50 protein-coding genes and 1 tRNA gene (2 of these 51 cut by a window edge) are annotated in these 57,671 nt (G+C 41.2%); 28 read left to right on the forward strand and 23 right to left on the reverse strand.

The window, feature by feature from the left end; translation table 11 throughout:
* The 4 genes from guaA to rimI all read left to right on the forward strand — a co-directional run.
* Window positions 1-1,273 carry the 3' portion of a glutamine-hydrolyzing GMP synthase gene (gene guaA, locus CWB72_RS05880; RefSeq protein ID WP_138561171.1) on the forward strand. It extends 302 nt beyond the left edge of the window, so only the last 1,273 of its 1,575 coding nucleotides appear in the window; its start codon lies off the left edge, out of view; the stop codon is at window positions 1,271-1,273.
* Between the two features lie 148 nt (window positions 1,274-1,421).
* Window positions 1,422-1,498: transfer RNA gene (locus CWB72_RS05885), tRNA-Trp, on the forward strand.
* A gap of 64 nt (window positions 1,499-1,562) precedes the next feature.
* Window positions 1,563-1,889 (forward strand): hypothetical protein, encoded by a 327-nt coding sequence (locus tag CWB72_RS05890; RefSeq protein ID WP_138629894.1) that lies wholly within the window; start codon window positions 1,563-1,565, stop codon window positions 1,887-1,889.
* Window positions 1,879-2,331, forward strand: a complete 453-nt coding sequence (gene rimI / locus CWB72_RS05895; protein WP_130257089.1) for a ribosomal protein S18-alanine N-acetyltransferase — start codon at window positions 1,879-1,881, stop codon at window positions 2,329-2,331. The genes CWB72_RS05890 and rimI overlap by 11 nt, the downstream gene beginning before the upstream one ends.
* Before the next feature lie 14 nt (window positions 2,332-2,345).
* Here rimI and CWB72_RS05900 read toward each other — a convergent pair whose 3' ends face one another.
* Together CWB72_RS05900 and CWB72_RS05905 are read right to left on the reverse strand one after the other, a co-directional pair.
* A complete protein-coding gene (locus CWB72_RS05900; protein WP_138629896.1) occupies window positions 2,346-5,015 on the reverse strand; it encodes a hybrid sensor histidine kinase/response regulator in 2,670 nt (889 codons plus the stop codon).
* A 130-nt stretch (window positions 5,016-5,145) separates the two neighbouring features.
* Window positions 5,146-5,832 (reverse strand): 4'-phosphopantetheinyl transferase family protein, encoded by a 687-nt coding sequence (locus CWB72_RS05905; RefSeq protein ID WP_138629898.1) that lies wholly within the window; start codon window positions 5,830-5,832, stop codon window positions 5,146-5,148.
* Window positions 5,833-6,106: 274 nt separating this feature from the next.
* Between CWB72_RS05905 and CWB72_RS05910 the strand changes: the two genes are divergently transcribed.
* The 5 genes from CWB72_RS05910 (at window position 6,107) to CWB72_RS05930 (ending at window position 12,532) form a co-directional block, all read left to right on the forward strand.
* The gene (locus CWB72_RS05910) at window positions 6,107-7,486 is read left to right on the forward strand and encodes an MATE family efflux transporter (RefSeq protein WP_138629900.1); all 1,380 of its coding nucleotides are present in this window, start codon (window positions 6,107-6,109) and stop codon (window positions 7,484-7,486) included.
* Between the two features lie 148 nt (window positions 7,487-7,634).
* Window positions 7,635-9,224 carry a peptide chain release factor 3 gene (prfC, locus tag CWB72_RS05915; RefSeq protein ID WP_138629902.1) on the forward strand — a complete coding sequence of 530 codons (1,590 nt, stop codon included), beginning with the start codon at window positions 7,635-7,637 and terminating at the stop codon, window positions 9,222-9,224.
* A 69-nt stretch (window positions 9,225-9,293) separates the two neighbouring features.
* Complete coding sequence (gene argS, locus CWB72_RS05920; protein ID WP_138629904.1) at window positions 9,294-11,036, forward strand: arginine--tRNA ligase; 1,743 nt, start codon at window positions 9,294-9,296, stop codon at window positions 11,034-11,036.
* Window positions 11,037-11,112: 76 nt separating this feature from the next.
* Window positions 11,113-11,754, forward strand: coding sequence for a pyridoxamine 5'-phosphate oxidase (pdxH, locus tag CWB72_RS05925; RefSeq protein WP_138629906.1), 642 nt, complete (start codon window positions 11,113-11,115; stop codon window positions 11,752-11,754).
* A gap of 13 nt (window positions 11,755-11,767) precedes the next feature.
* A complete protein-coding gene (locus tag CWB72_RS05930; RefSeq protein WP_138629908.1) occupies window positions 11,768-12,532 on the forward strand; it encodes a TatD family hydrolase in 765 nt (254 codons plus the stop codon).
* On the opposite strand, the gene CWB72_RS05935 is transcribed toward CWB72_RS05930, so the two are convergent.
* The gene (locus CWB72_RS05935; protein WP_252371500.1) at window positions 12,499-13,128 is read right to left on the reverse strand and encodes an AhpA/YtjB family protein; all 630 of its coding nucleotides are present in this window, start codon (window positions 13,126-13,128) and stop codon (window positions 12,499-12,501) included. The genes CWB72_RS05930 and CWB72_RS05935 overlap by 34 nt on opposite strands.
* A 65-nt stretch (window positions 13,129-13,193) precedes the next feature.
* On the opposite strand from CWB72_RS05935, the gene serB reads away from it, so the two are divergent.
* The 8 genes from serB to lpdA all read left to right on the forward strand — a co-directional run bounded on the left by serB (window position 13,194) and on the right by lpdA (window position 26,071).
* Window positions 13,194-14,204, forward strand: coding sequence for a phosphoserine phosphatase SerB (gene serB / locus CWB72_RS05940; protein ID WP_138629910.1), 1,011 nt, complete (start codon window positions 13,194-13,196; stop codon window positions 14,202-14,204).
* A gap of 33 nt (window positions 14,205-14,237) precedes the next feature.
* Window positions 14,238-15,029 carry a hypothetical protein gene (locus CWB72_RS05945; protein WP_138629912.1) on the forward strand — a complete coding sequence of 264 codons (792 nt, stop codon included), beginning with the start codon at window positions 14,238-14,240 and terminating at the stop codon, window positions 15,027-15,029.
* Window positions 15,030-15,109: 80 nt separating this feature from the next.
* Window positions 15,110-15,865 (forward strand): substrate-binding periplasmic protein, encoded by a 756-nt coding sequence (locus CWB72_RS05950; protein ID WP_138629914.1) that lies wholly within the window; start codon window positions 15,110-15,112, stop codon window positions 15,863-15,865.
* Window positions 15,866-16,008: 143 nt separating this feature from the next.
* Window positions 16,009-18,753 carry an ATP-binding protein gene (locus CWB72_RS05955; protein ID WP_138629916.1) on the forward strand — a complete coding sequence of 915 codons (2,745 nt, stop codon included), beginning with the start codon at window positions 16,009-16,011 and terminating at the stop codon, window positions 18,751-18,753.
* A gap of 329 nt (window positions 18,754-19,082) precedes the next feature.
* Window positions 19,083-19,841 (forward strand): pyruvate dehydrogenase complex transcriptional repressor PdhR, encoded by a 759-nt coding sequence (gene pdhR / locus CWB72_RS05960; RefSeq protein WP_138567073.1) that lies wholly within the window; start codon window positions 19,083-19,085, stop codon window positions 19,839-19,841.
* A gap of 51 nt (window positions 19,842-19,892) precedes the next feature.
* On the forward strand, window positions 19,893-22,559 hold the full coding sequence (aceE, locus tag CWB72_RS05965) for a pyruvate dehydrogenase (acetyl-transferring), homodimeric type (protein WP_138629918.1): 2,667 nt from the start codon (window positions 19,893-19,895) through the stop codon (window positions 22,557-22,559).
* 12 nt (window positions 22,560-22,571) lie between these two features.
* Window positions 22,572-24,464 (forward strand): pyruvate dehydrogenase complex dihydrolipoyllysine-residue acetyltransferase, encoded by a 1,893-nt coding sequence (gene aceF / locus CWB72_RS05970; RefSeq protein ID WP_138629920.1) that lies wholly within the window; start codon window positions 22,572-22,574, stop codon window positions 24,462-24,464.
* Window positions 24,465-24,643: 179 nt separating this feature from the next.
* Window positions 24,644-26,071, forward strand: a complete 1,428-nt coding sequence (lpdA, locus tag CWB72_RS05975; protein WP_138629922.1) for a dihydrolipoyl dehydrogenase — start codon at window positions 24,644-24,646, stop codon at window positions 26,069-26,071.
* 69 nt (window positions 26,072-26,140) lie between these two features.
* Here lpdA and CWB72_RS05980 read toward each other — a convergent pair whose 3' ends face one another.
* From CWB72_RS05980 to CWB72_RS05995, 4 genes are all read right to left on the reverse strand, one after another.
* On the reverse strand, window positions 26,141-26,761 hold the full coding sequence (locus CWB72_RS05980) for a hypothetical protein (RefSeq protein WP_138629924.1): 621 nt from the start codon (window positions 26,759-26,761) through the stop codon (window positions 26,141-26,143).
* Window positions 26,762-26,955: 194 nt separating this feature from the next.
* Entirely contained in the window at window positions 26,956-28,722 is a 1,767-nt protein-coding gene (phaC, locus tag CWB72_RS05985) for a class I poly(R)-hydroxyalkanoic acid synthase (RefSeq protein ID WP_436409847.1), read from the reverse strand.
* A 99-nt stretch (window positions 28,723-28,821) separates the two neighbouring features.
* Window positions 28,822-29,166: a phasin family protein gene (locus tag CWB72_RS05990; RefSeq protein WP_058030660.1), complete on the reverse strand. Its 345-nt coding sequence runs from the start codon at window positions 29,164-29,166 to the stop codon at window positions 28,822-28,824.
* A 69-nt stretch (window positions 29,167-29,235) separates the two neighbouring features.
* Window positions 29,236-29,985 carry an SDR family oxidoreductase gene (locus CWB72_RS05995; RefSeq protein WP_212747877.1) on the reverse strand — a complete coding sequence of 250 codons (750 nt, stop codon included), beginning with the start codon at window positions 29,983-29,985 and terminating at the stop codon, window positions 29,236-29,238.
* Window positions 29,986-30,386: 401 nt separating this feature from the next.
* Here CWB72_RS05995 and CWB72_RS06000 point away from each other — a divergent pair, with 401 nt between their 5' ends.
* On the forward strand, window positions 30,387-32,099 hold the full coding sequence (locus CWB72_RS06000; RefSeq protein WP_171037228.1) for a sensor histidine kinase: 1,713 nt from the start codon (window positions 30,387-30,389) through the stop codon (window positions 32,097-32,099).
* Between the two features lie 73 nt (window positions 32,100-32,172).
* Here CWB72_RS06000 and CWB72_RS06005 read toward each other — a convergent pair whose 3' ends face one another.
* The 7 genes from CWB72_RS06005 to CWB72_RS06035 all read right to left on the reverse strand — a co-directional run bounded on the left by CWB72_RS06005 (window position 32,173) and on the right by CWB72_RS06035 (window position 38,320).
* The gene (locus CWB72_RS06005) at window positions 32,173-33,996 is read right to left on the reverse strand and encodes a DUF885 domain-containing protein (RefSeq protein WP_130256342.1); all 1,824 of its coding nucleotides are present in this window, start codon (window positions 33,994-33,996) and stop codon (window positions 32,173-32,175) included.
* A gap of 80 nt (window positions 33,997-34,076) precedes the next feature.
* A complete protein-coding gene (gene hemW, locus CWB72_RS06010) occupies window positions 34,077-35,213 on the reverse strand; it encodes a radical SAM family heme chaperone HemW (protein WP_138629930.1) in 1,137 nt (378 codons plus the stop codon).
* A gap of 2 nt (window positions 35,214-35,215) precedes the next feature.
* On the reverse strand, window positions 35,216-35,803 hold the full coding sequence (locus tag CWB72_RS06015; protein WP_130256340.1) for an XTP/dITP diphosphatase: 588 nt from the start codon (window positions 35,801-35,803) through the stop codon (window positions 35,216-35,218).
* A 7-nt stretch (window positions 35,804-35,810) separates the two neighbouring features.
* On the reverse strand, window positions 35,811-36,245 hold the full coding sequence (locus tag CWB72_RS06020) for a DUF4426 domain-containing protein (RefSeq protein WP_138629932.1): 435 nt from the start codon (window positions 36,243-36,245) through the stop codon (window positions 35,811-35,813).
* A gap of 12 nt (window positions 36,246-36,257) precedes the next feature.
* On the reverse strand, window positions 36,258-36,791 hold the full coding sequence (locus CWB72_RS06025; protein ID WP_130256338.1) for a YggT family protein: 534 nt from the start codon (window positions 36,789-36,791) through the stop codon (window positions 36,258-36,260).
* Window positions 36,792-36,800: 9 nt separating this feature from the next.
* Window positions 36,801-37,622, reverse strand: a complete 822-nt coding sequence (gene proC / locus CWB72_RS06030) for a pyrroline-5-carboxylate reductase (protein ID WP_138629934.1) — start codon at window positions 37,620-37,622, stop codon at window positions 36,801-36,803.
* A 14-nt stretch (window positions 37,623-37,636) separates the two neighbouring features.
* A complete protein-coding gene (locus CWB72_RS06035) occupies window positions 37,637-38,320 on the reverse strand; it encodes a YggS family pyridoxal phosphate-dependent enzyme (RefSeq protein WP_138629936.1) in 684 nt (227 codons plus the stop codon).
* A 30-nt stretch (window positions 38,321-38,350) separates the two neighbouring features.
* Between CWB72_RS06035 and CWB72_RS06040 the strand changes: the two genes are divergently transcribed.
* Genes CWB72_RS06040 through CWB72_RS06050 form a run of 3 tightly spaced genes read left to right on the forward strand, consistent with a single transcriptional unit; the run spans window position 38,351 to window position 41,415 of the window.
* Window positions 38,351-39,397 (forward strand): type IV pilus twitching motility protein PilT, encoded by a 1,047-nt coding sequence (locus CWB72_RS06040; RefSeq protein ID WP_130256335.1) that lies wholly within the window; start codon window positions 38,351-38,353, stop codon window positions 39,395-39,397.
* 10 nt (window positions 39,398-39,407) lie between these two features.
* The gene (locus tag CWB72_RS06045) at window positions 39,408-40,526 is read left to right on the forward strand and encodes a PilT/PilU family type 4a pilus ATPase (protein ID WP_138629938.1); all 1,119 of its coding nucleotides are present in this window, start codon (window positions 39,408-39,410) and stop codon (window positions 40,524-40,526) included.
* Between the two features lie 37 nt (window positions 40,527-40,563).
* Entirely contained in the window at window positions 40,564-41,415 is an 852-nt protein-coding gene (locus CWB72_RS06050; RefSeq protein ID WP_252371501.1) for a hypothetical protein, read from the forward strand.
* Here the strand turns inward: CWB72_RS06050 and ruvX are convergent.
* From ruvX to CWB72_RS06080, 6 genes are read right to left on the reverse strand one after another with little or no spacing between them, the layout of a single operon-like run.
* A complete protein-coding gene (gene ruvX / locus CWB72_RS06055) occupies window positions 41,412-41,861 on the reverse strand; it encodes a Holliday junction resolvase RuvX (protein ID WP_138567058.1) in 450 nt (149 codons plus the stop codon). The genes CWB72_RS06050 and ruvX overlap by 4 nt on opposite strands.
* 15 nt (window positions 41,862-41,876) lie before the next feature.
* The gene (locus tag CWB72_RS06060; protein ID WP_130256331.1) at window positions 41,877-42,434 is read right to left on the reverse strand and encodes a YqgE/AlgH family protein; all 558 of its coding nucleotides are present in this window, start codon (window positions 42,432-42,434) and stop codon (window positions 41,877-41,879) included.
* A gap of 50 nt (window positions 42,435-42,484) precedes the next feature.
* A complete protein-coding gene (gene gshB, locus CWB72_RS06065) occupies window positions 42,485-43,441 on the reverse strand; it encodes a glutathione synthase (protein WP_138629940.1) in 957 nt (318 codons plus the stop codon).
* 55 nt (window positions 43,442-43,496) lie between these two features.
* A complete protein-coding gene (gene rsmE, locus CWB72_RS06070) occupies window positions 43,497-44,231 on the reverse strand; it encodes a 16S rRNA (uracil(1498)-N(3))-methyltransferase (RefSeq protein WP_138629942.1) in 735 nt (244 codons plus the stop codon).
* A gap of 57 nt (window positions 44,232-44,288) precedes the next feature.
* Window positions 44,289-44,765: a hypothetical protein gene (locus tag CWB72_RS06075; protein ID WP_138629944.1), complete on the reverse strand. Its 477-nt coding sequence runs from the start codon at window positions 44,763-44,765 to the stop codon at window positions 44,289-44,291.
* A gap of 33 nt (window positions 44,766-44,798) precedes the next feature.
* Window positions 44,799-45,692 carry a DUF350 domain-containing protein gene (locus CWB72_RS06080; RefSeq protein WP_138629945.1) on the reverse strand — a complete coding sequence of 298 codons (894 nt, stop codon included), beginning with the start codon at window positions 45,690-45,692 and terminating at the stop codon, window positions 44,799-44,801.
* 81 nt (window positions 45,693-45,773) lie between these two features.
* On the opposite strand from CWB72_RS06080, the gene glnE reads away from it, so the two are divergent.
* Complete coding sequence (gene glnE / locus CWB72_RS06085) at window positions 45,774-48,569, forward strand: bifunctional [glutamate--ammonia ligase]-adenylyl-L-tyrosine phosphorylase/[glutamate--ammonia-ligase] adenylyltransferase (RefSeq protein ID WP_138629947.1); 2,796 nt, start codon at window positions 45,774-45,776, stop codon at window positions 48,567-48,569.
* A 24-nt stretch (window positions 48,570-48,593) separates the two neighbouring features.
* Here the strand turns inward: glnE and CWB72_RS06090 are convergent, their stop codons facing one another.
* From CWB72_RS06090 to tolC, 3 genes are all read right to left on the reverse strand, one after another.
* Window positions 48,594-49,208, reverse strand: coding sequence for a TcpQ domain-containing protein (locus CWB72_RS06090; RefSeq protein ID WP_138629949.1), 615 nt, complete (start codon window positions 49,206-49,208; stop codon window positions 48,594-48,596).
* An 11-nt stretch (window positions 49,209-49,219) separates the two neighbouring features.
* Window positions 49,220-50,146 carry an LpxL/LpxP family Kdo(2)-lipid IV(A) lauroyl/palmitoleoyl acyltransferase gene (gene lpxL / locus CWB72_RS06095; RefSeq protein ID WP_138629951.1) on the reverse strand — a complete coding sequence of 309 codons (927 nt, stop codon included), beginning with the start codon at window positions 50,144-50,146 and terminating at the stop codon, window positions 49,220-49,222.
* A 120-nt stretch (window positions 50,147-50,266) separates the two neighbouring features.
* On the reverse strand, window positions 50,267-51,607 hold the full coding sequence (gene tolC, locus CWB72_RS06100) for an outer membrane channel protein TolC (protein WP_138629953.1): 1,341 nt from the start codon (window positions 51,605-51,607) through the stop codon (window positions 50,267-50,269).
* A gap of 168 nt (window positions 51,608-51,775) precedes the next feature.
* Between tolC and CWB72_RS06105 the strand changes: the two genes are divergently transcribed.
* The 6 genes from CWB72_RS06105 to parC form a co-directional block, all read left to right on the forward strand.
* Complete coding sequence (locus tag CWB72_RS06105) at window positions 51,776-52,399, forward strand: NUDIX domain-containing protein (protein ID WP_138629955.1); 624 nt, start codon at window positions 51,776-51,778, stop codon at window positions 52,397-52,399.
* A gap of 12 nt (window positions 52,400-52,411) precedes the next feature.
* Window positions 52,412-52,867, forward strand: coding sequence for a DUF1249 domain-containing protein (locus tag CWB72_RS06110; protein WP_130256321.1), 456 nt, complete (start codon window positions 52,412-52,414; stop codon window positions 52,865-52,867).
* Window positions 52,854-53,627, forward strand: coding sequence for a metallophosphoesterase (locus CWB72_RS06115; RefSeq protein ID WP_138629957.1), 774 nt, complete (start codon window positions 52,854-52,856; stop codon window positions 53,625-53,627). The genes CWB72_RS06110 and CWB72_RS06115 overlap by 14 nt, the downstream gene beginning before the upstream one ends.
* Complete coding sequence (locus CWB72_RS06120; RefSeq protein WP_138629959.1) at window positions 53,612-54,178, forward strand: YqiA/YcfP family alpha/beta fold hydrolase; 567 nt, start codon at window positions 53,612-53,614, stop codon at window positions 54,176-54,178. Before CWB72_RS06115 ends, CWB72_RS06120 begins: the two co-directional genes overlap by 16 nt.
* 34 nt (window positions 54,179-54,212) lie before the next feature.
* Window positions 54,213-56,102, forward strand: a complete 1,890-nt coding sequence (parE, locus tag CWB72_RS06125) for a DNA topoisomerase IV subunit B (protein ID WP_138629961.1) — start codon at window positions 54,213-54,215, stop codon at window positions 56,100-56,102.
* A 113-nt stretch (window positions 56,103-56,215) separates the two neighbouring features.
* On the forward strand, window positions 56,216-57,671 hold the 5' portion of the coding sequence (gene parC / locus CWB72_RS06130) for a DNA topoisomerase IV subunit A (RefSeq protein ID WP_138567047.1). It continues 842 nt past the right edge of the window; only the first 1,456 of its 2,298 coding nucleotides appear in the window; its start codon is at window positions 56,216-56,218; the stop codon falls past the right edge of the window.

Raw genomic sequence — 57,671 nt, forward strand, 5'->3', positions numbered from 1 at the left:
AAGCTCAGACAAGAAAGAGTTCGGTTATGCACGTGTTGAAAAGCTGGGTAACTGTAAATTATTTGAAGACATTCAAGATCACATCGAGAATGGTTCTGATTTCCTAGACGTGTGGATGAGCCACGGCGACAAAGTAATTGAAGTGCCAGAGACATTTGTAACTTCAGCTAAAACTGATACGTGTCCACATGCGGCTATGTCTTGGGAAGAAAAGCGTTTTTACGGTGTTCAATTTCACCCAGAAGTAACGCATACGCAACAAGGTCAGCGCCTGTTAGAGCGTTTTGTTATTGACATCTGTGGCTGTGAAAAGCTGTGGACTCCATCGCAAATTATTGAAGATGCCGTTGCTAAAATCAAAGAAAAAGTAGGTGATGACGAAGTTATCCTAGGCCTATCTGGTGGTGTAGATTCATCAGTCGTAGCCATGCTTATCCACCGTGCAATTGGTAAGAAGCTAACCTGTGTATTCGTTGATAACGGCCTACTTCGTTTGAACGAAGGTCAGCAAGTAATGGAAATGTTTGGTGATAAGTTCGGTCTGAACATCATCAAAGTGGATGCTGAAGAGCAGTTCTTAAATGACCTAGCAGGTCTTTCAGATCCAGAAGATAAGCGTAAAGCAATCGGTCATACATTCATTGACGTGTTCGATGCAGAGTCTAAAAAACTGAAAAATGCGAAATGGTTAGCACAAGGTACAATTTACCCAGACGTGATCGAGTCAGCGGCTTCTAAAACAGGTAAGGCGCATGTGATTAAGTCTCACCATAACGTAGGTGGTCTACCTGATGATATGGAAATGGGTCTAGTTGAGCCGCTTCGCGAATTATTTAAAGATGAAGTACGTAAGATTGGTCTTGAGTTAGGTTTACCTTACGACATGCTTTACCGTCACCCATTCCCAGGCCCAGGTTTAGGTGTACGTGTACTAGGTGAAATCAAGAAAGAATACTGTGACTTACTTCGTCGTGCAGACGCTATCTTCATTGAAGAACTACATAAAGCCGACATCTACCACAAAGTATCGCAAGCATTCACTGTATTCCTACCAGTTAAATCGGTTGGCGTAATGGGTGATGCGCGTAAATACGACTGGGTTGTGTCACTTCGTTGTGTAGAAACAATCGACTTTATGACGGCGCGTTGGTCACACTTACCTTATGATTTCTTAGGTCTAGTATCAAACCGTATCATTAACGAGATCGATGGTATCTCACGCGTGGTTTACGATATTTCTGGTAAGCCACCTGCAACCATCGAATGGGAATAATGAGCAAGTAGTTCATTGCTAATTTGATGATTAAAAAGGCGAATAGATAAAATATTCGCCTTTTTGTTTATTTAAACCTCAGTTAAACATTTTTTTGAATTTTTTACTTTACCTTTAAAAAAACCTCTCTATAATGCGACGTCATTGCAGGGGCGTAGTTCCAATTGGTAGAACAGCGGTCTCCAAAACCGATGGTTGCGGGTTCGAGTCCTGCCGCCCCTGCCACTTCTTACTTTGCTTTCTTTGCTACAAACCTTTATATTCTCAAAAAATTCTTCAAGATTTAACTATGCGCGCATTGCATGCTGATGTTTTAGGTATTACACAGCTTAAACTCAATTCACATTTTGCTCCAGAGACATCTGAGCCTGAAATGGATTCGGTGGATCACAGTGAGATGCCTTTAATGGCTTCTGAGCAGCAAACTGAGCAACTTGAGTTACTAACCCTACCTTATCAATTACATGCTGATTTGTTATTGCTACAGCCCGCAGGCTTTGCTGAAATAATAAAGGGCGATCGAGTCAAGCTGCAGAATAACGTGCTTACTCTGCCTTCGGTGAACCTCACGGTTGAGCACAAACGTGCGTTATGGAAGTTATTACATGACAAGTAAAATAGTTGCAGGCTTGCTTAATGAAATGCCACTTGAAACCATTATGGATATTGAAGAGGCATGCCATAGTTTTCCTTGGAGCGCTAAAACCATGCAATCCTGTTTAGGCGGCAGATACTATAATGCGGGTTTATTGTTAGGTGATGAACTGGTTGGCTTTTATGTTGCTGAGCAGGTTGGTCCTGATCATACTTTAATGGATATTTGTGTCGCCCCTGAATACCAAGGACAGGGTTATGCGAAACAGCTTATGGTTCATTTGCTCAAGCAGGCGCAAGAACGCCAAGCTGAAAACTGTTTTTTAGAAGTGAGAGAATCAAACCTAAACGCGATTGCTGTTTATGAAAAGTTTAATTTTTCAGCAGTGGGTTTAAGGAAACACTATTACCCAGCGAAAGAGGGTAAAGAACATGCAGTATTAATGGCGAGAAGCTTTTTTTAAAGAGATAACGCCATTTAAACCTCAGTTTGTTGCTGTTGTGCCAAAGTGTACTTGATGGCCTCACAGAGACTCAATTGCGTATACTGCCACTGAGCCTGCTGATTGGTCATTAAGCTATTTTCAAGCTCTTCAGCTGCGCTGTGAATGTTCATAAAGCCGAAACAGCCGGCACTACCTTTTAAGCTATGGGCAAGTGCTCTGAGCGACTCCCACTCCTGATTATCATAATAGTTTTGCACTTGTTTAAGATAGTCAGGCAGCTTTTCCATGTAATTTTTGTTGATTTGTACAAACTTTTCACTGGCTAATAGGGAATCCCATTTAGATTGACTCGCGGCCTGGATCTGAAGGTGCTCTAAAAGTACCTGGCCAAGTTGCTTCTTATCGATTGGTTTTGCCAAGGTTGCATCACAGCCAGCTGCGAGGTAAGACTCAACATCATGCTTCATGACATTCGCCGTGAGTGCGATGATTGGGCCATCGTAGGCTGCGTGCCTGAGCATTTCTGTGGCTTCTAGGCCACCCATGACAGGCATTTGCATATCCATCAAAATCAGTTGGTAATCATTGACTAGGGCCTTTTCAACTGCTTCAGCACCATTATTTGCAATATCTGGTTTAATACCCCATGCATCAAGGAGTAAACAGATCAATTCTTGGTTATCAGTATTATCTTCTGCGAGCAATATGTTTGCATCAAATTGCGTTGCAGCAAGTTCTAATGAAGCATCCGGAGATTGAGTATGCTCTTCTAGCTTATTGATAAGTCGATAATCACCGTTCTGGAAATTAGCATTTACTCGAATAGTAAACTGGCTTCCAACGCCTTGAACACTCAACACTTCAACGTCTCCGCCAAGCAGTTGCGCTAAGTTTTTAGAAATACATAGACCTAAACCTGTGCCACCAAAACGACGCGTGGTAGTACTGTCTGCTTGCTCAAACGGTTTAAATACACGGGTAATTTCACTGTCAGACATACCGATGCCAGTATCCTCAATAATAAACTCAACACTTTCAGTTTGATGAGAAAATTTAACAGAAAGTTTAATGCCACCATATTCAGTAAACTTCACGGCATTAGTGGTGATATTGAGTAAGATTTGTTTTAAGCGTGTGATATCGCTATAGATTGTTTGTGGCAATGGAAATTGATAATCAAGATAGAAGGATAGCTGCTTTTCTTGTGCAAGAGGTCCAATAATAGAATCAACATCCTCTATTAATGGCTGTAGCTTGAAAGGGCGATTTTCTACTTCTAACTTTTCGGCTTCAATTTTTGATAAATCAAGAATGTTATTTATCAGTTCTAATAAGTGCTTAGAGTTTCTAAGTACAGTACTGAGGTGGTTGCGGTTAGTGGTTGCTTTTGGATTTATGATGAGTTGCTCGGTGAAACCCATAATTGCCGTTAGTGGTGTGCGGATCTCATGACTCATGTTTGCTAAAAAGCGACTTTTTAAATCACTGGCTTGTTCAGCCTCTTTAATAGCAGCCTCTAACTGTTGGTTAGTCTGTTCGAGCTCCTCGGTTCTTTGGACAACCATCTCTTCAAGGTGCAGTTTATAAGTTTTTAGTTCAGATTGAGAGTCTCTGATCTGCTTAACCATATGGTTAAAGTCTCTAAATAATAAACCTACTTCATCATTACTTTGCTCTGGCAGAGAAACCGATAAATTACCATCACCGACTTTATGGCTCGCAGCCCCTAGCAATTCTATCGGGTTTAGCAGTAAATTTCTGACCACAATAAAAATTAAAACTGGCAAAGTGATAACTGAAAGAATGACAATAAGCGCGGTAATCAAACTAATTGCTTTACCAGATTGATAAAGCAGTGCTTTCGGAATACTAGATAAGTAATAATAACCGCCGCTTAATTGCTCCGCGTAAACCATGCGTTCGATGTTATCGACACTGGTTAAGCGAATTGACTTTAATGAGCTTCGTTCTGCTGCTTCTTTTATTTCTATGGTTTCTTGTTGATTGAGTGATTGCGCGTACAAGCTTGGATCAGAGCTAAACAGGATTTCACCTTGCTGTGTAACCAATAAGTTGAGCGTATTATTATAAGGAGACTCTAAAATACTGGAATGAATAACAGATGGGTCAACTTGAACAATGATGAAACCTTGCTGTTTAGGCCTTTTTAGTTGGTAATCGACACTGAATATTTGTTGTACAAGATAAATGTGCGTCGTATTGTCATCAGTCGGCACCATAAACTTTTGTTGACGGATACTGCTGTTTTTTACTTGTTCAAAAAAAGGATAATTTTGCGGTGCTTGGTTCAAGTTATTAGCATAGTAAGCTTTCGACTCTCCCGCGGGAGAAACCAAGTTAATACTCAAAATATCAGGATAAGCGTCACTATAACTAGCAAAGACATCCATCAAGGCGCCTAACCTTGCCGTTTTCTCAAAAGGGCTGTCAAAGTCTTTAGCGAGAAAGTCACTCAATACAGGAGATGTCGAAAGTAATTTAGTGGTCGATTGATAAATTTCAATGTAGTTGAACATTTTTTGATGTTGCGTTTCTACAAAACGACTCACCGTCAATTTCGCTTGTTTTTGTGTTGAGCTTGTGACGTTCGTTAAGGTAAAACCACCTAAAAACAGCAAAGGTAAAATTACCAAGGGTGTGATATACCACAATAATTTTATACTTAACTTGCTTGTTTTCATGAGATTTTAAAACGTCCTAAATGTTCTTATTATTCGTTAGCAAGGAATTACGCCCAACCTTATAATCCTAAGACAATGTTTGTTTTTTAACAAGTCATATGCGCTATGTTCATAGATGTTTAAAAAAGCACTATTTTTTTTCAAGTAGGCACTGAGTAAATATTAAGTCATTAATTAGTTGATAGTGAACATTAACCTCTAAACCAGTTTGCACCTGTTTGCTTAAGTCATGCATTATTTTAAAAGTAAGAACAGTCTCGTTAAATGCAATTAGTCTCGCTTTGTCGAAGCCAAAATACTTTTTCACGAAAGGATAGAGGGCTTTATAAATACTTTCTTTGGCAGAAAAAATTACACTTAAGGGATGTGTTACTTGCTTACCAAGTTCATGAAATTGTGCTATTTCGTCATTTCGTAATATGTGTGTTTGCAGTTTTGTCTCTTGACTATCCTTCATCAATTTTTCGACATCAATACCTACGCTAGTGGCGCGATCTTGCAAGCCAGCTATCGCACCAGCAATGCCCTTGGTGTGGGTAATTGAACCAAATGTACCTGCCGGCCAAATTGGTACTCTATCATCAGCCGTGTGAACTATCGGGTTATTAATGTTTAGTGCTGTTAATGCCTGAGTGGCACATAGTCGGCCTGCCAAATATTCAGCTTGGCGTTTATGAACAGCTTTTTTTATACGTTCAGGGAGAGGCTGTTTAAATTGTTCGAAACTTTGAGGCACAAAGCTCTCAGCATCGAACTCAAGCACAACGAGTTCAAGCGCGAGATGATTTTCAAAAATAGACGATTTGGTTACTTGCATAGCGCACTCCTTTAAGGGAACAAAGTGTCAATTATTTGTATTTAAATCGCAAGTTTTTCTAAGCAGGATAAAGGTTGAGCTATTTAAGGGAGTAAATAAGTTTTACAAAAGTTTACCTGCTTTCTTTTAGCCCAGCTTTTAGGATAACTCTAAATTAAAAAACGTCTTAGCTCGATCACTAAACACATACTTTGTTACAAACGCTGAAAGTTATTTTGTAATAAAAACCTAAGTTAGGGGTCTTAGTTTAAGACGTAAGAAATGGATTGATACTATGCAGCAGAGTCAAACTTTGTGTTATCTAAGTGCATCGCCTTGGCAGCTATTAAGAAAAACCACCGCTATTTTATTGCCAGCGATTTGTTTTCTACTGGCCTACGATCTAGCCGAATCGTCGGTGATAGCCAATACCAATGAGCAACTTCTACAACTCTATGGGTATGCACAGCCTTTATTTGTAATTTTGATGGCTTTTGCTGTTGCGCTGTCGGTGCGAACGAATATGGCGATGGTGCAATTGGTCGACCAGAAAAATAAAGGATTGTTTGCTCATATTCGCTTTGGTGTATTTGCCAGTGTCGCTGTATCTATTTTTTTATTACTCTCATTAGATGAAATAATGGCCTTATTCGGTTTAGCTGAGTGGTTGAGTACTTTATCGGACGTGCAGTCTGTCGAGTTTACTTCAGAGATCATGTCGTTTTTAACAGTGCGGATCAGCACACTCTTTGCCCTCGTGATTATTTGGCAAGTGAGCAGCGCGCTTAGAGCGCTAAATAATTGTTGGTATTCGGCACTGTATTTATTGCTTTGGATGATGTGTAAATCAATTGGGTTAATTGTGTTAGTTCAGCAAAGCGAGCTTCATTTGCTAAGTTCTCTCGGCGAGTTGCATGCTTTTGTTGATGTTTTATTTGCAGTGATTGGTTTAAGCCTTGTGTTCATTAGGCATAAATCGAGTTTATTTTCATCAAGCAAAGCAGTAAGTGCCAACTTAGATACGGTACTCATTATTTGCCAGCAGTTAATGCCAGCATGCTCGCTTGCGCTTTTAACTTATATCGCCAGCCAGTTTGATGCCGCCTTTATCGCTGTATTTGCTTTAACCTTTAAGATAGAAGCATTGGCTTTATTAATTCCTATGGTGCTGACCGCTTCATTATCTGCCATAGTGGGCGTCAATTATTGGTCGAACAATAAAAAGCGAGCTGTGAGTATTTTAAAAAGTGCGTTTTATCTCATTATTGCTATGCAATGTGTGATAGCCGTTTTACTTTATCTATTTCAGTCGCAGCTGTTTGCTGGGATCTGCCCCGATTGTCAGCAAATTACCTTGTTAAAATACTTCATTCAATTCTTGCCCATTAGTTATGTCGGCTTAGGTATGTCTATGGTGTATGTCTCTTGTTTGAATGCCATGGGTAAGAGTAAACAAGCCATGGTGTTTTTGGCTTTCCACCGTCTACTGCTTATCCCAATTTTGGCTGTGTTGGGTCTTAATCTATTTGGCAGTATGGGATTATTTATTGGCTTAGCAGTATCGCATTTGGTTATGGGCGGTTTCGCATTTTATCAAATCACCGTTGTTTACAGCCGTTCAAGTGATGAACAAAACGACATGACTCAATTAGGCTTGCAAACAGAAAAAGTTTAACTAATTGAGAAGAAAAAGTTGTTATAAAAACCGCTGTACGATTGAGTATCTTGGCAAGATAAGCGAAAATAGTCGATTAACTGATATTCATAGCCTGAGCAGGGCAGGTAATTTTACCTGCGCTCAATTCAAGAGAAGATTTTAATCGATGTCAAACGCTTCAATTCCTCAGGAAGTCTCGAAAAGACGGACTTTTGCGATTATCTCGCACCCGGATGCGGGTAAAACCACCATCACAGAAAAAGTACTTTTATTCGGAAAGGCCCTACAAAAAGCCGGTACGGTAAAAGGCCGTGGTTCAAACCAACACGCTAAATCTGACTGGATGGAAATGGAAAAAGAGCGTGGTATCTCAGTAACAACCTCTGTAATGCAGTTTCCGTATAACGATGCTTTGGTTAACTTACTAGATACCCCGGGACACGAAGACTTCTCTGAAGATACTTATCGTACACTGACAGCCGTTGATTCATGTCTGATGGTGATCGATGCAGCAAAAGGTGTAGAAGACCGTACACGTAAACTGATGGAAGTAACTCGCTTACGTGATACGCCAATCGTGACGTTCATGAACAAGCTTGACCGTGACATCCGTGATCCAATGGAAGTGATGGACGAAGTTGAAACTGAACTTAACATCATGTGTGCGCCGATCACATGGCCAATCGGTTGTGGTAAAGAGTTTAAAGGTGTGTATCACATTCACCGTGATGAAACGATTCTATACGCAACTGGTCAAGGTCATACCATCCAAGAAAAGCGCATCATTAAGGGCTTAGATAACCCAGACTTAGATTCAGAAATCGGGGATGAATTAGCAGAGCAACTTCGTGAAGAGCTAGAGCTTGTGATAGGTGCATCAAACGAATTTGATCATGAGTTATTCCTATCGGGTGAATTAACGCCTGTATATTTTGGTACAGCACTAGGTAACTTTGGTGTTGACCACATGCTTGATGGTTTAACTGAGTGGGCGCCAACGCCTATGCCACGTCAAACAGACGAGCGTGAAGTAAAAGCCGAAGAAGAAAAGTTCTCTGGCTTCGTATTTAAAATCCAAGCGAACATGGACCCGAAACACCGTGACCGCATCGCCTTTATGCGTATTGTATCTGGTAAATATACCCAAGGTATGAAGATGGACCACGTACGTATTGGCAAAAAAGTCAGTATTTCTGACGCGGTAACTTTTATGGCCGGTGACCGTGAACGTGCTCAAGAAGCGTTTGCCGGTGACATCATTGGTTTGCATAACCACGGTACAATCCAAATCGGTGATACTTTCACTCAGGGTGAGAAGCTTAAGTTCAGCGGTATTCCAAACTTCGCACCAGAATTATTCCGTAGTATTCGTCTAAAAGATCCACTTAAGCAAAAACAGTTATTAAAAGGCTTAGTACAGCTTTCAGAAGAAGGTGCGGTACAGGTATTTAGACCACTACAAAATAACAGCCTAATTGTAGGTGCGGTTGGTGTGCTGCAGTTCGATGTGGTTGTTGCGCGTTTAAAAGCGGAATATAACGTAGATGCCATTTACGAGAGTGTGTCAGTACAAACAGCGCGATGGGTAACCTGCGACGATGATAAGAAAATGGCTGAGTTTAAACGTAAGTGTGAAGCTAACTTAGCCCTTGATGGTGGTGATAACTTAACTTACATTGCACCAAGCCGTGTAAACTTAAATTTATCGATGGAACGCTATCCTGATGTTCAGTTCCACCATACACGTGAACACTAATAAACGCTTAAATTGAATCGAATTTAACCTTGCTGGCATTGATGGCTGGCAAGGGTTACAGGATAAAAAATGAATATCAAAACTCTATTAATTGAAAAAGCCAATGCAGCGATGCACGCTGCGGGCATTCCTGAAGGCACAAACCCAGCGGTTACGCAATCTACTCGTCCGCAATTTGGTGATTACCAAATCAATGGCGCAATGGGCGCTGCAAAAGCATTAAAAACCAACCCTCGTGAACTTGCACAAAAGATCATCGATAATTTAGACGTTGCTGATCTTGCTGCAAAAACAGAAATTGCAGGCCCGGGTTTCATCAACATTCACCTAAAACCTGAGTTTTTAGCTGCAAGCCTAGAAGCGGCAAACCAAGATGCAAAACTCGGTGTTGCTGAGCATGCAAACCCACATAAAGTGGTGGTTGATTACTCTTCACCAAACCTTGCAAAAGAAATGCACGTAGGTCATTTACGTTCTACCATCATTGGTGATGCGGTTGTACGTGCCCTTGAATTCCGTGGCGATACGGTTGTTCGTCAAAACCACATGGGTGACTGGGGTACACAGTTCGGTATGCTTATCGCTCACCTTGAAGATTTACTTGAGCAGGGCGTTGACCTTGAAAAAGTCGCGCTAGCTGATCTTGAAAGTTTCTACCGTGACGCGAAAAAACGTTTTGATGACGAAGAAGGCTTTGCCGACAAAGCGCGTGATTACGTTGTTAAATTACAAGGTGGCGACGCGCATTGTAAGAAACTTTGGCAGATGTTTATCGACACTTCGGTTAAGCACTCTGAAGAAGTATATGCAAGACTAAACGTCACCCTTGGGCGTGATGATATTAAAGCAGAAAGTGCTTATAACGACCGACTGCAAAGTGTGATTGACCTGCTTAAAGAAAAGGGCATCGCAGTTGAAGACCAAGGTGCACAAGTGGTATTCCTTGATGAGCTTGCGAACAAAGACGGTGAGCCATCAGTGTTCATCGTACAAAAATCAGGTGGTGGTTTCTTATATTCAACCACTGACCTTGCAGCCTGTGATTACCGCTCAAACGAACTAGACGTAGACCGTATCTTAATTTTCGTAGATGCGCGTCAGGGCTTACACTTCAACCAGGTTGAGATCACTGCACGTAAAGCGGGTCTATTACAAGACAAAACCAGCTACGAGCCAAGCCTGTTCGGTACTATGATGGGGGATGATGGTAAACCATTCAAAACTCGTACTGGTGGTACAGTTAAACTTGCAGACCTACTTGAAGAAGCAGTAAGCCGTGCAGCAGATAAAATTGCTGACCGTACCGCTGAATTAAGCGAAGAAGAGCGAAGCGAAATTGCGCGTAAAGTGGGTATTGGCGCAGTTAAATACGCTGATTTATCTAAGCACCGTACCAGTGACTACATCTTCAACTGGGACACAATGTTGAGCTTTGAAGGCGCAACAGCACCTTACTTACAATACGCTTACACACGTGTAAGTGGTATTTTCCGTAAAGCAGACGTAGACAGTACAAATCTTGCTGGCAGTATTAACATTGTTGAGCCACAAGAAAAAGCACTGGCGTTAAAACTTCTTCAGCTTGAAGAAGTGCTAGATCTGATGATCAGCGAAGCGACTCCACACGTATTATGTGGTTACTTATATGAGCTTGCGAGCCTATATATGACATTCTACGAAGCGTGCCCAATCTTAAAAGATGATGTGGTAGCTGATGTACGTGAAAGCCGTTTACTACTATGTAATTTAGTGGCTAAATCGCTGCGTACCGGTCTAGACCTTCTGGGCATCGAGGTAATGGAGCAGATGTAATCTGTTTCGTTAACTAAATGAGTTTTATAGGCCGCGCAACAGTATGTTGTTGCGGCCTTTTTTATAAGGAATAAGCATGAAATTAGAAGACATTCGTCGCGAGTATACCCAAGGCGGTCTGCAGCGTGACATGCTAGCAGATGACCCAATCGTGCAATTTGAAGCTTGGTTAAAACAAGCGGTTGAAGCTAAGTTTAGCAATGATCCAACGGCCATGGTTGTTGCAACGGTTGATGAAACCGGTCAGCCTTCACAGCGCATCGTGTTGCTTAAACATTTGGATGAAAATGGCTTCGTATTTTTCACCAATACGGGTTCACGCAAGGCACAAGAGTTAAAGAGCAATAACAAGATTTCTTTGCACTTCCCTTGGCATGAGATTGAGCGGCAAGTGATTGTTTATGGTGAAGCGAAGCCACTGCCAACCAGCGCTGTAGCAAAATATTTCTTATCTCGTCCAAAAGAAAGCCAACTTGCAGCATGGGCGTCACAGCAGTCTCGTCCAGTATCATCTCGCCAAGTGCTGATGCAAACCTTCGAAAGCATGAAGTCAAAGTTTGCCAAAGGTGATATTCCATTACCTGATTTTTGGGGCGGCTATTGTGTAGAGCCGACTAAGGTTGAGTTTTGGCAAGGTGGCGAGCACCGCTTGCATGACCGCTTTATGTATGTGAGACAAGTCGATGGCAGCTGGGCTATTGAAAGATTAAATCCTTAATCTTCGCTTCAATATGCAATTCATAGACACCCACTGTCATCTTGACTTCGACGAGTTTAAAGGTGACTTTCAAAACCTTGTTTACCGTGCGAATCGGCTTGGTATTCATGGTTTTGTTGTGCCGGGAGTCACACTCAAGCAAAGCCAAACTTTACTGGACTTTAAACAGCATAACCCAGGTGTCTATATTGCTTTTGGTTTTCATCCGTACTTTATGGCAGAACATCAAGATGGCAATTTTGAACAACTGAAAAATTTGGCGATTGAACATCGCAAGCAGCTGGTGGCCATTGGTGAGTGTGGTATTGATGCGGGCATTGAAAATATTGAAAAGCAACAAGCGCTTTTTGTAGAACACATTAAGCTTGCGAATGAGTTGTCACTGCCGCTCATTGTGCATCATAGGCAAAGCCATCATTTAATCATGCAAGCATTTAAGCAAGTACAGCCAAAAAGGGGTGGGGTGATACATGCTTTTAGTGGTTCACAACAACAAGCGCAAGCGTATATTAAACTCGGTTTTAAACTTGGGGTGGGGGGCACGATAACGTATGAACGAGCCAACAAAACCAAGCAAGCCTTGGCACAAGTACCTCTCGATAGCTTAGTTCTGGAGACCGATGCGCCTTCTATGCCGCTTGCGGGTTATCAAGGGCAGATGAACTTACCTGAACGTCTCAAAGCGGTATTTGATTGCCTAGTCGCAATTCGCAGCGAGTCAGAGTTTGAGATAGCTGAGCAAATTTATGCGTCGTCTTGCTCACTTTTTAAGATTTGACGCTTTACTTCCCAACGTTTTAACGCTCGTCCTAATTGCCAAGTGAATACACAAGTAATGATCAACATCAGCAACACCATACGGCCGAGTTCGTGAAAGTGATGGTGGCTTTCACTCATGGCATCTTGGGTTAGATACACCATGTTTACAAAACCAAGGGGCTTGTCACCCGTATCGGTAATGGGCAGCACGATGGCATCTTTTAATTTGCTGATCCCTGGTAACTGTTTAGCAATACCTTGATTGAGCGGCTCGGCTTGAAATCCTTCACTTTTAGTCAAGAGTTGCCCTTGGTGGTCATAAATTGCAGCGCCTAACACGTAAGGATCTTTGGCCAAATTTTTTGTCAGCTTTTCTAACTTATCGAGCGCTTGGTTTTGCATTGCAAAGCTGGCGTTCCACGCTGTTTGCTGTGCCAAACTTCGGGCTGCTTGATGCGCTTGGTTATGTAATAGTTGGTGAGAGCGAAAACTGGTATTAAAGGCAATCCAAGTCAGTGTGACAAAGCAAGCCGCAGCAATGATTAGACGGATCAAGCGCCGGTTTTTCGAAGACGTTATCAAATCAAGAGCTTGTGTATTTTTCATAGTATCCATATTGAGTGCTGACAGCCTTTTGGAATGATGTTACAAATGCATTGTTACTAAATTTGGAGCTCACAATGGCTGGTATTCGCTTTAACCTTACACCGCAACTTCCACTCACCGATTTATGCACCTTAGCAAAATGGTATCAGATTGAAAATGATCACTTAGTCGATCAAGCGTCTGAGTCATCGCAATTAGGTGAAGATTTTATTGTGTTTTTTGGTGCGCAAGCGAACACACAATTTTTGCAATATGCCATTGAGTTTATTGGTGAGACTAATATCAATGCGGTAAGCCTGTATCAGCCAGCAGTGCAATTAACCCCCGCGTTAGCGTTTGACGTTAAAGCACAGTTTGATGACTTAAAAGCATATAAAAAACAGCTTAGTAGTTTTGCCGCTAAGCATGGTTTTGAAGGCGCCTATTTATCGAAGCCAGCCAGTTTGAGCCAGCCGGGATTACTCATCATGGATATGGACTCGACGGCGATAGAAATTGAGTGTATTGATGAAATAGCACGTCTAGCCGATGTTTATGACGAGGTGGCCAGTGTGACCGCCATGGCAATGGCGGGGCAACTGGGGTTTAGCGAAAGTTTGTATCAGCGTGTGGCAAAACTTGAAGGCATTGAACTGTCTTTGATCCAACAGCTAAAAGATAACTTACCGCTTATGGAGGGCATTCAAGAGCTATGTCACACTTTAAAAGCCCATAACTGGCAGTTAGTACTCGCATCAGGTGGTTTTACTTGGTTTGCAGAAGCATTGCAAAAGCCTCTGTCACTAGATGCTTTTTATGCCAATGAGCTTGAAATAAAAGATGCACGCTTAACGGGTAAAGTACTTGGCGATGTGGTCGATGCTCAGAAAAAGGCTGATATTTTAGCTAAGGCGCGCACGCAACTTGGTTTAGCTAAACGGCAAACCATTGCCATTGGTGATGGTGCTAATGATTTAGTGATGATGGCAGAAGCGGGAACTGGGGTGGCCATTCATGGCAAACCAAAAGTGGTTGAAAACGCCGATGCAGCCATTTGTCATGGCTCACTATTGCAACTCATATATTTCATTGATATACCTAATTAAGATGAATATACCTTTTGACTATAGGGAGGAAGTATGAGGCGAATAACAGGGGGGCTTTTACTTTTTTTACTAACTGGCTGTGGTGGTAATGGAGTAAAAGATAATAATCAGGAACAGAACAATGATGAAAGGCCATTAAGTTATCAAAGCTTTCAATCAGAGATACCAATAAATCAGAATCTAGAAGAATATAAAATCGCATTAATAGGCAATAGTCATAGTTATGGCGTGAGTAGTATTTTAAAAGAGGTTGTTGGTCATTACAGTTCAAATGCGCTGGTAGAGTTGAAAGTACTTGCTTCTGGTTTTACGGATGATCTTATTAATAATAAAGCCCTAATTGATGAATTAGAATCTGGCCAATGGAGCCATTTAGTTATTCAAGGCCAAAAATATTCTCAATCAGGTAACTATGTTTATCCTACTAGTGCCACAGAGCAATTTATAGCTATGGCAAAGTCGCTCAAAATCATGCCCATTCTATTTCCCGAACACCCACAACAGGGAGATCCGCTTGAAGGTGAGAGAGTCTATGAGCTGCATAAGTCTATAGCCCAGAATCAACCCAGTTGCGTGGCACCTATAGGTTTAGTGTGGAATAAAGCTATTGCTCAACTAGGAAGCCAATATTTCTATAGCCCCGACGGGAATCATGCCGCAGCTTATGGTTTTATGAGTACAAGCTTAACCTTAGCTCAAATAATCACAGGCGAGATAGTCGATAGTGATGAACAGCAAATTATTAATTCAGTGCCAAGTGATGTTCAGGCTGAATTAGCAAGAATTGTTTCTCAAACGCTGGCAGAAAATGACCCTTGTAATTAGAGTTTATCATGCTAGATGGCTGGCATAATGCATTTTTCATAGGCAATCTAGAAAAGCTATTTAAATAGGCAGTAGTACTTATGAAAAAGCTCAGCCTCATTACTCTGTTTTTATTGCTGTTGCTTCAGTTGAGGGAAGCAGTTGCTCAGCCTTCACTTCGCTTTGTTGCCGAAGACCTTTATCCACTTCACTATATTACAGATCAGGGCAAGTATGCCGGTTTTTTAGTTGAGCTGGCTCAATTACTTACTGAAGAATGCGAGATTAATAGTAATATTGAAATTATGCCTCAAGCACGAGCATTTAAAGAATTCAGGCGCGACCCTAATACTATAATGCTTTCATTGCTAAAAACACCAAGCAGAGAAAACGACTTTCAATTCTTAGGTGAGGTTTATCAAGCTAAAGCTTACCTTATTGGGTTAAAACAAAATCATATAAAATTAAAAACGCTTCAAGATGCACAAAAATTTAGGACTGGCACAGTCAGAGGTTACTTCAGTCAAGTATTTTTGGAGTCTAAAGGGTTTAGTCAAGAAGATAACCTTGTGTTAGCGACAGATCCTGCCAGTCTATTAAACATGCTCTATAAAGATAGAACCGATTTAGTTTTGACAAATAGTATATCGTTAGAGCAAGAGCTAACCTTATTAAAACTTGAACCAGAATCAGTTGAACATAAGCTCGAACTTGCCGATTTCCCAAATGAACTTCACTTTACTGCCCACTCACAATTATCTAAATCCACAGTGATACGTTTAAGCAAAGCGCTGCAAAAGATTAAGCAAGACGGTCGTTACTTCAAACTTGCGACTAAGTGGCAGGTCGCTTATTAACTAAAATTTTATTTAGTTGACATCAGTTGTGCCATTTCTGCTTTTAAATATGCGTAAAAATTAATTTTGTCTATTCTTTAAAAGTAATTAAAAAAACAACCGTATGAAACTATTAAGCCTTCATCACTAGGTAAGGTGCTTTTTTGATAAAATCACAACTGAATTTTAGTGCATCGATTGGAACACAAGTTTTACTATATTGTGCATTTGTAATTGCCTTTTTGATTTCAGGCTATGGTTTATCCCAACTAACTTTTTATACCTCAGTTATTCCGATCTGGTTTCCTGCGGGTATTGCTCTGGCAGGATGTTTTATTTGGCGCTCGCTTTTTATTCCTGCAGTGTTCATTGGTTCCTTTGTTTTTAATTGTTTAATTACGCCAAATTTTGTTCTTACAGATGTGATTTCAGAAGTTGGTCTACAAAACTTATGTATTGCAACAGGTGTTACATTGCAAGCATCTTGCGGTGCTTTTTTAATGCATTATTGGCTCGGTAACCCTTTAACGTTAAGTGGTAATAAGCAGGTTATTCGTTTTGTTCTCGTGATAGGCGTACTGGTCAATCTCATATCGTCAAATATAGGTGTATTTGCGTTAAGCTTTTTTAATTCAACGTTTATCAAAGATCAGTATTTACTTAAATTACTTTATTGGTGGCTGGGGGACTCTTTAGGAGTTTTGTTGATAACCCCCTTACTACTTATATTAATTAGGCCCTTCAGTAATAGTGATTATAAAATTAAATCAGCTCAGATGATCATTTGGTCATTTCTCTGCCTTTTAGCATCGGTTATCTCTATTTCATGGTTTTTTATTGAATCAAATAAAGCGACACTGACACAAAGGATACAAAAAGAGTCTCAAGCAATAGAAAACCGAGTTTATCGTGAATTATCGAACACGCATATTAAGCTTGAAGATCTAGCGACATTTTTACAGCAAACAGCGTCACTTAATCGAGAGAGTTTTGCAGCCAAAGTTCAGTCTCTTATGTCAGGGTCACATATACTCTATGGCATGTCTTGGAACCCGATTATCAGTCAAGCTCAGGAACAAATTCACAACAATTATTTGAAAGTTGATTATCAGCAGTCATATCAAATAAAAGGCATGCCAATTTTGAATGACGATCCCATTGTTTATGTCCGATATATCTACCCTGAAAATACCAACCGTAATGCCATTGGTTTTAATGTTTATTCTAATAAAGACAGAAAGGAGACACTCAATGCCGTACTTGAAAATTTTCAGCCAAAAGCTACGCCCATCATTCAGTTAGTTCAATTTGAGAAAAGCACGCCAGCATTCTTAGTGTTTTTTCCTGTACTTGATGGAGAGCTTGTTCAGCATAAAAGTGGCTCAGGTAAATTAATTGGCTTTAGTACAGGAGTGTTTAAAGTTGAAGAAATGTTAGATAGAGCTCTACTCAACTTACAAAATGAGTTGTTTTTTTCTTCAGTGATTGAGCAGGATACTCAAAAAGTAATATATTCAACAATAAAAAGTGAACCACTTCAATGGCAAGGTGAGCCTCTTAAACAGCTAGATATAAAAATGATGGGACGAAGTTGGCAAGTGAACTTATATTTAAACGAAGCTTATATTATTGCTGAACAACACACCGAGCACCTGTCTTTGTTTCTTTTCCAGTTTATTATTGTGACAGCCATTACGTTAATAGTTCTGATGATGCACAATCAACAGGCTGGGCTAGATAAGTTGGTTGCTGAAAAAACCATTTCTCTAGAATTGGCCTTGCTACAGGCAGATAAAGCGAATCAGGCAAAAAGTCGTTTTTTAGCAAATATGAGTCATGAAATAAGAACGCCTATGAATGCAGTTGTAGGTTTTGCTCAGTTGGCAAAAGATGGCGAAGATATCGAACAAGTTCGCCCTTATCTTGAGAATATAGACTTATCTTCACAGCATTTGCTGAACATAGTAAATGATATTTTAGATCTCTCAAAAATAGAGTCGGGTCATTTCAGTCTTGATAAAACCCATTTTGATTTAAATGACTCATTTAATAAAGTAAATAACATTTTCAAGCTTTCAGCATCGGCAAAAGGGCTAACCTGGATATATCAAAATACCTGCCCTGCAGCCCTTTTAGTTAAGGCGGATAAAACTCGGTTTGAACAGGTATTAATTAACTTGTGTGGCAATGCCATTAAGTTTACACCTAATGGTCATGTATCTTTAATATGTAGTTTGATTAGTGAGTATGACGACGCCTATTCTATTCAAGTGCAAGTTGTTGATACTGGAATTGGCATAGCTCCAGAAAAACATGCTTGTTTATTTGAACCTTTTACCCAGTGCGATGACTCAACCTCGCGCAAGTTTGGAGGTACGGGTTTAGGGTTAACAATCTCAAAACAGCTATGCGATTTAATGGAAGGGGAAATTCGAGTAGAGAATAACCAGCCTCAAGGTACCATCTTTTCAGTTCAAGTTAAGTTTGGAAAAGCTAGCGGGCAGGTTGTTGAGCAGTCGCTTGATTCAAAGCTCAGTAAAAATCTGAATATTCTCGTTGCTGAAGATAACCCCGTCAATCAGATGGTGATCAAAGCCATGTTAGAATCTTTGGGTGTAAAAAGTGTTGTTGTTGAGAATGGTGCACTGGCTATTGATGCTTTAAAACAGGGGGAGTTTGATGGTGTATTGATGGACTGTCAAATGCCTGTACTTGACGGCTATAAAGCAACCATGCAATTGAGAGCGATACCACACTTTAGCGCCATTCCGATTATTGCATTAACAGCAGATGCAGATACAGATAGTCGAGAGTATGCACTTAAGATAGGCTTTACTGAGCATATTGCTAAGCCTGTCACTTTAGAAAAACTAAAAATAGGGTTATCACGTATTCAAAAATTAGCATAGGTTTAGTTTTCAGGCTCAACAAAAATCATATCAAAACGGTTTTATTTGTGTGGACAATTGCTCAGATAAACTATGAACATAATGAATACCCCCCCCCTTAATGGTCAGACCACTTTAATTTGTACTGTGGTTTTTCCTAAATTTGTATAAAGTTTAGACTTTGGTTGTAGAGAAGCTGTGGTTAAACCGTGCAGAATTTTGACAGTATCACGGGTTTTTGATAGTGTAATGCGCAAATTTGGTATTACCAATTTACCTTTTGGTTGAGATTACCTAGCAATGTGATGTTAGATGGTCTTTTCAACATGCTTAAATTCGGCGTTTGATCAATGTCTTTAAAGATAAAAGCAGCAAAATTATCCGATGTTATTTTAGAGCAACTTGAGAATATGATCCTCGAGGGCTCTTTAATGCCAGGTGAAAAGTTGCCTCCAGAAAGGGAGCTTGCGAAGCAGTTTGAGGTTTCACGACCATCTCTTCGAGAAGCAATTCAGAAGCTTGAGGCAAAAGGACTCGTGACACGTCGTCAAGGCGGCGGAACATATGTAAAAAATCAGTTAGAACAGGGGCTCACTGATCCGCTGTTTGACTTGATCAGTAAGCATCCAGAATCACAATTTGATTTACTGGAGTTTCGTCATGCACTAGAAGGTATTGCAGCATATTATGCAGCGCTTCGCGGAACTGACACTGACTTTGAGAAAGTTCAGCAAAGTTTTGACAATATCGCCGATGTGCACGGAGACCTAGAGCAAAAAGCACAAGCAATTAATGCATTCCATTTTGCAGTGGCTGAAGCGTCGCATAACGTGGTGCTACTACACCTTGTTAAAGGCATGCAGTCTTTACTCGAGCAAAATGTATTACAAAACTTACAAGTTTTGGTGCAAAAGAACGACGTCAGTGAACAGCTTGCTGAGCACCGTAAATTGTTGATGGATGCTGTTATAGAAGGTAATCCAGAGCAAGCACGGTTAGCCAGTAACGCGCACTTAGCGTTTATTGAAGAAGCATTACTTGAAGCGGACAAAGAACGTTCGCGGATCGCACGTAGTTTAAGACGTACCAGTAACAATCGAGTTCGTTAAGATTAACCAGAAGTAATTAAATTCGTATTTTAAACATAAGGAACACTCCATATGTCTGAAGTCAATAAAATTGACGTAGACGCGTTAGAAACCCAAGAGTGGTTACAAGCGCTTGAGTCTGTAGTAAAAGAAGAGGGCGTTGAGCGCGCTCAGTTTCTATTAGAGCAAGTATTAGAACAAGCTCGTCTTGATGGCGTTGATATGCCAACAGGTATTACTACAAACTATGTAAATACTATTCCAGCAGATCAAGAACCTGCATACCCAGGTGACACAACGATTGAACGTCGTATTCGTTCAATCGTTCGTTGGAATGCGATCATGATCGTTTTACGTGCGTCTAAGAAAGACTTAGAGCTAGGCGGCCACATGGCGTCTTACCAGTCTTCGGCTGCATTCTATGAGATGTGTTTCAACCATTTCTTCCGTGCACCAAACGAAAAAGACGGTGGTGATTTAGTTTATTACCAAGGTCACATTTCACCAGGTATCTACGCACGTGCTTTCTTAGAAGGTCGTTTAACTGAAGAGCAACTTGATAACTTCCGTCAAGAAGTAGACGGCAAAGGTATCTCTTCATACCCACACCCTAAGTTGATGCCTGAATTCTGGCAGTTCCCAACTGTATCTATGGGTCTAGGTCCAATTGCATCAATCTACCAAGCTCGTTTCCTTAAGTACTTAGAAGGTCGTGGTCTGAAAGAGACGAACGAGCAGCGCGTATATGCGTTCTTAGGTGATGGTGAGATGGATGAGCCAGAATCACGTGGTGCAATTTCTTTCGCTGCGCGTGAAAAGCTAGATAACCTTTGTTACCTAATCAACTGTAACCTACAGCGTCTAGACGGCCCAGTAATGGGTAACGGTAAGATCATTCAAGAACTTGAAGGTCTATTCAAAGGTGCAGGCTGGAACGTAATTAAAGTTGTTTGGGGTGCTGGTTGGGATGCGCTTCTTGCTAAAGACACAACGGGTAAGCTATTACAGCTTATGAACGAGACAATCGACGGTGACTACCAAACATATAAAGCGAAAGATGGCGCATATGTTCGTGAGCACTTCTTCGGTCGTTACCCAGAAACAGCAGCACTTGTTGCTGATATGACTGATGACGAGATCTTCGCGCTTAAGCGTGGTGGTCACGATACATCTAAGCTTTTCGCAGCTTACAAAGCAGCGCAAGAGACAAAAGGTCGTCCAACTGTGATCCTAGCTAAAACGGTTAAAGGTTACGGTATGGGTGAAGCAGCTGAAGGTAAAAACATTGCGCACCAAGTTAAGAAAATGGACATGACGCACGTTGAACATCTTCGTTCACGTCTTGGTCTTGAAGACTTGGTATCTGATGAGCAAATCAAAGATTTACCATACCTGAAGCTTCAAGAGGGCTCTGCTGAGTACGAGTACCTTCACTCACGTCGTAAAGCGCTTCACGGTTATACACCTCAGCGTTTACCTAACTTCACGCAAGCGCTTGAGTTACCAACTTTAGAGCAGTTCAAGCCACTACTTGAAGCACAAAAGCGTGATATCTCTACAACAATGGGTTATGTACGTGCACTAAATATCTTATTAAAGGATAAAGGCGTAGGTAAAAACATCGTACCTATTATTGCGGATGAAGCACGTACCTTTGGTATGGAAGGTCTATTCCGTCAGATCGGTATTTATAACCCGCATGGCCAGAACTACACACCTCAAGACCGTGACATCGTTTCTTACTATAAAGAAGCAACATCAGGTCAGGTACTTCAAGAAGGTATCAATGAGCTAGGTGCAATGTCTTCATGGGTTGCTGCTGCAACATCATACTCGACAAATGACCTGCCGATGATCCCATTCTACATATACTACTCTATGTTCGGTTTCCAACGTGTTGGTGACATGGCGTGGATGGCGGGTGACCAACAAGCGCGTGGTTTCTTACTAGGTGCAACGGCTGGTCGTACAACCCTTAACGGTGAAGGTTTACAGCACGAAGACGGTCACTCGCACATTCAAGCGGGTACTATTCCTAATTGTATTTCTTACGACCCAACATTCGTATTTGAAGTAGCGGTAATCCTACAAGACGGTATTCGTCGCATGTACGGTCCAGAGCAAGAAAACGTGTTCTACTACTTAACGCTAATGAATGAAAACTACGCACAACCTGCAATGCCAGAAGGTGCGGAAGAAGGCATTCGTAAGGGTATCTATAAGCTTGAAGACAATGCAGGCGACAAAGCACACGTTCAACTAATGGGCTCAGGTACTATCTTAAACGAAGTACGTAAAGCAGGTCAGATCCTAAGCGAAGAGTACGGCATCGGTTCAGATGTATTCTCTGTAACGTCATTCAATGAGCTTGCACGTGACGGTCAAGATGTTGAGCGTTTCAACATGCTTAACCCAGCAGCAGATCAAAAAGTACCTTACATCACATCTGTATTAGGTGAGTCTCCAGCAATTGCTGCAACTGACTATATGAAAAACTATGCAGAGCAAGTACGTGCTTATATGCCTAGCGCTTCTTTCAAAGTACTTGGTACTGACGGTTACGGTCGTTCAGACAGCCGTGAAAACTTACGTCGTCACTTCGAAGTAAATGCAGGTTACGTAGTAGTCGCTGCACTTACAGAGCTTGTTAAGCAAGGTAAAGTTGACGCATCAGTTGTTGCTGACGCTATCAATAAATTTGATATCGACACAACTAAAACTAACCCACTATACGCATAAGAGGCAGATAGAATGGCAATCGAAATTCATGTTCCAGACATTGGTGCGGATGAGGTTGAAGTAACTGAGATCCTAGTTAACGTAGGTGACACAGTTGAAGTTGATCAATCTCTTATCACTGTTGAAGGTGATAAAGCTTCAATGGAAGTGCCAGCTGCGCAAGCGGGTACAGTGAAAGAAATTAAAGTAGCTGAAGGCGACACTGTTGCAACTGGCTCTTTAATTATGATTTTTGATGCTGCGGGTGATGCACCTGCAGCAGCCGAGCCTGAAGCACCAGCAGCCCCAGCGGCTGCACCTGCTCCAGCAGCGGCATCTGAATTAAAAGAAGTTCACGTACCAGACATCGGTGGTGACGAGGTTGAAGTAACTGAGATCATGGTTGCTGTAGGCGACGTGGTTGAAGCTGACCAATCAATCTTAAACGTAGAAGGCGACAAGGCTTCTATGGAAGTACCAGCACCATTTGGCGGTACAGTAGTCGATATCAAAGTTGAAGTTGGCGGCAAAGTATCAACGGGCTCGCTAGTATTCGTATTTGAAACAGGTGCATCTGCGCCGGTAGCTGTTGAAGCGGCTCCTGCGGCAGCGCCTGCTCCAGCAGCGTCGGCAGAAGTTAAAGAAGTTCATGTGCCAGACATCGGCGGTGACGAAGTTGAAGTAACCGAAGTCATGGTTGCGGTAGGCGATGTAGTTGAAGCTGACCAATCAATCTTAAACGTAGAAGGTGATAAGGCTTCTATGGAAGTACCAGCACCATTTGCCGGTACGGTTAAAGAAGTGAAAGTTGAAGTTGGCGATAAAGTGTCGACTGGTTCTCTTGTTTTTGTATTTGAAACGCAAGGCTCTGCACCTGCTCCTGTAGCGGCGCCAGCACCTGCAAAAGCGGCTCCAGCAGCACCTGCGGCAAAACCAGCGCCAGCAGCGGCACCTGCAGCTTCAGCACAAAAAGATGAATTTGTAGCGAACGACCAATACGCACATGCATCACCTGTAGTTCGTCGTTTAGCACGTGAGTTTGGTGTAAACCTAGCGCGCGTTAAGGGCACCGGTCGCAAGAACCGTGTACTTAAAGAAGACGTACAAAACTACGTGAAAGAGTTAGTGAAGCAAGTTGAATCAGGTCAGCTATCTAAAGGTGGCAACACTGGTGGTGGCGAGCTAAACCTAATTCCTTGGCCAAAAGTAGACTTTAGCAAGTTTGGTGAAGTTGAAGAGAAGAAACTTTCTCGTATTCAAAAGCTTTCTGGTGCAAACCTTCACCGTAACTGGGTACAGATCCCACATGTTACGCAATTTGACGAAGCAGACATCACAACGCTAGAAGCATTCCGTAAAGAGCAGAATGTACTGGCTGAGAAGAAGAAAATGGGTGTGAAGATCACTCCACTAGTATTCGTAATGAAAGCAGCAGCTAAAGCACTTGAAGAGTTCCCAACGTTTAATTCATCACTGTCTGAAGATGGCGAAAGCTTAATTCTTAAGAAGTATGTAAACATTGGTATCGCAGTAGATACACCAAATGGTCTAGTTGTTCCTGTTGTTCGTGATGTGAACAAAAAAGGCATCATTGAGTTATCTCGCGAGTTGATGGAAATTTCTAAGAAAGCACGTGAGGGTAAACTAACTGCATCTGATATGCAGGGCGGTTGTTTCACGATTTCTAGCCTAGGCGGCATCGGTGGTACTGCGTTTACACCAATCGTAAATGCACCAGAAGTCGCTATCTTAGGTGTGTCTAAGTCTGACATGAAGCCGAAGTGGAATGGTAAAGAGTTTGAGCCGCGCCTAATGGTGCCGCTAAGCTGTTCATACGACCACCGTGTAATTGACGGTGCGTTAGCAGCACGCTTTACTGCAACACTTGCAGCTTACCTGAGCGACATTCGTCAGCTGGTAATGTAAAACTCAAAAATCCCACTGATTTTCAGTGGGATTTTGTTTGTATCCTCTGATACAATCGACGCACACTTTTTTAGTCTGCCCCTTGTTCCTCCTGACAAATGGATGACATGGCAGTGAGTATAACGAGTAGGGCAACGCCAATTTGGCATAACCCGTTCGCAAAATATTAAGGTTAAAACATGAGCAACGAGATCAAAACTCAAGTTGTTGTACTAGGCGGTGGTCCTGGTGGTTACTCTGCAGCTTTCCGTGCTGCTGATTTAGGTTTAGACGTTACACTTATCGAATCACGTAACACTCTAGGTGGTGTTTGCTTGAACGTAGGTTGTATCCCTTCAAAAGCATTACTTCACGTTGCTAAAGTAATCGACGACGCGAGCGAAATGGCATCTCACGGTGTTACTTTCGGTGCTCCACAAATCGACCTAGACAAAATCCGCTCTTGGAAAGAGTCAGTAATCGGTCAATTAACTGGTGGCTTAGACGGCATGGCGAAGATGCGTAAAGTTAACGTTGTTAATGGTTACGGTAAATTCACAGGTGCTAACACTATCGCTGTTGAATGCGAAAACGGTACTACAACGGTTACTTTCGACAATGCAATCATTGCAGCGGGTTCTCAGCCTGTAAACCTACCTTTTATCCCACAAGATGAGCGTGTAATCGATTCTACTGGTGCGCTTGAGCTTAAAGACGTACCAGAGAAGCTACTTGTATTAGGTGGTGGTATCATCGGTCTTGAGATGGGTACTGTTTACCGTGCGCTAGGTTCACAAATCGACGTTGTTGAATTTGCTGATCAGTTAGTACCAGCAGCTGATAAAGACATCATTAAGATTTACCAGAAATACGTTAAGAACAAGTTCAACGTAATGCTTTCTACAAAAGTAGTGGCTGTTGAAGCGAAAGAAGACGGTCTATACGTATCATTCGAAGGCAAGAATGCTCCGGCTGAGCCTGTACGTTACGACAAAGTACTTGTTGCTGTAGGTCGTACACCTAACGGTAAACTACTTGACGCTGAAAAAGCGGGCGTAGTTGTTGATGAGCGTGGCTTCATCAACACTGATAAGCAAATGAAGACAAACGTAAACCACATCTTCGCGATTGGTGACATCGTTGGTCAACCAATGCTTGCGCACAAAGCAGTTCACGAAGCACACGTTGCTGCAGAAGTTATCTCTGGTCAGAAGCACTACTTCGATCCTAAGTGTATTCCTTCAATCGCATACACAGATCCAGAAATCGCTTGGGTTGGTGTAACTGAGAAAGAAGCAAAAGAGCAAGGCCTTAACATTGAAACTGCGGTATTCCCGTGGGCAGCATCTGGCCGTGCAATCGCTTCAGCTCGTACTGAAGGTTCAACTAAGCTTATCTTCGATAAAGACTCTGGTCGCGTTATCGGTGGTGCTATGGTTGGTATCAACGCAGGTGAGATGCTTGGTGAGATCGGCCTAGCGGTAGAAATGGGTGCAGACGGTGAAGACCTAGCGCTTACTATCCACGCTCACCCAACGCTGAACGAGTCAATCGGTCTAGCTGCTGAAATCTTTGAAGGTTCAATCACTGACCTACCAAACAAAAAAGCAGTGAAAAAGAAGAAGTAATTCTTTGATTTAAAGCTTTAAAAAAAACCCGCTTCGGCGGGTTTTTTGTTTTTTAATCATCAATGATTATTAGAACTGGTAGTGCCAAAATACACCAAATTGATTTGCATCTACTGTTCCTTTGTAGCTTCCATAACTGCCATAACCTAAATAGACTTTTTCATTGTAGTCGTAACTATTAGACACATATCTTACTTCAATCATGCTATTGTATGATTCAAGTTCATAACCAATTGAAACCACTGAGCCTAAGGCGCTATCAAATTCTAACTTTGAAGACTCAACTTCAAGTTCAGGGCTTAGGTGATATGTCAAACCTAAGCCAATTTTAAATTTTTCATTAAGTTGGTAATAAGGTATCGCGTCTAAAACAAATCGCGAGATTTCGGCATCTAAATTTTCTGCATTATCTGAATCTGAAAAATAACTTAAGTTGGTAGCTAGAGACCACTTTTCACTAATCGAATAATTAAGGCCAAATCCAAAACTTAAACCTTTGCCTGTTTTAATTGATTGATCCGAACTATCTTCATAGTTTATTTCTACCAGTTTTTCACCGCCAACAGAGTACCCCATAAACGCTGAAAAGCCTATATCAGAGCCGTCTTCCTGAACTAAATTAGCATCATTCGCTAAAGCATTGCCGCTGATTAATGCTGATAAGGCAAGACCCGAAATCATTTTTATCATTATTTTATTCCATTTATTAAAATCGGGTGTATTGTATTTTATTAAAACTTTTAAAAGAAGGAGTGCTCCGCGCTGAATGTAAACTTTTGTAAACAAAATATTTTATGTTTGGTTGTAAAGAGCTACCTTGAAGTTTTTACTTGATTACCGAGAGAAGCTCTTTGGCTTTTTGCTATAAAGCCAAAGAGAATTAGTTATAGACTAACCTTTACATACTCTCCAGGTGCATCATAAATCCCCGGCTTTTCATCAGTATGCGTTGCTATGGCGTCTACTTTTGTGTCATTTAGATTGTTAAGCCACTGGTGCCAGTGAGGCCACCAAGAGCCAGTTTGATGCTGCGCTTTATCAAACCAATCTTGTGCTTCACCTTTGGCCTCTGGGCCATAAAAGTAACCGTACTTATTTGCCTCAGGTGCATTAATTACACCGGCAATGTGGCCACTCTCACCTAGTACAAAGGTCACTGGGCTTGCGGTATTTTGCACACCTTTAAATGTGGCTTGCCAAAGCGCAATATGATCATCACGCGTAGAAAGCATATAAATCGGTGTTTTTACCTTGCTCAAATCAATTTTAGTGCCGCGAATACTGATTGCTTTTGGCTCTACCAGCTTGTTTTCTAGATAGAGATTACGCAGCATAAAATTATGACATGCTGCAGTAAGGTTGGTACTGTCGCCATTCCAATAGAGCAAGTCCATATTCATAGGTGCTTTGCCTTTGAGGTAATTATTCACATAATAATTCCAGTACAGGCTGTTTTCTCTGAGCATACTGAATGCGGTGCCGAGTGAGTGACCATGCATCACACCATTTTCAGTGTTATACGCCTCAAGCGCTGAAATTGTTGGCTCATTGATAAAGACACCAATCTCTCCAGGTTGAGCAAAGTCGAGTAAGGTGGTTAATAAAGTTGCACTTTTAATACGTTGCTTCATACGTTTGGCTGTGAAATAAGCCAATGTAGTGGTCAGCAAAGTACCGCCAATACAATAGCCCATGGCATTGACATAGGTTGTGCCTATATGTTTCTCGATGGCATCAAGGGCAGCAATCACGCCATCGACCACATAATCTTCAAAGCTGATGTGTGCCATACTTGGATCAGGGTTTTTCCACGACATCATAAATACGGTGTGGCCTTGATCGACAGCCCATTTCACCATTGAGTTTTGTTGTTGCAAATCTAAGATATAATACTTGTTCACATAAGGTGGAATGATTACTAAAGGCGTCTCGAGTACTTGCTCTGTGGTTGCACTGTATTGGATTAATTCAAATAAATGGTTTTGATAGACCACACGACCTGGGGTAGTGGCTAGGTCTTCCCCGAGTTTATAAGCTTGCTCTTCAGTCATGCTAATACGCAGCATGTCTTGGCTTTTGTCTAAGTCTTTTTTAAGCAGCTCAAAACCTTTCACCAGGTTTTCACCTTTTGACTCTAGGGTGAGTTTAAGTAATTCAGGGTTAGTGCTAATAAAGTTACTGGGCGCAAGCGAGTTAATGGTTTGTCTGGCAAAAAACTCAAGGCGTTCTTTTTGTTTTTCGTCTAGACCTTGAGTATCACGAATGTTTTGTAACAGTGACTCACCAAATAATAAGTAACTTTGTTTGATGTAGTTAAACCATGGGTTCTGTTGCCATTGCTCGTCTTTAAAGCGGCGGTCGCCACGCTCTTCAGTGATGACAGGCGCAACGTTTTCGTCACCGGCTTGCATCGCATTTTGCATTATCTGCAATTGCTGTTGCCACCAGTTCGTTTGATTCTTTATTAATGTCTCAGGCTGTTGGCTTAGTGCTTGAAGCCAAGTGGTAAAGTCTTTGCTGTTTTGCTCATTTAAAGCTTGCTGTACAGGGCTTTGTTGGCTCAGGCTTTGGGTAAAGGAGTTAAAAATTTCTTGGTTTTGTTGCCACCAAGATTGCATCGTAGCATTTAAGGCGTCGTTATCCATCTTCATCATGATTGTCCTAATGACACAACTAGACGCTGCTTGGGTGTCGCAGCATAAAGGCAAGAAGTGCAGGCAGCGGCAGAAATACCGCTGCCTAAGTAAGTCTTAAGCTTGAGCAGTTTGCATTTGCTCTTTAGTTAGAGTTTCAAGGTTATCTTTGAACTCTTGACCTAGCTTAGTTAGTTTTTGACCGTCTTCGATCATTTGCTGGCTTAGCTGGGTCATTGCTGACACTTGGCTTAAGTTAAAATCGATTGCTGATTTTACATCTTGTACTTCAGTCGCTGCTTTTAATTGCGATACTGAAGCATTTGAGATGTTTTGTACTGCATCAATTTGAATGCTCGCTAGCTGTTCAATGTTCTTTGCAACAAGTTGGTTGAACTTGATAGCTGGACCAAAAAACTTTTGGTTTTGTTCAGTTAGCGTGTTTAGTAAATCAGTATACATAATGTTTTCCTTTTGAGTCGTTGAGATTGTGCAAAAATGGGTTGAGCGTTAACTACTTACTCAACTAACTTAATTCATGTATAAACCGCCGTTTAAGGCGAGTGTTTCACCAGTGATATAAGCTGCATCGTCAGATGCTAAAAAGTTCACTGCTTTGGCAACTTCCTCAGGTGTCGCTAAACGTTGCATAGGTACTTGACCGCGAATGTTATCGAGTACCTCTGGTTTCATTGCTGCAACCATCGGGGTTTCTGTATAACCAGGGGCAACCACATTCACTGTGACACCAGAACGTGCACCTTCATAAGCCAAAGATTTAGAAAAGCCGATCATGCCTGCTTTTGCAGCGGCATAGTTTGCTTGACCAAATTGGCCTTTTTGACCATTTACACTTGAGATGTTGATAATACGACCTTGCTTTTGTGCACACATATGCGCAAACAACGGCTGGGTCATATTGAAAAGCGAGTTTAAGTTGGTATCGATCACTTCACGCCATTGTTCAATCGACATTTTTTTGAAAGTAGTATCTCTTGTTATCCCTGCGTTGTTGACTAATACATCGATGTGTTGATGCTCTTCAATAAGTTCATCAAGGGCTACTTTACATGCTTGTGTGTCAGTCACATCTAAAAATGCAGCTTGTACTTGCTGAGGGTTGATATTTGTCTCGTTTAGCCATTTATCAAAGTCGGCTTGAGTACGACGTTGACTTGCAACGGCAATAACAAAAAATTGATTCTCTACAAGAGATTGAACGATGGCAGTACCAATGCCACCGAAAGCGCCAGTCACGATGGCAGTTTTTTGTATATCCATGATGGTTTCCCTACATCTTTTATGACAATTTAACTGCTTTTGTCATGTTTGCTTGAGATAACAAACACTGTGTAAACAATTTAATGAACATCACACAATGTGCGTTGAATTAATTCATTATTGGGCAAAAAAGTGACAGTTTTTTAACTAAACCATGACTATTTTAAGAACTCACTCTAGCTGCTTAATTTAAGCGTAAACCCCATAGCGCGGTTTATCATATAGTCTATCGTTATGCTCGAAATTTACACAATTTATAACTTGATCTAAATCTAGTTTTCTTTACTAAACTAATGAAAGGACAAATATAAGGTTGAGCTATGCGCGTTCGGTCATCATTGCTGCTTTTTAAAGTTTCATCATGTGCCTGTATCTTTTTAATAGGCCTATCAAGCTGGTTTATGTACTCACATATCGAGCATACTCAGCTAATTGAGTTGCAGTTAAACCGCCTCAAAAAGGCGACAGTGAAATTAGTGGCGGCACAAAACCAATATATTCAAGAGCGTAAACCAGCGCTGATCACTTCTTTCGATATACATTATTCTCAATTTGAGAATGAGTATGCAGGGTTAGCCAAGCTTCTGATCCATGGGCCAAAAGTAATCAATCAACTCAGTGCAATAGAGCATGAAGTAGAGCTGTTAAGGCAAACCTTAAAACGTTTTGAACAGTTTCAAATTAAGTTGGGTTATGAGGCTGATAAGGGCGTTTATGGGTTATTTAGGCATAACGCACATCAATTACAAAGTTATGTGCAACATGCTGACCTATCAGAATTGGAAATTAAAGTGCTCGAGCTACGTCGAGCCGAGAAAGATTTTTTACTTCGTAATGACCCTTCGTATTTAGAATCACATCAAGTTATTTATGAAAAATTATATCAACGCTTACAAGTTGATAACTCACCTGCTGCATTGTTACTGAAAGCCTATCGTCAAGGTTTTTTATCTTATATTGCTGTGTTATCAGAAATTGGGCTGAATTATGACTCAGGGCTAAGAGGTCAATTAAATACGCTGAAAACAAGTGTAAACAATAAAATTCTTGGATTGAGTAATAAAATTATTTTACATGATCATGATACCAAGCAAGTTTGGATTTTATCCTTATTAGGCGTAATCATTTTGATCTGCTCATTGTGTTTTTGCTTGATGATGTTTTTACATAGTCGAGTTTCTAAAAAAATTAACGTGATCACGGATGTTCTAGATAAAGTTGTTGAGTTTGAAGATTTTACATTAAGAACAGACTTAACTAATAATGATGAATTAGGGCAAATAGGCACACATATAGACAAACTTCTCGAGTACTTGGATGATTTGTTAAAACGTCTGGGTTCTGCCCAAAAGCGTTTACTTGAGGACGCTGAGGTAGCAAGTTTTAGTAATATTATTGAACGCTTTACTCAGGAACTAAACACGCCGTTTGGCGAGGTTAAAAGCAGCAAGGGAGATATGGTTGAGTTAATTGCCATTTTAAAGAGCAACCTGCGAGATGAGTTAGATGAAAATACTTCAATCTCTGAGATGGTCAATCACTTAGAAAGCACATTAGATATTATCGAAAGTAATTTAAACGTCAGTGAGCAGCTGATTGAGGAGCTTAAAGTCATTTCTTCGAGTCAGAATTTAGATACGCTTACTAATTTCAATTTACTCCATCAGGTAGAGTATGTTTTTAGGACTAATGAGAGCCTATTACCTGCGTGCGACTATGATATTACTTTTGATATGCCAGATGATTTGGTTATTAATAGCTACCCTTCAGCGATTAATCAGATAATTAATTTGAGCATTCATAACAGTATTAAGCATGGCAAAATTGCTAATAAAAAACTGCATATTGTGGTATCTGCCATGGTTGTGAATAATTTTGTACATATCTATTTTAAAGACGATGGTTTTGGGATCGATAAAGAAGTTCTTCCGGTTATTTTTGAATCTTTTATTACTTCTAAACGCCATCAAGGCGGAACGGGGCTTGGGATGAGTATTATATATAACTTAGTGACTCAAAAGCTCAAAGGTGAAGTGAAGATGCAAAGCCCTGCACATGGTGGAGCTTGTTTACATATTATTTTATCTGATACAGAGTTTTCACTTGTTCAGTAAATAGCAGCTTAACTTGATGAGCTGGCATAAAAAAGGCTAGGAAAGCCTAGCCTTTTAATTTATTTAGAATGAATTACGCTTTGCTTGCAACCCATTCATCAACGAACTTTTCAAGTACGTTAAGTGGTACAGGACCATTCTTAAGCACTACATCGTGGAATTGGCGAATATCAAACTTGTCACCAAGCTTTTTCTTAGCATCTTCACGTAGTTCTAAAATTTTAAGCATACCCACTTTATAAGCCGTAGCTTGAGAAGGCATTACAATGTGACGTTCAACCATTTTTACGCCGTCAGATTTAGCGTTAGGTGTATTGTTCACATAGTAATCAATGCCTTCTTGGCGCGTCCACTTCATAGCATGAATACCAGTATCAACAACTAGACGACAAGCACGCCATAATTCCATTGCTAGACGACCGAAATCTGAATATGGGTCTTCGTATAGTCCCATTTCTTTTGGTACTAGCTCAGAGTATAAGCCCCAACCTTCGATATAAGCCGTGTAGCCACCGAATTTACGGAATTTAGGCACACCTTCAAGTTCTTGTGCGATAGCAATTTGCATGTGGTGACCCGGAATACCTTCGTGGTAAGCAAGCGCTTCCATTTGGTAAGTTGGCATTGCTTCCATGTCATAAAGGTTTGCGTAGTAAATACCAGGACGAGAGCCATCTGGTGCAGGTTGTTGGTAGAATGCTTTACCTGCTGCTTTTTCACGGAATGCTTCAACACGCTTAACGATCATGTCAGCTTTTGGCTTAACAATGAATAACTCATCAAGGCGAGATTTTAGGTTGTCGATCATTGCAGTGGCATCTTTTAGATACTTTTCTTTACCTTCCTCTGTATTAGGCAAGTAGAACTGCTTGTCAGTTTTCATGAATTCCATGAATGCTTTTAAGTCACCTTTAAAGCCAACTTTTTCTTTGATTTCACGCATTTCGTCATGGATACGTGCTACTTCAGCTAGGCCAATTTCATGGATTTCTTTAGCTGTTAGATCTGTAGTCGTTGTGCGTGCTAGGGCATTGTTAAAGAAAGCTTCACCGTTAGGGAACTTCCATGCACCATCACGTGTATCTGCTTTTTTCTCAAGTTTAGCTAAATAGTTAATTAGCTTGTGATAAGAAGGCTTAATAGAAGACTTGAGAGACTCAGTTGCTTCTTTGATAAGCGCTGCTTTTTCAGAATCACTAATTTCTAGTTTGTTTACTTTACGTTTGAAGTCAGCAAGTAGGGTAGAGTCGTCGCCTTTTTCAAACGGCGCGCCTTTGATGATATTCTTGCTTGACTCAATCACGTGTGGGAAAACGAACTTAGGTGCAATAATGCCTTTTTGAGCACGGACCTCTAATGAATCAATAAGTTGATCAAATACTTTCGTTACACCATTTAAACGTGAGATATACGCTTTTGCATCTTCTACGTTAGTGATTTGATGTTGGTTAATTAAGAATGCAGGCACCATAGAATGAGTACCGAACATTTGGTTAACTGGATAGCTGTGATAGCGCCATTTGAAGTCAGCAATGCCATCTTCTAAACGTTGCTTCATCAGGTCATAACTCACTTGCGTGTTAGCATCTAACTTACTGCGATCAATCGCATTCAATCTGCCAAGATCTTTTTTAGCTAGAGCTAAATCTTCAAGTGCACGCTCTTCGCTGTCATCATCCCACTTATCGTAGTCTTTTTTGATACCCATGTAAGTTTGGTATACAGGGCTTCGCATGACGCCGTTCATAAACACTTCTTCAAAAAGCGCATTGGCTTTTTCAACTTCGCTTTGAACAACTTGGACTTGCGGTGCAGGAGCAGGTTTTTCAGCAGTTTGCTGACAACCAGCCAAAAATGCTGCGCTGATTGCTGCAGCAATAATGGTGAGTTTACGCATTGTTATCTACCTTTGAGTTTTGTGTACGCTATGGATTATCCTTGGCGTGTTGTTATTTTTATAAAAACAGCCGAAACCGTTTAAACAAATAATTCTAGCAGGTCATTTAAAAAACGGTGGCCTTTATTTGTAACCAACCATGAATGACCTAAGTCTTCTATTAATTTTTTTTCAATTGCAATGTTTATTGCGGTATCGATTTTGTCTAATGACAAGCCCGAACAGTTGATTAACTGCTGCTTATTACATGGTTCACGTAGCCTAAATTGGTTCATAAAGAACTCAAAAGGGCGATCCTCTTCTTCAACTTGCCAGCTTTCATACAAATATGGCTTGCTAAGATCCATATAACCACGAGGGTGTTTCACTTTTACGGTACGCAAGATGCCACCCTTTTCAGGTTGAGTTATCTTGCCATGGGCACCGCACCCTATGCCTAAGTAATCACCGAAGCGCCAATAATTTAAGTTATGTTTACATTGATAGCCTGGTTTGGCATAGCCCGAGATTTCATAGTGCTCGTATCCTGCTTTTGCCAGCAATTTTTGACCTTGTTCTTGAATATCCCACAATGTTTCATCTTCAGGGAGAACAGGGGGCTTTGAAGCAAACTGAGTATTAGGTTCGATGGTCAGTTGATACCAAGATAAGTGAGGTGGGTTGAGTGCAATGACTTTTTGTAAATCGCTCAACGCATCTTCTACACTTTGACCCGGAAGTCCATGCATTAAATCCATATTAAAAGAATTTAAACCAGTAGCTTGTGCTTCTTTTGCAGCATTGATAGCTTCATTTTCACCGTGAATACGACCTAGGGATTTTAACTTATCGGCTTGTAAGCTTTGAACACCAATTGAGATACGGTTAATACCTGCTTCAACATAATGCTTAAACTTGTCTTTTTCTACTGTGCCCGGGTTCGCTTCTAGGGTAACTTCAATACCATCTTCAAAGGGGATAAGTTTTTCTATTTCGGCTAATAACCATTGATAGGCCTTACCCGATAACAAACTTGGAGTGCCGCCACCGACAAAAATACTGTGTAATTTTCGACCTTGCACTAAGTGCAAATCAGCCTGCAAGTCGTGAAGTAAGTGTTGAATATATTCTTGTTCAGGAATTTCACCCTTTTGACCGTGGCTGTTAAAGTCGCAGTAAGGGCATTTTTGCACGCACCAAGGTACGTGCACATATAAGCTTAGAGGAGGAAGTTGCACAATTAGCCTTTTAATTTAGCAACGAGTTGCTGCAGTGCCTGACCACGATGGCTCAGGGCATTTTTTTGCTCCTTCGTTAATTGTGCAGACGTGCATCCTTCGCTTGCTACATAAAACACCGGATCATAACCAAAGCCTTCACGACCCTGTTGATCTTCTGTGATGGTCCCTTCCCAGCTTGCTTGACAAACGAGTGGTGTCGGGTCATCGGCATGACGCATATAAACTAGTACACACCAAAAACGCGCTGAACGTGCTGTTTTACCTTGCATCTCAACCAGTAACTTATCGATGTTATCTTGGTCGTTTGCGTTTTCACCGGCAAAACGTGCTGAATAGACACCTGGTGCACCGTTTAAAGCATCGACTTCAAGACCTGAGTCATCAGCAATGGCAGGCAAACCGGTTATCTTAGCTGCGTGACGCGCTTTAATAATGGCATTTTCGATGAAGGTAGTGCCTGTTTCTGGCACGTCTGGCACGTCAAATTGGCTTTGTGGTAATACCTCAATGCTTAACTCATTGAGCATCGCAGCGAGCTCTTTCACTTTACCTTGGTTGCCTGTGGCAAGAACTATTTGTTGACTCATTAGCTAATTAGTCCACGTAGAATTTTTGTTGAAAGTTTAAAACTTGGAAGTTGTTGCCTTGGTTAATGTTGATTTTAAAGCGATAAATTTCTTCATTGCGAAAATCAACTTGGGCAAGGTAATAAATGGCATCACCATCTACCACTTCTTTGAATTCAAGCACTTGTTTAGTACCAAGTAGGTTCTTTGCTTCACCTGTTAGTTTGGCTTTTTGAGCAGGCGTGCCCTTTTTATTGGCAAGCACTGAGATATTAATCACACCTTTGTAGTTACTGCGCTCAAGCCCATACGCTTTGGCAATGCTTGGCTGAATAAAAGTTGAAGGGAAAGCTATGTAGTGAACTTGCCAGGGGCCAAGCTCTTTATATTGCCCACCTTGTACTGAGTTGGCTGAGACAATAAAGCTACTTAAAGTTAGGATAAAAGCAATCAAAATTCGCATAAATACTCCTAATTAACCCAACAAGTCCATAATCAATAATTGAACGAATTGCAGGCCAATAATTAATACAAGAATAGACAGATCTAAACCACCTAGTGGTGGAATAACTTTACGAATAGGGCGAAGCATTGGCTCAGTCAACTGGTCAAATACTGCTGCAATTGGGTTATAACCTTGTGCTACCCAGCTCAAAATCGCTCTGATAATTAACACCCAAAAGACCAAGGTAAATGCTTCTTTCAAAACGGTGATAAGGCCATTAATTGCGGCGCCTACAGGTTCCCAGCCACCGTAAAACATCACCATTAAAACAGAGATTTTGGCAAAACCAACTAACAGAGCAAGTATCAATGACGCGAGGTCTAAGCCACCTACTCCTGGGATAATTTTGCGCAAAGGGTTTACAGCAAATGAAGTTGCTTTCACCACGGTTTGACTAAGTGGGTTATAAAAGTCAGCGCGAACTAATTGCAGCCAGAAACGTAATAAAACGACCATTAAAAATAGGTCAAATACAATACCAATTAAAAATTGCATAGCAGTCATGGCTGCCTCCTAAATTTGTTGTTCCATTTCTTCAGCGCGAGCGATACAGGCGTCCATAGCGTCGGCAACGGTAGTTTGTAAGTTTTGTGATTTTAAATATTCAACTGCAGCGTGCGTAGTGCCACCCTTTGACGTCACATTGGCACGCAGTTGTTCAAGTGAAATATCACTATTGGCAAACGCCATTTCTGCTGAGCCTAACGCAGTTTGCTGCACCAACAAGCGAGCTTGCTCTTGGCTAAAGCCAAGGTTTACGGCCTTTTCAGCAATGGATTGCATAAATAAGAAGAAATAAGCAGGTGAAGAGCCAGTTACAGCAATGATGTCATTAATTTGAGATTCTTGCTCAAGCCAAAGTGCAATCCCTGTTGCGCTAAACATATCAGTGACAATACTTTTGTCTTCATCGCTAATCGCATCACTGAATAGGCCACTGACGCCTTTGCCCAGTAAGCTAGGTGTATTTGGCATACAGCGCACAAGCTTAGCATCAAAACCTAGCATTTCGCGTAGGCGCTGCACTGTAATTCCTGCTGCAACTGAAATGAATAGCTTGTTGTTCATTTCTATATCAGAGTTTTGGAAAGTCTGGCACAGTTCAGCCATCATTTGCGGTTTGACTGACAGCACTACAATGTCGGCTTGTCTCACTGCTGCTAAGTTATCTGATGTTGTATTTACGCCCACGTCAGCGTCAACTTTAGCTAATTTTTCAGGGTTACGGTTAGTTGCGGTGATATTTTTCTTATCAAAGCCATTTTTTACCATGCCGCCAATAATGGCATAGCTCATATTTCCTGTTCCGATAAACGCAATGGTTTTATTAGACATATTGTGTGATTACCTTATTGTCTTTTGCCAAAAATATCTGTGCCAATTCGCACCATATTCGCGCCAGCATAAATAGCTGGCTCTAAGTCCTGACTCATGCCCATTGAAAGGGTATCTACTTGAGGATATTGGAGCTTTAGTTTATCAAAGCAAGCTTTCATTTGCTGAAAATATTGTAACTGTTTCTGTTCATCGTCCGTTTTTTCTGTGATGGTCATCAAACCACGCAAGTTTAACTGTCTTGCGCCTTCTATAAAGGCGACTAGCTCATCTAATTCAGAAAGTTGGCAGCCTGATTTATTTTCGTCTTCGCTAATATTGACTTGGATCAGAATGTTCAATGGCATCAGATTATTTGGGCGTTGCTCGTTTAAGCGCTTTGCAATTTTTAAGCGATCAACGCTTTGCACCCAGCTAAAATGCTCTGCAATATGGCGAGATTTATTTGATTGTATAGGGCCGATAAAGTGCCACTCTATGTCTTTCTTATCTTTAAGCTGCTGAATCTTATCAACGGCTTCTTGTACATAAGATTCTCCAAACTGACGTTGTCCAGCGGCATACGCTTGCTCAATGAGCTCTATTGGCTTTGTTTTAGACACAGCTAATAGTTTTACTTCATCAGAAAATGGACTGGTTTGTTCTGCTTTTAGCACGCGATCATAGGCGCAGCTCAGACGTTCTGCTATTGTAACCATATTATATTTCAGCTCGTTGTGGAGTCATACATGGATATTACTGAATTATTGGCCTTTAGTGTTCAACATAAAGCCTCGGATTTACATTTATCATCGGGTGTTTCGCCGATGATCCGGGTAGACGGCGATGTACGTCGTGTAAATATTCCCGCATTAGAATCGAAAGACGTAAATAGTCTTGTCTACGATATTATGAATGATAACCAGCGAAAGGACTATGAGCAAAACTTAGAGGTGGATTTTTCTTTCGAAGTGCCTAATTTAGCTCGCTTTCGTGTAAATGCATTCAATACAAGTCGAGGTCCTGCGGCGGTATTTCGTACTATCCCTTCTACTGTTCTAACGCTTGAAGAACTGGGGGCGCCAGATATTTTCAAAGATATTTCTAATCACCCCCGAGGTTTAGTGTTGGTCACGGGGCCCACAGGTTCTGGTAAGTCAACGACGTTAGCTGCCATGGTGGACTATATCAACAATAGTAAACATCATCATATTTTAACCATCGAAGACCCAATTGAATTTGTGCATCAAAATAAGCTGAGTTTGGTGAATCAGCGTGAAGTACATCGCGATACACATAGCTTTAAGGCCGCACTTCGTTCTGCATTACGTGAAGATCCCGATGTGATATTAGTGGGTGAATTACGTGATTTAGAAACCATTCGTTTGGCGATGACAGCCGCAGAAACTGGCCATTTAGTGTTTGGTACACTTCATACCACATCAGCGCCTAAAACCATTGACCGTATTATTGATGTATTCCCGGGTGAAGAAAAAGACATGGTGCGCTCAATGTTGTCTGAATCACTGCAAGCGGTAATTTCACAAACGTTAGTGAAAAAAGTGGGCGGTGGTCGAGTTGCAGCCCATGAGATTATGCTCGGTATTCCTGCAATTCGTAACCTTATTCGTGAAGATAAAATTGCGCAAATGTATTCAGCTATTCAAACCGGTGCCATGCATGGTATGCAAACGATGGATCAGTGTTTAAAGAATTTGGTGAATCGTGGCCTTATAACGGCGCAAGATGCTCAAGCAAAAGCGCATGATAAAGCACAGTTTGGTCCAACTATGTAGGAGTAAGTAAATGTTATTAAATCAATTCTTACAAGCGATGGTTGACCGTCAAGCATCGGATTTATTTGTATCAGCGGGATTAGCTGTCAGTGCAAAAATTGACGGTGAGTTAACACCACTGAGCGAAGAAAGACTATCAGAAGACGCCGCACTTGCTTTGGTTGAATCAGCAATGAGTGAACAACAAAAGCAGCAATTTCATCAAGAAAAAGAGTGCAATTTTGCAATCGCTGCAGATGAAGGGCGCTTTCGTGTTTCTGCATTTTGGCAGCGTGACTGTGCAGGCATGGTACTACGTCGAATAGTAACGAAAATCCCAGATGTGAATGATTTAGGCCTACCTTCAGTTTTGACGGATGTAATTATGGCAAAACGCGGATTGGTCCTGTTTGTTGGCGGTACAGGTACCGGTAAGTCAACCTCTCTTGCTGCGTTAATAGGCTATCGTAACCGCAACCAAAGAGGGCATATTCTTACTATTGAAGACCCGATTGAATTTGTTCATGAGCACAAAAAAAGCATTATTACACAACGAGAAGTTGGTTTAGACACTGAAAGTTTTGAAGCGGCTTTGAAAAGCTCATTGCGCCAAGCGCCAGATGTGATCTTAATTGGTGAAATACGTTCTCAAGAAACCATGGAATATGCGTTAAGCTTTGCTGAAACTGGTCATTTGTGCGTGGCAACTTTACATGCCAATAATGCCAACCAAGCGATTGACCGAATTATGCACCTGGTTCCAAAAGAGAAACATGATAAGTTAAAATATGACTTAGCATTGAATTTAAGAGCAATTGTTGCGCAGCAACTTGTTCCTTCAGCGAAAGGGGAAGGAAGAGAAGCAGCGATTGAAATCTTATTGAACTCACCTATGGTCGCTGAGTTGGTTAAAAAGGGTGACATAGGTTCTATTAAAGAAACCATGGCAAAGTCAAAAGAGATGGGAATGCAAACGTTTGACCAGGCGCTATTTGAGCTCTATAAACAACGTCGTATCAATTATGCTGATGCATTACACTTCGCAGACTCGCCAAATGATCTACGCTTAATGATAAAGCTGCAAAACAATGAGCAACAAGGCGCCGGTTTCTTACAAGGTGTAACCGTAGATGGGTTGGATACGAAGTAATCTTTTTTTTAGTTATACAGTTATAAAATTTTTATTCGTGAGCGCATTACTTGGTAATGCTGCTCACTCTTTCGCTAGTAATAAAATCCAAATTTACGTCCGAGATGATGTTTATCTTGACTATAAACGTTTCTTAAACGGCCGCAGTGTGACCGAAGTGACAGATTTCACCGGGCAATATATTCGTCGTGATGTGGTGGATATGATTTTGACTCAACAGGCGCTTAAACTTGGCGGTTTCGATAAAGAGTTTGAATACCAAACCGGTAATGTAAACTTTCGCAATACTAAACTACTTGAACAGGGTAAGTTATTACTGAGTATGGATAGCTATTGGTTAGAAGACGCCAAAGCGCTTGAAGACTTTGTTTATGTCACAGAACCTTTGATTAAGAAAGGGCAGTATTATGCGGGGATCTTTTATGCTCAGCATAATAAGAAAATGCATAGGCTGTCTGACTTTACGCAATTACCAGAGTATACGTCCGTTAGCACACCCCGTTGGCGAACAGATTGGGAAACCTTGCATAATCTACCTTTGAAAAAGCTTTATGTTGAGCATGAGTGGATCTCCCAGGCTCGAATGGTGAATATGGCTTGGGCTGATTTTATGTTGATGCCGCTTATGCCAAGTTTAAATAATGAGTTTAAATTAGAAGGGATCGAGTTGGTGGCTCACCCTAAGTTAGTTGTCTTACTCGATGGGAGTCGTCATTTAGTGGTTTCAAAAACACACAAGTATGGTGCTTCTGCGTATAAGGCGTTGCAAAAAGGGCTTGCTGAACTCAGTTCAAAAGGGGCAATTTTCAAAGCCTACCAACAAGCCGGATTTATTCCTGATCTAACTCAATATAAAGTGTTAAATGCTCGAGTAGCTAACACGCGCTAGTCCCATTGCGACTCAAAAAAACTCTCTAAGATAATTACTGCAGACATACTATCTACATTGCTTTTTCCTAGGTTGCGATACCCACCTTGATCGAACAAACGCGCTTTAGCATCTGTTGTAGTTAAGCGTTCATCTTGGGTTTCGACCTGTAGCTTGAAGTTATTATGCAATCGGTTAGCAAATTTTTTGGCTTGGAATGTCACTTGTTGGTTGGTTCCATCCATATTAAGAGGGAGGCCCACAACTAATAAGTCAGGTTTCCAGTCACTAATATGCTGTGCGATGTCATCCCAGTTCGGAATACCATCTCTGGCTTTTACAGATCCTATGCTATTGGCTGTGCCTGTAATTTCTTGGCCAATAGCAATGCCTATGCTCTTGGTACCAAAGTCAAAACCCATTACAGTTCTTTGGCCAACAGGTGTTTTTTCGTTTTTGTTTGTCATTTAAATATGTTTACTTTATGCGTGACCAGCAATGCTGGCTAATTTAGTTACATCAAACCCAAGCATTTCGACGGCTTTCTTCCAACGTTTTTCTACAGGGGTGTCGAAAATAATGGCAGGATCAGCTTTAATCACAAGCCAACTGTTTTCAGAAAGCTCTCGTTCAAGTTGACCTTGCTCCCAGCCGGCATACCCAAGGGTAATAAGAAACTCGCTCGGGCTATCGTCATAAGTTAAGCTTGCTAGCACATCTTTAGAGGTGGTGATCATAATCTCGGAACTTAGCTCTTGGCTTGATGAGTAGCCGTATTTCGGGGTATGAAGCACAAAACCTCTGTCGGTATTCACAGGTCCCCCAGCAAAAACATGACGTTGTGCGGCCTCACTCATCTTGTTGTTTTCAATGTCTATCTTGTCAAGCAGCTCACCAACAGTGACATTGACAGGGTGGTTTATCACAAGCCCCATCGCGCCTTCTTCGTTGTGCTCACAAATATAAGTCACACTTTGTTTGAAATAAGGGTCTTGCAAGTTTGGCATAGCGATTAAGAAATGATTTTCTAAAGATTGCATATTGATGGCCTCAGAGCAGCAGATGCGGGGCAAAGCTTGCCCCATCTTGTTTACTTATTATGGGCGAGTTTTTCCTCAATCGCCTCATAGAATTTATCCATAATTGAAATATCAAATGCGGCTTCTATTTCTTTTACACAGGTTGGCGCTGTTACATTAATCTCAGTGAGCTTGTTACCAATGATGTCTAGACCAACGAAAATGAGCCCTTTCTCTTTTAAGGTAGGTGCAACAGCTTGTGCTACTTTTAAGTCATCTTCGCTGATAGGACGTGCTTCACCTCGGCCACCGGCAGCCAAATTACCTCGGGTTTCGCCACCTTGAGGAATACGTGCTAAGCAGTAAGGAATAACTTCGCCGTTTACAACAAGCACTCGTTTGTCGCCTTGTTTAATTTCTGGAATATACTGCTGCGCCATAGCAAAGCGGCTACCGTGCTCAGTTAGCGTTTCGCAGATCACGCCAATATTAGGGTCATCTTGTTTTACTCTGAAGATTGATGCCCCACCCATACCATCAAGTGGCTTTAAAATGATATCGCCATGCTTAGTTAAAAATTCACGAATTTGAGCTTGAGAGCGTGTTACAAGCGTATCCGGCGTATGCTCGCTAAACCATGCAGTAAATAACTTTTCGTTAGCATCGCGTAAACTTTGTGGCTTGTTAACGACTAAGGTGCCAGCATCTTCAGCACGTTCTAGGATATAAGTGGCGTAGATATATTCAGTGTCAAATGGTGGATCTTTTCGCATTAAGATCACATCTAGGTCACTCAGGGCAATGTCTTGTTTATTATCTAATGTATACCAGTCGTTTTCATTATCATAAACAGTTGCTTTTGCTGCGGTTGCACGGGCTTGGCCTTGATACAAGAACAAGTCATCCATTTCCATGTAATAAAGTTCGTAACCGCGTTGTTGTGCACTGAGCATCATGGCAAAGCCAGTGTCTTTTTTAATATTGAAACCACTGATAGGATCGCTGATGATACCGAGTCTAATTGCCATAATGTTTACCTAATTATTTGAATGATTTAATCAATATGGGGATAGAAAAGCACTTTTAAAGTGCTAAATCACCGAATTGCAATTGCAATGCACTTAATACGGTTAAAGCGGCTGTCTCTGTGCGCAGAACACGCGGGCCTAAGCGGACATCGACAAAGCCTTGTTCTGACGTTGCTGCCATTTCTTCATCTGTAAAGCCGCCCTCAGGACCGACAATAAAACGCACCCCCTGCTTTGGTATAGGTAAAGTTTTGATACTGTGCTCAGCACGAGGGTGTAGCGTTAGTTTTAACTCTTCACTTTGTTGTGATAACCACTGCGATAACTGAACAGGTGGGTGGATTGTTGTCACAAAATTACGACCAGATTGCTCGGCAGCCGCAATGGCTATTTTTTGCCATTGCTGGTGTTTCTTAGCGAGGCGTTCACCGGTTAGTTTTACACCACAGCGGGTTGTAAACAGGGGAGTAATTTCTGTAATGCCAAGCTCTACCGATTTTTGAATGGTGAAATCCATTTTATCACCGCGAGAAATCCCCTGACCCAGATGAATTTTAAGAGGAGATTCAACATTAACGTCTTTGAATTCGATAGGTGTTGCTGTAACCGACTTTTTGCCTACTTCGGTCAGTTCACAAAAATACTCTCCCCCTTCGCCATTAAACAAAGAAACATGATCGCCTTGTTGCATTCTTAACACTCGACCAATATGGCCTGCAGCATCATCAGAAAGCAGAACTGGGGTGTTAAGGCTTAACTCAGAAGGTTGAAAAATATGAGGAACGCGCATAGTGATTAGACTTAAAAACAAAGGTGGGGCAATAGTAAGGCTAAGCGAAAGCGGCGTCTAGTCATTCTCTAGTTTACATAAAGATGCTTCGATTGATTTATCGGCTTCATCAAGATGTTCACTGTGACAAGACATGTGATTTTCATGAAATACATTGGGAATTTTACTGTAGTTATAACCCTCAGGCGTGATTTCAACTAAATAACGTGTTGGGTGTAGAGCGTTGAATATGGTTCTTTGTTCTTCATTTGCGAGGTGAAAATCTAAATCATGAATGACTACTCCAGCAATTTGATGATGTTCTAACAAATAAGCTGCCAGCTCAGTTACGCTGATTTCATTGGCGAAGTCACAGCAACAATAGTCTTTGATCAAATCGTCAAACATCATTTTTATCAGGTGACGGGTATTCTCCCCTGTCACAATGAGATGTTGAGGTTTGTCTGGAAATTGTTGATTTTGAAAGGTCACAAAATCTCTACTGAATTCAGCATTACTGTCTATAAGTAAGAAATTTTCAAAATACGTCGCCATATTTCCACCTTGTTTCAGCTAGCAGCTAAGCTACTAAACTGAAAAGATATTAATCAGTAAATAGCCCATGGTACTGAAAACTGCAAATTCTATGCATGCGACACCAATATTATCTTGATGATCTACTTCAAGGCCTACGTTCACTTTAGGTAACGCCCAGTGAATGAGAGAAAAGCTAGTAATGTATAATAGGGCCCACATTACACCGCAATGCATCATTACGCTGTTTATATTTTCTACAATTGTCGCTCCATGATAAGGCGCACTTTGTAAACCCGCAAATAAAGCAAGTGATAACCCTATGGTTTTACCCGCATAGCGTATACCAATAGACGTATTAGCAAGGTTAAAGTTTTGTTGCAAAGATGCCCCTTGGTTTGCTTTAGCAAAACGCATCTCCCGGAGTTTGCTGTCTATGGCAAATACGGCCTGCAAGACAATAAAGCTCATTGTGGCGACTAATAAATCGCTTACACCTTGTGGATGAAGCCAATGAAAAATGCCTAATACCAGAATGGTATTTCCCAATAACATACCTGAATCAACCAAAGCTGCGCAGATGTTTTGCTTCATAATGGCTTTTTCTTCGTTAAAGCGGTTTAAGATCCATTTTCGATGAATATATTGACCAAGCAAAATAAAAGAAAAAGCGACCATGGGTGTTAACAGCGCCAGCGCATAATGTTCAGACAAAATGTATTCATAAATATCTGAGAAAATATATGCGCCAGTGAGAGCGATAACAGCTATTTGGCAAGCGTAATTAATACCAAAGGCAAAATTGTCGCGTTTCGCTATTTCTGATTGCAAGGCTTTTTTAGCCTTGTATTGCATGATTAAACGTTGGCCAATCGCCACAGCACTAATAAAAATAAAACAGGCCAAAATGGCAAAAATATTGATATCGAGTAAAGACAAATGTGACATATAACGTGTAATGTTATGGTTTTAATAGATTAACTATAACTACTCCCAACTCATTGAGCTAGCTAGCTTTGGAGATTTTTTATGCTGCAAGTCGATTTTCCGCACTCTCTTTTGGCCTTGTCTGAGCAACGCTGGCAGCAATTATATGGTTCTGAGCCATATAACAAGCAGCTAGGAAGGCTATTAGGGTTAAGTGATTTCGCATTTAGAATATTGGAAAAAAGGCCTGAATTAGGGCGTTGGTTGCAGCAACAGGAGTTGGATTGTAGGGCTGTCCCCAATCCTATAACGGATGATTTAGTTGAAATGTCTGAGGCAGACTGCTTTAGGCAACTGAGGCGTTACAGACAGCAGTATTGGTTAAAAGTGATGTGGCTAGATTTAGTTCATCATAATGCAATTGAAGACAGTATTGACTATGTTTCTAGGCTTTCTGAGGCGCTGATTGATGCTGCAAATAAGTGGGCGTTTGCGCAAACGGTTAAGCAATGTGGTGCACCGATTGACATGCATGGGCAAGCAATACCAATGCTTGTATTAGGCATGGGTAAGTTGGGGGGAGGGGAGCTTAATTTTTCATCTGATATCGATTTAATATTTACCTATCCAAAAAATGTACCGACGCAAGGAGGGCGGCGTAGTTTTGAAAGCCAAGTGTTTTATACAAAGGTGGCACAAAAACTAATTAGCGCCTTAAATCAAGTTACAGCAGATGGACAAGTGTTCAGGGTAGATATGCGTTTACGTCCATTTGGTGACAGTGGTCCTTTAGTTATGAGCTTTTCAGCGATGGAAGATTACTATCAAGACCAAGGACGTGAGTGGGAGAGGTATGCCATGCTTAAGGCTCGACCACTGGGCGAAGTCACACCATATTGGGGTGAATTTAAACAGCTACTTAAACCTTTTGTATATCGTCGCTACATTGATTTTTCAGTCATCGAGTCACTTAGAAAAATGAAGCATTTAATTGCTCAAGAAGTCAGGCGAAAGGGCTTAGTAAATAATATAAAACTTGGCGCAGGTGGTATTCGAGAAGTTGAATTTATCGTTCAAGCTTTGCAAATGATCAGGGGGGGGCGCGATGTCGGCTTACAAACGCCATCAATTATGGCTGCAATTACTGAGCTCAGTAATCTAGAGATTTTGCCTTCGGAAGTTAGTAAAAGCTTAACCAACAATTATCTATTTTTACGAAGAGTTGAACAATACCTTCAAGCATTTGATGACCAACAAACACAAACCTTGCCCGAAAACTTTGTAGATCAGTCTCGCTTAGCTTATTTGCTTGGGCATGATGATTTTCAGTTATGCCTGCCTGATATCACCCAAGTCATGACAAAGGTGAGAGAGGAATTTGCTTTGGTGGTTGGTGATGAGCCGCAAGAGCAAACTAGTTATGATGATAGCTTTAGCTATGCGTGGTTACAAAGAGATTGTTTACAGCTAGAAGGGCACTTAGATTTACAGATACTTGAACAATGGCAGAGTGTATTACAGGAGTTCGATAGTAAACTGGTTAAACGTCATGTTGGGGTTAGGGGTCGTGATATTCTTGATAAATTAATGCCCGCGCTATTGCATGCATTATCACAGCAGCAAAGCTCAGCAGAATTACTGCAGCGTGTGTTGAATATTGTAGAAATGATAGCAACACGAACCACTTACCTTGAATTGTTGTTCGAAAATCAAGGTGTATTAAAACAACTGGTATTACTGTGCGGTCACAGTAAGTGGATTGCAGAGCATATTGCTAAATATCCAATTTTGCTAGATGAGTTAATTGACCCTGCTGCACTCTATAAACCCTTGCCTCTAAATGAATATTTGCTCGAAATTCGTCAGTACTTTTTACGTATTGAGCAAGACGACCTTGAACTGCAAATGGAGGCACTTCGTCAATTTAAACAGACACATCAATTACGTATTGCTGCTGCAGATGCAACTGGCGTTCTAAGTATTACCAAAGTGAGTGATCACTTAACGTCACTTGCTGAGGCAATAGTGGCCCAGTCTGTCAACCTCGCTTGGCAACAAATGGTTGCGCGCTATGGTGAGCCCCAAGGGTGTGATGAAGAAAGTAAAGGCTTTGCTGTAATAGCTTACGGTAAAGCTGGCGGATTAGAACTCGGCTATGACTCTGACTTAGATTTAGTTTTTGTACACAATCAGCAAGGAGATAGTGCCACAACAGGTGATAAGCAAATCTCATCAAGACAATTTTACTTAAAGCTTGCACAGCGTCTGATGCACCTATTCAATACACGAACTGCATCAGGTATTTTATATGAATTAGATACTCGTTTACGCCCTGAGGGTAACTCTGGCTTACTGGCAATTAACATTGAAAGCTTCTACCACTACCAACAATCCCAAGCTTGGACTTGGGAGCATCAAGCATTAACTCGAGCACGTATGATATATGGAGAGCCAGAGCTCCAAAATCGCTTCAATGCAATCCGTAAAGATATAATTTGTCTAGCAAGAGAAGAGGCGAGTTTGAAAGCGGATGTGATTAAAATGCGCGAGAAAATGCGTACACACCTTTCGAAAGACAGCGAATTAGAGTTTGATTTAAAGCAGGGGCTAGGTGGTATGACAGATATTGAATTTATTGTACAGTACTTAGTTCTCAATTTTGCCCATACTAAGCCTGAACTAACAGGTTACCCCGATAATATCCGGATCCTTGAAAGTGCTGCCGAACAAACGGTGATAACACCAACGCAGCGCCAGCAATTAACTGATTGTTATTGTATGCTTCGTGAGCACTATCATTTAAATAGTTTAAATCAATTAGGCCGATGTATACCCAGAGAAAAAGTGCAGCAGCAAGTTGGGCATGTACAGGTTATATGGCAACAACTACTAGGGTAAAAAAGGGGCTATATTGCCCCTTTTTTATTTAGATAGCCTACGACAATTTGTTCTAACAAAGTGTGTGGGGTTTTGTGTGATAACTGCAGCGCGATGGTTCGGACAAAAGAAGGTGTATACTTCAAACTCAAAATCATCATTGATCGCTCGACCAACCTGATAGAGTGCTGAAACAAAGTTACTATCGACTCTGAAACTGTGTTTTACGACATAGTCACTTTCTAAGTACCAAAAGAGTTCAATGCCTTCATTTTTAGCATAGTTACTCAGAACATCCTTTAAAGTTCCACCAGACTCAAATCGTCTCGGTGATTGCTTCCCCGTCCAACTAGGCGATGAGGGCTTAACAACAAGACCGCGTTGTGCAAGTGCATCATCAAGTGGAAAAGTTGGTTTACCAAGTTCTATGACGAACTGGTCACGATCTGTTTGTCTATCACTAGCGCGGTTGCGAAAGTTCTCATAAAATTGTGACAAGCCTTTAGCTGCAGCATTAGTCGTTGTACTCATGTCTAAGTTTGTAGGCAATGCGCCGTTTAACACGTAATAAGCTGCTACTACCAAAATTGCACTTAATGCTAAATGTTTGGCCCAAAAGCTAAATGAAGACGACTTTTTTCTTTTATTTTTTTTAGCCATAACACTCACTTTTATTTGTAATATGAAGGTGCATCTTTATCAGGACGCGTTTTGAATCTACGATGAAGCCACATATATTGTTCACGAGACTTATCTATTGAAAGCTCCATACGTTCATTCACTCGTCTTACGTCACTATTATCATCCCCGCTAGGGAAGTTTTCTAACAATGGATAGATTTCAATATGATACTTTCCAAATCTATCACGATTACCAGATAAACTTAAAGCTTCACAGTGTTTACTCGCTGCAAACAATAAAGTACCTGTAGTAGTCGCTGTTTCTTCAACCGCATAAAAAGAGGTAAATTCACAGCGATTCCTACCATAATCCTGATCGGGTAAGTAATAGCACATCTTTTTGTCTTTTAATGATTTAAGTAACCCTTTGACGTCTTTTTTACCAATCAAAGCCTCATTTGAACGCAGTCTACCCCGAGTCATAAAGTATTCCATCAAAGCATTATTATGCGGTCGGTAAAAGCCAACGCCAGGCTGAATAGAACCAACAATTCGGCCTAACATTTCTAGATGCAACATGTGTGGCACAAGTAATAGTACGCCTTTACCATTTGCTTGAACTTGTTCGATGTATTCAAAGCCTTTGATAGAGCCAATCACATTCTTGACACGCCAGTTAGGCCACCACCAAGCCATTCCCGTTTCTAATGTAGCAATACCCGTGTTTTCCATGTTTTCTTTTACTAGTTTCGCTTGCTCTGCCTCACTCATCTGGGGAAAGCAGAGCTTTATATTTACTTCGGCAATTTTGCGACGTTTCTTAACATATTTGTGGACTAATTTGCCCAGTCCTTTGCCTAAGCCTATTTGCAGACTTTGTGGTAGCCAAGAAATAAGATACATAAAAAGCACGCCAAGCCAGGTTAACCAATATTTAGGTGCTAAAAATGCTAGTTTAAATGATGGATTTGTGACCACTAATATTCTCTCGTACTCTGAATTGCAGATAGTGTAACGATAAGCCTTACAAAACACAAAAGCCGGCATGAGCCGGCTTTTAAAACTGTGGAGTAAGTCTCTATCAATAAATTGCTTAAATTAGTTTTTTACTAATCCTTTATTGATAGCTTCAAGATCAGTTCTTGATAATGTACCCGCAGCTTGTTTAAGCTTTAAAGATGAAAGTACATATTGGTAACGTAAATTAGCGACATTTTTCTTCGCAGCATATAAGTTTTGCGTACTGACTAGTACGTCAACAATTGTACGTGTACCAACTTCAAAACCAGCTTCAGTTGCTTGTAGTGCACTTTCAGCAGAAACGACCGCTTGCTCAAGAGCGCGATAGGTTGCGACATCAGACATTACTTGGTTGTATGAGGTAATCACTGAACGAGTGATATCACGCATGCTCTTTTCTAAATCTTCACTTGCGGCAACATAATTGGCACGGGCGCGATCTGTCGCAGCTTGCGTTTTACCACCTGAGTATAAAGGTACATTCAGTGATAAACCTACAGAAGTTGAGTCACTACGAGGTTTATTGTCAGCACCATTGACATTGGTTAAACCGTCACCGTAAGAAGCTTCAAAACTTAGTGTTGGATAGTGACCAGCCTGAGCTCTATCAATTTCATCCTCTGCGATTTCTAAAGATGCTTTAGTGATCTGTAGAGATAAATTACGCTCTTTAGCAATATCAACAAAGTCAGTCGACTTTTTATTTGGTTTAACGGTTGAGAATGTATCTGTATTCAACGCATCCAATTTGCTGTGGTATTTACCTGTAATGGTTCTAAGTGTTTCACGTGCTGTTTCAACATCATTTGATGCAACGATTTCGTTAGCAACAGCACGGTCAAACTGTGCTTGTGCTTCATGTACGTCTGTAATTGCAGTTAAACCTACTTCATAACGCTGTTTGGTTTGCTCTAATTGACGTTCAATGGCACGTTTTTCAGCTTGTACGAACTCTAGGTTATCTAGCTTACCTAAAACGTCGAAATAACCTTGTGCAATGCGAACAATTAGATCTTGTTGTGCAAGAGCGTATTGTGTATCAGATTGCAGTGCACGTTTCTCTGCAATACCTAAGCTTTCCCATGTTGATAAATTGAATACACTTTGTCTTAGAACTAAGTTTCTATTAAAAGTGTCGGAGTAACCGCTTGTTGCTGTATAGCCGTTAGCATCTGAACCACTGAAGCCGTCAGACTCAGATTCTTGGTAGCTCATTGAGAAAGTAAGTGACGGCAATAAATCACCCAATGCGCTATCTTTAGCGAATCTTTGCGCATCAGCTTGGGCTTTTGCTTTTAATACCGTAGGATCATTGGCTGTTGCAATGTCGTAAACTTGTAATAAATCTTCTGCTTGAGAAAGCGTGCTGGTTAACGCGCAAGATAAACCAACAAGTAGTGATAATAAGCTTTTTTTCATTTGTCGCTCGATCCTTAGACAATTTTTGTATTGAGAGTATGTTACCTTGTTTTTATCAATAGCAAAGGGGTAAATACGTAAAAGTTTACGTTCAAGTGTAACAGAATATAAAACTTCTATAACCGTTATTATTTGCAGGCTATTTATTTATTTTAAAAGAGGATTTTTATGAAATCGTTGAACCAGTTTGATAAAAAAGATGTAAAAATTACATCCATTGAGCCTGTTTTTAATGGCTTTTTTAAGATCCATGCTTACAAATTTAACCATGCTTTGTTTTCAGGCAGCATGAGTCAAACCGTTCGTCGAGAAATTTTAGAGCGTGGCCATGCTGTAGCTGTGTTGCCCTATGATGCATCAACTGACTCTGTTTTATTAATTGAACAAATTCGCATAGGGGCGCTTGCAACAAAAGAGTCTCCTTGGTTATTAGAGTGTATTGCAGGCATGGCTGAGGGGTCGACTGACTATGAAGAAGTGGTTCGTAAAGAAGCCAAAGAAGAGGCCGGTTTAGAACTGCAAGAACTTGAATTTATGACATCTTATTTATCTAGTCCAGGTGGCACCACTGAGCGATTATATTTATATCTGGCGAAAACAGATTTATCTAAAGCAGGTGGTATCTATGGCTTAGATAACGAAGATGAAGATATCAAAGTGCATGTTATGCCCTATGATGAAGCGATTGCACGCCTAAACAGTGGAGAAATTGATAACGCTGCGACTGTGATTAGTCTACAATGGTTAGCGTTAAATAAAGCCCGTATGTTGGCAAAGTGGCAGGCAGAGTAAAGAGGTGCACAGTTGAGTAATGTGGTTACTAGGCAAGCGTATATTCAATCACTCCCTAAGTATATTACCTTATGTGAGCGTAACTACTTACGCGCGTTAAAAGTATTACCTGAAGAAGTGGTGGGTGAAAAGAGAAAAATCGTATTAGCCAATGCCAGTTATGAATTGCACATTGATGACTGCGCAAAATACACCACGGATATCTCGATTAAACAAACCTCCACGATCAGCGACTATCTACCCGAATTAGATATCGCTGTGCGCCTATATCATGATGCGAAAGTGGCAGAAGTGGTGCATCATGATTTTCACCAACGTATTAAGCCCTCTTACGGTTACCCAAATCCGAGCATGCATCACAAAGATGAAAAATATCAGCTGAATGCTTTTTTAGGTGACTGGCTGATGGCATGTTTAGAAAGTGGCCGAGTACCTTTAAACTGGGATGTAAACAATGGCATGGTTTGAACAAGCTTATACCTTTGATGCTCGTCATTTAAAACTTGCTCACTTTACTGACTGTCACTTATTTGCAAATAAAGAAGGTGAGTATTTTTCTGTTAATACCGCGAATAATTTAGCTGCGACGTTCGAATTCCTCTCTACACAGCAATTAGATGCGGCAATATTTGGGGGGGATATTACCCAAGATCATACTGCAGAGTCTTATCAATTATTTTCTGAACTGCTTGCTCAAAGTGATTTAACTTGTCCGGTGTTTTGGTTGCCTGGTAATCATGATGAGCCCAGTGAGTATGCGGCGATTGAAAATACCCAAATACTGCCATATAAAAAACTAGTTGCAGATGGCATTGAAGTATTACTACTAAATTCTAAAGGTCAAACTCCAGCAGGTTGGTGTACGCATAGCCACCTAGAAGAATTAAACACGCATTTGTATGAAACTGAACACCATGTACTCGCGCTATGTCATCACCATCCATTGCCAATCAATGGCTATTTAGATAAACATATTTTAGAAAATGGGCCGCAGCTATTAAATGCTTTGGTTAATAGTGAAAAAGTAAAAGCGCTTATTCACGGCCATGTGCATAACGATTACTCGCAAAGCTACAGAGAGATGCCTGTTTTAGCAACACCGGCAACCTCGATTCAGTTTTCAAAAGCAACGCCAGATTGGCAGCAGAAAAATTTGGGGCCCGCAGTCAGAATAATTGAGTTCTCTCGTTCAGCGTTTAAAACAGAGGTGATATGGTTAAACGCGTAATTTATATTCACGGGTTTAATAGCTCAGAGAAGTCATTTAAAGCACAGCAGTTTGGACAATGGGTATCAAGGCATTATCCTGATATTGAGTACATCTCACCGAGATTACACTTTGATCCCAGAGTTGCCATCATTCAGCTAACACAGCTGATTGACCAGTATACGGTGTTGTTGGGTAGTTCTCTGGGTGGATATTATGCGTCCTATTTGTCGCAGCTGCATAATATTAAAGCAGTTGTGATTAATCCGGCAGTTAAGCCTTTTGAATTATTAGCAGATTACTTGGGACCGCAGTATAATCCCTACCAGGGCATGCACTACGAACTGACCTTAGAGCATGTTTCTGCCTTACAATCACTATTTATGACTCATCTTCCTAATCCAGATAAGGTAATGTTGCTTCAGCAAATGGGAGATGAAGTTTTGCCATTTGAGCAAGCAGTTGATTATTTTAAACAATGCGAGCAACATGTAGAGTTTGCCGGTGATCACAGTTTTATGGGTTTTGAGCGTTACTTTGACACCGTTGCCAAATTTCTTAAAATCACGTAAAACAAAACGAATAAAAAAGATAAAGAATTAAGCCATGAGCCAGCAGAATTATAATGCCGAAGCGATAGAAGTTTTAAACGGGTTAGAGCCTGTAAAACGTCGCCCGGGAATGTACACCGATACCACTCGACCTAACCATTTAGGCCAAGAAGTAATAGATAACAGTGTTGATGAAGCATTAGCTGGCCACGCAACCAAGATTGACGTCATCCTGCATGAAGATAACTCATTAGAGGTTATCGATGATGGCCGAGGTATGCCAATTGATATTCACCCTGAAGAAGGTATTCCTGGGGTAGAACTGATCCTGACTAAACTGCATGCTGGTGGTAAGTTCTCAAACAAAAATTATCAGTTTTCAGGTGGTCTACACGGGGTAGGTATTTCAGTCGTAAATGCCTTATCAACACGTGTTGAAATTAGCGTTCGTCGTGATGCTCAAGTCTATGAAATGGCATTTGAAAACGGCGATAAAGTACAAGACCTAGAAGTCACGGGCACGGTAGGTAAGCGCAATACAGGTACTTCAGTACACTTTTGGCCTGATGCAAGTTACTTCGATTCAGCAAACTTCTCTTTATCTAAGCTTAATCACTTACTAAAAGCCAAAGCGGTATTATGCCCAGGTTTACGCATTCGCTTTATCAATAAGCAAACAAAAGAAACGCAAGAATGGCACTATGAAGCCGGTCTTGAAGATTACCTAAAAGACGCAGCAAGTGGTTTCGAAGTATTACCAAAATCTCCTTTTACTGGCAGCTTTAGTGGCTCTACTGAAGGGGTTGATTGGGCTTTGCATTGGTTGCCTGAGGGTGGTGAGCTGATCACCGAAAGCTATGTAAACCTTATCCCAACAGCACAGGGTGGTACCCATGTAAATGGTCTTCGCCAAGGCCTACTAGAGGCCATGCGTGAGTTTTGTGAATTCCGTAATTTATTGCCCCGAGGTGTTAAGCTAACTCCAGACGATATCTGGGATAAATGTAGCTACGTATTATCGGTGAAGATGCAAGACCCACAATTTGCAGGTCAAACCAAAGAAAAGCTATCTTCTCGTTCATGTGCGACCTTTGTGTCGGGCATTGTAAAAGATGCCTTTAGTTTATGGTTAAATGAGCACACAGAAACGGCTGAGTTACTGGCAGAATTGTGTATCAGCAATGCGCAAAAGCGGATGCGCGCAGCGAAAAAAGTGGTGCGTAAAAAGGTCACATCAGGTCCTGCATTACCGGGTAAGCTAACCGACTGTTCGGGCAGTGAAACGGAGCGTTCAGAGCTATTTCTAGTAGAGGGTGACTCGGCGGGCGGTTCTGCGAAGCAGGCCCGAGACCGTGAATTCCAAGCTATCATGCCGCTGCGCGGTAAAATCCTAAATACCTGGGAAGTTGAATCAGGGCAAATTCTAGCTTCTCAAGAAGTACATGATATTTCAGTCGCTTTAGGTATCGACCCTGATTCAACTGATTTATCGGGCCTGCGATATGGCAAAATTTGTATTCTTGCCGATGCTGACTCGGATGGATTACACATTGCAACACTCTTGTGTGCGCTATTTGTTAAGCATTTTCCGACCCTAGTCAAAGCGGGCCATGTGTATGTGGCAATGCCGCCATTATTCCGTATCGACATTGGTAAAGAAGTTTATTACGCACTCGATGAAGACGAAAAGCGTGGTATTTTAGATAGAATTGAAGCCGAGAAAAAACGCGGTAAAGTGAACGTACAGCGATTCAAAGGTCTGGGTGAGATGAACCCAATGCAGTTACGTGAAACGACTATGGATCCAAATACGCGCCGTCTAGTACAGCTGACGCTAGACGAAGAAGAGCACACCATTGAAATGATGGATATGCTGCTCGCGAAAAAGCGCTCGGGTGACCGTAAATCATGGCTTGAAGAGCATGGCGACAGAGCCGAAGTTTAAGAGTAGATTTTAAAATTGAGTAGCCGCTAAACGATATAATCATTAGCGGCTTTGTACGTTTTGTTCATTTCAATCAATGAAAGCGTATAAAGATAATAACAATAGGGCGCGATATGACAGATCCGCAAACCTTGTCCTTACAGGGCATAGAACAACAAACTATGGGGCGTTTTACCGAAGACGCCTACCTCAATTATTCCATGTACGTGATCATGGACCGTGCACTGCCACATATTGGTGATGGTTTAAAGCCAGTGCAACGTCGTATTGTGTATGCGATGAGTGAGCTGGGTCTTTCAGCTGCTGCTAAGTATAAAAAATCAGCACGTACAGTCGGTGATGTACTGGGTAAATACCACCCTCACGGTGACAGCGCGTGTTACGAAGCCATGGTATTAATGGCGCAGCCGTTCTCATACCGATACCCGCTCGTTGATGGTCAAGGTAACTGGGGGGCTGCGGACGATCCTAAGTCGTTCGCGGCCATGCGTTATACTGAAGCCCGATTATCTAAATTCTCAGAAGTGCTATTAAAAGAACTTGGCCAAGGTACAGTTGATTGGACCCCTAATTTCGACGGCACCATGAACGAACCTCAAGTGCTGCCAGCGCGTTTACCTCATATATTACTTAATGGCGTAACGGGTATTGCGGTAGGTATGGCGACAGATATACCGCCACATAATGTTCGAGAGTTAGCTTCTGCCTGTTGTACATTACTTGATAAACCAAAAACAACCTTGGAAGAGTTGTTAGAGCTCGTTCAAGCACCTGACTACCCAACTGATGCTGAAATTATCACGCCAAAAGCGGATATTCAGAAAATCTACACCACGGGTAAAGGCTCAATAAAAATGCGTGCGGTTTACACTGAAGAGCAAGGAGAAGTGGTGATCACTGCCTTACCGCATCAGTGTTCGGGCGCTAAAGTATTAGAGCAAATTGCAGCGCAGATGACAGCGAAAAAGCTGCCTATGGTTGCAGACCTTCGCGATGAATCAGATCATGAAAACCCAACACGCATTGTGATTGTACCTCGTTCAAATCGAGTTAAAGTCGATCCTCTGATGGCGCACTTATTTGCAACCACAGATTTAGAGAAAAGCTATCGTGTTAACTTAAACATGATTGGCTTGGATGGCAGACCGCAAGTTAAAGATTTACGCTCAATCTTAGCGGAATGGCTTGTGTTCCGCCGTGAAACAGTACGTCGTCGTTTGCAGTATCGTTTAGATAAAGTGTTAGCTCGACTGCATATTTTAGAAGGTTTAATGATTGCCTTCTTAAACATCGATGAAGTCATTGAAATTATCCGTAATGAAGATAATCCAAAAGCAGAGTTGATGTCGCGCTTTGGATTATCAGACAAGCAAGCTGAAGCCATTCTTGATCTAAAGCTTCGTCATTTAGCGAAGTTAGAAGAGATGAAAATCAAAGGCGAGCAAGATGAACTTGCGGCAGAGCGTGACAAGCTAGAGCTTACGCTTGGCTCGGAGCGTCGTATGTCTACTTTGATGAAAAAAGAAATTCAAGAAGCCGCAGAGCTCTATGGCGATGAACGTCGCTCGC

The sequence above is a fragment of the Pseudoalteromonas phenolica genome (genome assembly GCF_005886345.1).
Classification (GTDB): domain Bacteria; phylum Pseudomonadota; class Gammaproteobacteria; order Enterobacterales; family Alteromonadaceae; genus Pseudoalteromonas; species Pseudoalteromonas phenolica_A.

Excerpts from the sequence above, each read along its gene's own strand:
- serB (WP_138629910.1), top strand. The coding sequence starts at position 13,194 with ATGGCTGGTATTCGCTTTAACCTTACACCGCAACTTCCACTCACCGAT.
- CWB72_RS06035 (WP_138629936.1), bottom strand. The coding sequence starts at position 38,320 with ATGGTTACAATAGCAGAACGTCTGAGCTGCGCCTATGATCGCGTGCTA.
- rimI (WP_130257089.1), top strand. The coding sequence starts at position 1,879 with ATGACAAGTAAAATAGTTGCAGGCTTGCTTAATGAAATGCCACTTGAA.
- glnE (WP_138629947.1), top strand. The coding sequence starts at position 45,774 with ATGCTGCAAGTCGATTTTCCGCACTCTCTTTTGGCCTTGTCTGAGCAA.
- CWB72_RS06105 (WP_138629955.1), top strand. The coding sequence starts at position 51,776 with ATGAAATCGTTGAACCAGTTTGATAAAAAAGATGTAAAAATTACATCC.
- CWB72_RS05910 (WP_138629900.1), top strand. The coding sequence starts at position 6,107 with ATGCAGCAGAGTCAAACTTTGTGTTATCTAAGTGCATCGCCTTGGCAG.
- CWB72_RS06045 (WP_138629938.1), top strand. The coding sequence starts at position 39,408 with ATGTTATTAAATCAATTCTTACAAGCGATGGTTGACCGTCAAGCATCG.
- aceF (WP_138629920.1), top strand. The coding sequence starts at position 22,572 with ATGGCAATCGAAATTCATGTTCCAGACATTGGTGCGGATGAGGTTGAA.
- CWB72_RS06015 (WP_130256340.1), bottom strand. The coding sequence starts at position 35,803 with ATGAGTCAACAAATAGTTCTTGCCACAGGCAACCAAGGTAAAGTGAAA.
- CWB72_RS06115 (WP_138629957.1), top strand. The coding sequence starts at position 52,854 with ATGGCATGGTTTGAACAAGCTTATACCTTTGATGCTCGTCATTTAAAA.
- gshB (WP_138629940.1), bottom strand. The coding sequence starts at position 43,441 with ATGGCAATTAGACTCGGTATCATCAGCGATCCTATCAGTGGTTTCAAT.
- ruvX (WP_138567058.1), bottom strand. The coding sequence starts at position 41,861 with ATGACAAACAAAAACGAAAAAACACCTGTTGGCCAAAGAACTGTAATG.
- CWB72_RS05995 (WP_212747877.1), bottom strand. The coding sequence starts at position 29,985 with ATGGATATACAAAAAACTGCCATCGTGACTGGCGCTTTCGGTGGCATT.
- CWB72_RS05990 (WP_058030660.1), bottom strand. The coding sequence starts at position 29,166 with ATGTATACTGATTTACTAAACACGCTAACTGAACAAAACCAAAAGTTT.
- CWB72_RS06005 (WP_130256342.1), bottom strand. The coding sequence starts at position 33,996 with ATGCGTAAACTCACCATTATTGCTGCAGCAATCAGCGCAGCATTTTTG.
- CWB72_RS06000 (WP_171037228.1), top strand. The coding sequence starts at position 30,387 with ATGTACTCACATATCGAGCATACTCAGCTAATTGAGTTGCAGTTAAAC.
- phaC (WP_436409847.1), bottom strand. The coding sequence starts at position 28,722 with ATGAAGATGGATAACGACGCCTTAAATGCTACGATGCAATCTTGGTGG.
- prfC (WP_138629902.1), top strand. The coding sequence starts at position 7,635 with ATGTCAAACGCTTCAATTCCTCAGGAAGTCTCGAAAAGACGGACTTTT.
- CWB72_RS06090 (WP_138629949.1), bottom strand. The coding sequence starts at position 49,208 with ATGGCTAAAAAAAATAAAAGAAAAAAGTCGTCTTCATTTAGCTTTTGG.
- pdhR (WP_138567073.1), top strand. The coding sequence starts at position 19,083 with ATGTCTTTAAAGATAAAAGCAGCAAAATTATCCGATGTTATTTTAGAG.
- CWB72_RS06025 (WP_130256338.1), bottom strand. The coding sequence starts at position 36,791 with ATGACTGCTATGCAATTTTTAATTGGTATTGTATTTGACCTATTTTTA.
- CWB72_RS05890 (WP_138629894.1), top strand. The coding sequence starts at position 1,563 with ATGCGCGCATTGCATGCTGATGTTTTAGGTATTACACAGCTTAAACTC.
- CWB72_RS05935 (WP_252371500.1), bottom strand. The coding sequence starts at position 13,128 with ATGGATACTATGAAAAATACACAAGCTCTTGATTTGATAACGTCTTCG.
- CWB72_RS06120 (WP_138629959.1), top strand. The coding sequence starts at position 53,612 with ATGGTTAAACGCGTAATTTATATTCACGGGTTTAATAGCTCAGAGAAG.
- CWB72_RS06080 (WP_138629945.1), bottom strand. The coding sequence starts at position 45,692 with ATGTCACATTTGTCTTTACTCGATATCAATATTTTTGCCATTTTGGCC.
- CWB72_RS06075 (WP_138629944.1), bottom strand. The coding sequence starts at position 44,765 with ATGGCGACGTATTTTGAAAATTTCTTACTTATAGACAGTAATGCTGAA.
- tolC (WP_138629953.1), bottom strand. The coding sequence starts at position 51,607 with ATGAAAAAAAGCTTATTATCACTACTTGTTGGTTTATCTTGCGCGTTA.
- CWB72_RS05980 (WP_138629924.1), bottom strand. The coding sequence starts at position 26,761 with ATGATAAAAATGATTTCGGGTCTTGCCTTATCAGCATTAATCAGCGGC.
- CWB72_RS05900 (WP_138629896.1), bottom strand. The coding sequence starts at position 5,015 with ATGAAAACAAGCAAGTTAAGTATAAAATTATTGTGGTATATCACACCC.
- CWB72_RS05905 (WP_138629898.1), bottom strand. The coding sequence starts at position 5,832 with ATGCAAGTAACCAAATCGTCTATTTTTGAAAATCATCTCGCGCTTGAA.
- CWB72_RS06060 (WP_130256331.1), bottom strand. The coding sequence starts at position 42,434 with ATGCAATCTTTAGAAAATCATTTCTTAATCGCTATGCCAAACTTGCAA.
- CWB72_RS05930 (WP_138629908.1), top strand. The coding sequence starts at position 11,768 with ATGCAATTCATAGACACCCACTGTCATCTTGACTTCGACGAGTTTAAA.
- parE (WP_138629961.1), top strand. The coding sequence starts at position 54,213 with ATGAGCCAGCAGAATTATAATGCCGAAGCGATAGAAGTTTTAAACGGG.
- CWB72_RS05945 (WP_138629912.1), top strand. The coding sequence starts at position 14,238 with ATGAGGCGAATAACAGGGGGGCTTTTACTTTTTTTACTAACTGGCTGT.
- CWB72_RS06040 (WP_130256335.1), top strand. The coding sequence starts at position 38,351 with ATGGATATTACTGAATTATTGGCCTTTAGTGTTCAACATAAAGCCTCG.
- argS (WP_138629904.1), top strand. The coding sequence starts at position 9,294 with ATGAATATCAAAACTCTATTAATTGAAAAAGCCAATGCAGCGATGCAC.
- CWB72_RS05950 (WP_138629914.1), top strand. The coding sequence starts at position 15,110 with ATGAAAAAGCTCAGCCTCATTACTCTGTTTTTATTGCTGTTGCTTCAG.
- lpdA (WP_138629922.1), top strand. The coding sequence starts at position 24,644 with ATGAGCAACGAGATCAAAACTCAAGTTGTTGTACTAGGCGGTGGTCCT.
- aceE (WP_138629918.1), top strand. The coding sequence starts at position 19,893 with ATGTCTGAAGTCAATAAAATTGACGTAGACGCGTTAGAAACCCAAGAG.
- CWB72_RS06020 (WP_138629932.1), bottom strand. The coding sequence starts at position 36,245 with ATGCGAATTTTGATTGCTTTTATCCTAACTTTAAGTAGCTTTATTGTC.
- pdxH (WP_138629906.1), top strand. The coding sequence starts at position 11,113 with ATGAAATTAGAAGACATTCGTCGCGAGTATACCCAAGGCGGTCTGCAG.
- proC (WP_138629934.1), bottom strand. The coding sequence starts at position 37,622 with ATGTCTAATAAAACCATTGCGTTTATCGGAACAGGAAATATGAGCTAT.
- rsmE (WP_138629942.1), bottom strand. The coding sequence starts at position 44,231 with ATGCGCGTTCCTCATATTTTTCAACCTTCTGAGTTAAGCCTTAACACC.